Origin of the sequence: Egicoccus sp. AB-alg2 (assembly GCF_041821065.1) — a bacterium.
Classification (GTDB): Bacteria; Actinomycetota; Nitriliruptoria; order Nitriliruptorales; family Nitriliruptoraceae; genus Egicoccus.
In genome coordinates, this window is the sequence record NZ_JBGUAX010000004.1 from 456,569 (window position 1) to 507,926 (window position 51,358).

The 51,358-nt window shown below is 73.5% G+C and carries 50 protein-coding genes (1 of these 50 only partly in view); 33 read left to right on the top strand and 17 right to left on the bottom strand.

The window, feature by feature from the left end; translation table 11 throughout:
- Positions 1 to 364: the end of an ABC transporter permease gene (locus ACERM0_RS09690; protein ID WP_373678373.1), read on the top strand. The gene continues 491 nt to the left of window position 1, outside the view; only the last 364 of its 855 coding nucleotides appear in the window; its start codon lies beyond the left edge, outside the window; the stop codon is at positions 362 to 364.
- Positions 365 to 392: 28 nt separating this feature from the next.
- Positions 393 to 1,418 carry an HD domain-containing protein gene (locus ACERM0_RS09695; RefSeq protein ID WP_373678374.1) on the top strand — a complete coding sequence of 342 codons (1,026 nt, stop codon included), beginning with the start codon at positions 393 to 395 and terminating at the stop codon, positions 1,416 to 1,418.
- A gap of 148 nt (positions 1,419 to 1,566) precedes the next feature.
- On the opposite strand, the gene ACERM0_RS09700 is transcribed toward ACERM0_RS09695, so the two are convergent.
- Complete coding sequence (locus ACERM0_RS09700; RefSeq protein ID WP_373678375.1) at positions 1,567 to 2,196, bottom strand: hypothetical protein; 630 nt, start codon at positions 2,194 to 2,196, stop codon at positions 1,567 to 1,569.
- A gap of 148 nt (positions 2,197 to 2,344) precedes the next feature.
- On the opposite strand from ACERM0_RS09700, the gene ACERM0_RS09705 reads away from it, so the two are divergent.
- A complete protein-coding gene (locus tag ACERM0_RS09705; protein WP_373678376.1) occupies positions 2,345 to 2,845 on the top strand; it encodes an N-acetyltransferase family protein in 501 nt (166 codons plus the stop codon).
- Positions 2,842 to 3,285, top strand: coding sequence for a globin (locus ACERM0_RS09710; RefSeq protein ID WP_373678377.1), 444 nt, complete (start codon positions 2,842 to 2,844; stop codon positions 3,283 to 3,285). The genes ACERM0_RS09705 and ACERM0_RS09710 overlap by 4 nt, the downstream gene beginning before the upstream one ends.
- A 36-nt stretch (positions 3,286 to 3,321) precedes the next feature.
- Here the strand turns inward: ACERM0_RS09710 and ACERM0_RS09715 are convergent, their stop codons facing one another.
- Entirely contained in the window at positions 3,322 to 4,161 is an 840-nt protein-coding gene (locus tag ACERM0_RS09715) for a DUF4097 domain-containing protein (protein WP_373678378.1), read from the bottom strand.
- Between the two features lie 17 nt (positions 4,162 to 4,178).
- A complete protein-coding gene (locus ACERM0_RS09720; protein ID WP_373678379.1) occupies positions 4,179 to 4,628 on the bottom strand; it encodes a toxin-antitoxin system HicB family antitoxin in 450 nt (149 codons plus the stop codon).
- A 363-nt stretch (positions 4,629 to 4,991) separates the two neighbouring features.
- On the opposite strand from ACERM0_RS09720, the gene serA reads away from it, so the two are divergent.
- Complete coding sequence (gene serA / locus ACERM0_RS09725) at positions 4,992 to 6,572, top strand: phosphoglycerate dehydrogenase (protein ID WP_373678380.1); 1,581 nt, start codon at positions 4,992 to 4,994, stop codon at positions 6,570 to 6,572.
- Between the two features lie 33 nt (positions 6,573 to 6,605).
- Positions 6,606 to 8,279: a signal peptide peptidase SppA gene (gene sppA, locus ACERM0_RS09730; RefSeq protein ID WP_373678381.1), complete on the top strand. Its 1,674-nt coding sequence runs from the start codon at positions 6,606 to 6,608 to the stop codon at positions 8,277 to 8,279.
- Between the two features lie 27 nt (positions 8,280 to 8,306).
- On the opposite strand, the gene kynU is transcribed toward sppA, so the two are convergent.
- The gene (gene kynU / locus ACERM0_RS09735) at positions 8,307 to 9,533 is read right to left on the bottom strand and encodes a kynureninase (protein ID WP_373678382.1); all 1,227 of its coding nucleotides are present in this window, start codon (positions 9,531 to 9,533) and stop codon (positions 8,307 to 8,309) included.
- A 254-nt stretch (positions 9,534 to 9,787) separates the two neighbouring features.
- On the opposite strand from kynU, the gene ACERM0_RS09740 reads away from it, so the two are divergent.
- From ACERM0_RS09740 to ACERM0_RS09790, 11 genes are all read left to right on the top strand, one after another.
- Positions 9,788 to 10,705, top strand: a complete 918-nt coding sequence (locus ACERM0_RS09740) for an ACP S-malonyltransferase (protein WP_373678383.1) — start codon at positions 9,788 to 9,790, stop codon at positions 10,703 to 10,705.
- Positions 10,706 to 10,766: 61 nt separating this feature from the next.
- Positions 10,767 to 10,979, top strand: a complete 213-nt coding sequence (locus ACERM0_RS09745; RefSeq protein ID WP_373678384.1) for a hypothetical protein — start codon at positions 10,767 to 10,769, stop codon at positions 10,977 to 10,979.
- Positions 10,976 to 12,016, top strand: coding sequence for a beta-ketoacyl-ACP synthase III (locus ACERM0_RS09750; RefSeq protein ID WP_373678385.1), 1,041 nt, complete (start codon positions 10,976 to 10,978; stop codon positions 12,014 to 12,016). The genes ACERM0_RS09745 and ACERM0_RS09750 overlap by 4 nt, the downstream gene beginning before the upstream one ends.
- Entirely contained in the window at positions 12,013 to 12,735 is a 723-nt protein-coding gene (fabG, locus tag ACERM0_RS09755; protein ID WP_373678386.1) for a 3-oxoacyl-ACP reductase FabG, read from the top strand. The genes ACERM0_RS09750 and fabG overlap by 4 nt, the downstream gene beginning before the upstream one ends.
- A gap of 94 nt (positions 12,736 to 12,829) precedes the next feature.
- A complete protein-coding gene (locus ACERM0_RS09760; RefSeq protein ID WP_373678387.1) occupies positions 12,830 to 13,075 on the top strand; it encodes an acyl carrier protein in 246 nt (81 codons plus the stop codon).
- Between the two features lie 71 nt (positions 13,076 to 13,146).
- Positions 13,147 to 14,409, top strand: coding sequence for a beta-ketoacyl synthase (locus ACERM0_RS09765; RefSeq protein WP_373678388.1), 1,263 nt, complete (start codon positions 13,147 to 13,149; stop codon positions 14,407 to 14,409).
- A gap of 68 nt (positions 14,410 to 14,477) precedes the next feature.
- A complete protein-coding gene (locus ACERM0_RS09770) occupies positions 14,478 to 15,959 on the top strand; it encodes an acyl-CoA carboxylase subunit beta (RefSeq protein WP_373678389.1) in 1,482 nt (493 codons plus the stop codon).
- A gap of 38 nt (positions 15,960 to 15,997) precedes the next feature.
- Entirely contained in the window at positions 15,998 to 16,675 is a 678-nt protein-coding gene (locus ACERM0_RS09775) for a lysophospholipid acyltransferase family protein (protein ID WP_373678390.1), read from the top strand.
- Positions 16,672 to 17,055 carry a holo-ACP synthase gene (locus tag ACERM0_RS09780; protein ID WP_373678391.1) on the top strand — a complete coding sequence of 128 codons (384 nt, stop codon included), beginning with the start codon at positions 16,672 to 16,674 and terminating at the stop codon, positions 17,053 to 17,055. Before ACERM0_RS09775 ends, ACERM0_RS09780 begins: the two co-directional genes overlap by 4 nt.
- Before the next feature lie 73 nt (positions 17,056 to 17,128).
- Positions 17,129 to 17,914, top strand: a complete 786-nt coding sequence (gene fabI, locus ACERM0_RS09785) for an enoyl-ACP reductase FabI (protein WP_373678392.1) — start codon at positions 17,129 to 17,131, stop codon at positions 17,912 to 17,914.
- A 197-nt stretch (positions 17,915 to 18,111) separates the two neighbouring features.
- Positions 18,112 to 18,264, top strand: a complete 153-nt coding sequence (locus ACERM0_RS09790) for a hydrophobic protein (RefSeq protein ID WP_373678393.1) — start codon at positions 18,112 to 18,114, stop codon at positions 18,262 to 18,264.
- A 67-nt stretch (positions 18,265 to 18,331) separates the two neighbouring features.
- Here ACERM0_RS09790 and ACERM0_RS09795 read toward each other — a convergent pair whose 3' ends face one another.
- Positions 18,332 to 18,745, bottom strand: coding sequence for a universal stress protein (locus ACERM0_RS09795; RefSeq protein WP_373678394.1), 414 nt, complete (start codon positions 18,743 to 18,745; stop codon positions 18,332 to 18,334).
- A gap of 361 nt (positions 18,746 to 19,106) precedes the next feature.
- Between ACERM0_RS09795 and pdhA the strand changes: the two genes are divergently transcribed.
- The 5 genes from pdhA (at position 19,107) to ACERM0_RS09820 (ending at position 25,173) form a co-directional block, all read left to right on the top strand.
- On the top strand, positions 19,107 to 20,210 hold the full coding sequence (pdhA, locus tag ACERM0_RS09800; RefSeq protein WP_373678395.1) for a pyruvate dehydrogenase (acetyl-transferring) E1 component subunit alpha: 1,104 nt from the start codon (positions 19,107 to 19,109) through the stop codon (positions 20,208 to 20,210).
- Between the two features lie 2 nt (positions 20,211 to 20,212).
- Complete coding sequence (locus ACERM0_RS09805; RefSeq protein WP_373678396.1) at positions 20,213 to 21,184, top strand: alpha-ketoacid dehydrogenase subunit beta; 972 nt, start codon at positions 20,213 to 20,215, stop codon at positions 21,182 to 21,184.
- Between the two features lie 115 nt (positions 21,185 to 21,299).
- The gene (locus tag ACERM0_RS09810) at positions 21,300 to 22,862 is read left to right on the top strand and encodes a dihydrolipoamide acetyltransferase family protein (protein ID WP_373678397.1); all 1,563 of its coding nucleotides are present in this window, start codon (positions 21,300 to 21,302) and stop codon (positions 22,860 to 22,862) included.
- A gap of 12 nt (positions 22,863 to 22,874) precedes the next feature.
- Positions 22,875 to 24,302: a dihydrolipoyl dehydrogenase gene (gene lpdA, locus ACERM0_RS09815; protein ID WP_373678398.1), complete on the top strand. Its 1,428-nt coding sequence runs from the start codon at positions 22,875 to 22,877 to the stop codon at positions 24,300 to 24,302.
- Positions 24,295 to 25,173: a hypothetical protein gene (locus ACERM0_RS09820; RefSeq protein ID WP_373678399.1), complete on the top strand. Its 879-nt coding sequence runs from the start codon at positions 24,295 to 24,297 to the stop codon at positions 25,171 to 25,173. Before lpdA ends, ACERM0_RS09820 begins: the two co-directional genes overlap by 8 nt.
- 22 nt (positions 25,174 to 25,195) lie before the next feature.
- On the opposite strand, the gene ACERM0_RS09825 is transcribed toward ACERM0_RS09820, so the two are convergent.
- From ACERM0_RS09825 to ACERM0_RS09845, 5 genes are all read right to left on the bottom strand, one after another.
- Complete coding sequence (locus ACERM0_RS09825; RefSeq protein WP_373678400.1) at positions 25,196 to 25,825, bottom strand: TetR/AcrR family transcriptional regulator; 630 nt, start codon at positions 25,823 to 25,825, stop codon at positions 25,196 to 25,198.
- A gap of 32 nt (positions 25,826 to 25,857) precedes the next feature.
- Entirely contained in the window at positions 25,858 to 26,865 is a 1,008-nt protein-coding gene (gene lgt, locus ACERM0_RS09830; protein ID WP_373678401.1) for a prolipoprotein diacylglyceryl transferase, read from the bottom strand.
- A gap of 89 nt (positions 26,866 to 26,954) precedes the next feature.
- On the bottom strand, positions 26,955 to 28,013 hold the full coding sequence (locus ACERM0_RS09835; protein WP_373678402.1) for an ATP-dependent DNA ligase: 1,059 nt from the start codon (positions 28,011 to 28,013) through the stop codon (positions 26,955 to 26,957).
- Between the two features lie 14 nt (positions 28,014 to 28,027).
- Positions 28,028 to 29,152 carry an o-succinylbenzoate synthase gene (gene menC / locus ACERM0_RS09840; RefSeq protein ID WP_373678435.1) on the bottom strand — a complete coding sequence of 375 codons (1,125 nt, stop codon included), beginning with the start codon at positions 29,150 to 29,152 and terminating at the stop codon, positions 28,028 to 28,030.
- 17 nt (positions 29,153 to 29,169) lie between these two features.
- Positions 29,170 to 30,066, bottom strand: a complete 897-nt coding sequence (locus ACERM0_RS09845; RefSeq protein ID WP_373678403.1) for a GNAT family N-acetyltransferase — start codon at positions 30,064 to 30,066, stop codon at positions 29,170 to 29,172.
- A gap of 320 nt (positions 30,067 to 30,386) precedes the next feature.
- Here ACERM0_RS09845 and ACERM0_RS09850 point away from each other — a divergent pair, with 320 nt between their 5' ends.
- From ACERM0_RS09850 to ACERM0_RS09875, 6 genes are all read left to right on the top strand, one after another.
- Entirely contained in the window at positions 30,387 to 33,194 is a 2,808-nt protein-coding gene (locus ACERM0_RS09850; protein ID WP_373678404.1) for a M36 family metallopeptidase, read from the top strand.
- 407 nt (positions 33,195 to 33,601) lie between these two features.
- The gene (locus ACERM0_RS09855; protein WP_373678405.1) at positions 33,602 to 35,284 is read left to right on the top strand and encodes a 2-isopropylmalate synthase; all 1,683 of its coding nucleotides are present in this window, start codon (positions 33,602 to 33,604) and stop codon (positions 35,282 to 35,284) included.
- A gap of 78 nt (positions 35,285 to 35,362) precedes the next feature.
- Positions 35,363 to 35,554: a hypothetical protein gene (locus ACERM0_RS09860; RefSeq protein WP_373678406.1), complete on the top strand. Its 192-nt coding sequence runs from the start codon at positions 35,363 to 35,365 to the stop codon at positions 35,552 to 35,554.
- A gap of 90 nt (positions 35,555 to 35,644) precedes the next feature.
- A complete protein-coding gene (leuC, locus tag ACERM0_RS09865; protein ID WP_373678407.1) occupies positions 35,645 to 37,102 on the top strand; it encodes a 3-isopropylmalate dehydratase large subunit in 1,458 nt (485 codons plus the stop codon).
- The gene (gene leuD / locus ACERM0_RS09870) at positions 37,102 to 37,731 is read left to right on the top strand and encodes a 3-isopropylmalate dehydratase small subunit (protein WP_373678408.1); all 630 of its coding nucleotides are present in this window, start codon (positions 37,102 to 37,104) and stop codon (positions 37,729 to 37,731) included. The genes leuC and leuD overlap by 1 nt, the downstream gene beginning before the upstream one ends.
- A 350-nt stretch (positions 37,732 to 38,081) precedes the next feature.
- Complete coding sequence (locus tag ACERM0_RS09875; RefSeq protein ID WP_373678409.1) at positions 38,082 to 42,188, top strand: S-layer homology domain-containing protein; 4,107 nt, start codon at positions 38,082 to 38,084, stop codon at positions 42,186 to 42,188.
- A gap of 40 nt (positions 42,189 to 42,228) precedes the next feature.
- Here ACERM0_RS09875 and ACERM0_RS09880 read toward each other — a convergent pair whose 3' ends face one another.
- Positions 42,229 to 42,783 (bottom strand): helix-turn-helix domain-containing protein, encoded by a 555-nt coding sequence (locus ACERM0_RS09880; RefSeq protein ID WP_373678410.1) that lies wholly within the window; start codon positions 42,781 to 42,783, stop codon positions 42,229 to 42,231.
- 138 nt (positions 42,784 to 42,921) lie between these two features.
- Between ACERM0_RS09880 and ACERM0_RS09885 the strand changes: the two genes are divergently transcribed.
- Positions 42,922 to 43,851: an alpha/beta hydrolase family protein gene (locus ACERM0_RS09885; RefSeq protein WP_373678411.1), complete on the top strand. Its 930-nt coding sequence runs from the start codon at positions 42,922 to 42,924 to the stop codon at positions 43,849 to 43,851.
- 6 nt (positions 43,852 to 43,857) lie between these two features.
- Here ACERM0_RS09885 and ACERM0_RS09890 read toward each other — a convergent pair whose 3' ends face one another.
- The 5 genes from ACERM0_RS09890 to ACERM0_RS09910 form a co-directional block, all read right to left on the bottom strand.
- Positions 43,858 to 44,286: an SRPBCC family protein gene (locus ACERM0_RS09890; RefSeq protein WP_373678412.1), complete on the bottom strand. Its 429-nt coding sequence runs from the start codon at positions 44,284 to 44,286 to the stop codon at positions 43,858 to 43,860.
- 67 nt (positions 44,287 to 44,353) lie between these two features.
- The gene (locus ACERM0_RS09895) at positions 44,354 to 44,848 is read right to left on the bottom strand and encodes a YbaK/EbsC family protein (protein ID WP_373678413.1); all 495 of its coding nucleotides are present in this window, start codon (positions 44,846 to 44,848) and stop codon (positions 44,354 to 44,356) included.
- A gap of 1 nt (position 44,849) precedes the next feature.
- Positions 44,850 to 46,022 (bottom strand): alkaline phosphatase family protein, encoded by a 1,173-nt coding sequence (locus ACERM0_RS09900; protein WP_373678414.1) that lies wholly within the window; start codon positions 46,020 to 46,022, stop codon positions 44,850 to 44,852.
- On the bottom strand, positions 46,019 to 46,855 hold the full coding sequence (locus tag ACERM0_RS09905; RefSeq protein ID WP_373678415.1) for a TIGR03619 family F420-dependent LLM class oxidoreductase: 837 nt from the start codon (positions 46,853 to 46,855) through the stop codon (positions 46,019 to 46,021). The genes ACERM0_RS09900 and ACERM0_RS09905 overlap by 4 nt, the downstream gene beginning before the upstream one ends.
- Before the next feature lies 1 nt (position 46,856).
- Positions 46,857 to 47,771, bottom strand: a complete 915-nt coding sequence (locus ACERM0_RS09910) for a D-isomer specific 2-hydroxyacid dehydrogenase family protein (protein ID WP_373678416.1) — start codon at positions 47,769 to 47,771, stop codon at positions 46,857 to 46,859.
- Between the two features lie 146 nt (positions 47,772 to 47,917).
- Here ACERM0_RS09910 and murI point away from each other — a divergent pair, with 146 nt between their 5' ends.
- On the top strand, positions 47,918 to 48,754 hold the full coding sequence (gene murI, locus ACERM0_RS09915; RefSeq protein WP_373678417.1) for a glutamate racemase: 837 nt from the start codon (positions 47,918 to 47,920) through the stop codon (positions 48,752 to 48,754).
- A gap of 3 nt (positions 48,755 to 48,757) precedes the next feature.
- On the opposite strand, the gene ACERM0_RS09920 is transcribed toward murI, so the two are convergent.
- On the bottom strand, positions 48,758 to 49,933 hold the full coding sequence (locus tag ACERM0_RS09920; RefSeq protein WP_373678418.1) for a M20 family metallopeptidase: 1,176 nt from the start codon (positions 49,931 to 49,933) through the stop codon (positions 48,758 to 48,760).
- Between the two features lie 132 nt (positions 49,934 to 50,065).
- On the opposite strand from ACERM0_RS09920, the gene ACERM0_RS09925 reads away from it, so the two are divergent.
- From ACERM0_RS09925 to ACERM0_RS09935, 3 genes are read left to right on the top strand one after another with little or no spacing between them, the layout of a single operon-like run.
- Complete coding sequence (locus ACERM0_RS09925) at positions 50,066 to 50,425, top strand: hypothetical protein (protein WP_373678419.1); 360 nt, start codon at positions 50,066 to 50,068, stop codon at positions 50,423 to 50,425.
- Complete coding sequence (locus ACERM0_RS09930) at positions 50,426 to 50,752, top strand: redoxin domain-containing protein (RefSeq protein WP_373678436.1); 327 nt, start codon at positions 50,426 to 50,428, stop codon at positions 50,750 to 50,752.
- Entirely contained in the window at positions 50,749 to 51,357 is a 609-nt protein-coding gene (locus tag ACERM0_RS09935; RefSeq protein WP_373678420.1) for an HAD-IA family hydrolase, read from the top strand. Before ACERM0_RS09930 ends, ACERM0_RS09935 begins: the two co-directional genes overlap by 4 nt.
- Position 51,358: the final 1 nt, after the last annotated feature.

Sequence of the window (51,358 nt, forward strand, 5' to 3'; positions counted from 1 at the left end):
GGTCGTCTCGCCGTGGGCGGTCCTGGCGCTGCCCGCCGCCGTGCTGATCGGCTTCGGGTTCGGCGGCATCGGCCTGCTCGTGACCACGTATCTGAAGTCGTGGCAGGACTTCGACCTGATCACGATGGCGCTGCTGCCGCTGTTCCTGTTCTCCGCCACCTTCTACCCGATCGACGTCTACCCACCGGCGCTGCAGCCGATCGTGCTGCTCTCGCCGCTCACCCACGGCGTCGAACTGGTGCGCAGCCTTATGCTGGGTGACCTCCGGCTCGCGCTGCTGGGCCATGCCGCCGTCTTCGTCGTCCTCGGACTGGTCGGCCTGAGGATCGCGACCCGCCGCTTCGCCGCACTCCTGCTCAAATGACGCCCGGCCCCGATGCTGGAGCAGCACCATGAGCGACGTCGAGGTGACCGCCGCCGTCGGCGTGCGGCACCGCACCCGCGAGGTACGCGAGCGCGAGGAACGCGAGTGGCTCTCGGCGATCGCGACCCGCTCCGCCGACACGCGCGGCCGCGACCACCACGAGCCCGAGGACGCCCACCGCACCGCCTTCGAACGCGACCGTGACCGCATCCTGCACAGCAAGGCGTTCCGGCGGCTCAAGCACAAGACCCAGGTGTTCCTCAACCCCGACGGCGACCACTACGTCACCCGGCTCACGCACACGCTGGCCGTCGCCCAGGTCGGACGCTCCATCGCGTCCGCCCTCGCGCTCAACGAGGCCCTGACCGAAGCCATCTGCCTCGGACACGACATCGGGCACGCGCCCTTCGGCCACACGGGCGAGACGGCGCTGACCCCCTACGTGGATGGGGAGTGGCAGCACGCCATCCACGGCGTGCGGGTGGTGGAGAAGCTCGAACCGCTCAACCTCACCCTCGAGGTCCGCGACGGCATCAGCCAGTCGTCGTGGAAGAACGACCCGCCACCGTTCACCCCCGAAGGCTGGATCTGCCGCTACGCCGACCGCATCGCCTACCTCGCGCACGACGCCGAGGACGCCATCCGGGCCGGCGTCATGCACGCCGACGACGTGCCCTCCCGCTTCCGTGCGGTGTTCGGTGCGCCCGGCCGGGACTGGATCGACACCATGATCGGCATGGTCGTCGCCGCCTCCGTCGACGCCGGCCGCGTCACCATGGAGCCCGACCACCTGCGGACCATGAACGACCTGCGCAGCTGGATGTTCGACCACGTCTACCTGCGCCCGGAGGCGCGTCGACACTCCGAACGTGCCGTCCGGGTCATCCGCGACCTCGTCGAATGGTTCGCCGCACGACCCGGCGAGATCCCCGCCGCCTACCGCCTGCCCGGCTCCACGGACCTGCAGGCGGCCGTCGACTACGTCGCGGGCATGAGCGACAAGTACGCCATGCGCCTGCACGACCACCACTTCCGCCCCGCCGGGCTCTATTGAGATTGCCGCCGGTTCCTCTGATCTGCCGTCGCCGGTTCCTCGATGACCTTGGCGCGGGCCGACCGCCCGGTGCGGTCGAACCGTCACCGGCGACCTTCGCCTCGCCGGTCCCGGTCAGCGGCAGCTCGCGCCCCGCCTGGCCGAACCGTCACCGACGGCGGGCGGTGATCATCGCGGCGCCACCGCCGGCCAGCACGGCCATCGCCACCGCCAGCGTGACGATCACGCTCGTCGGCGGACCGGCGGCCGCTGCGGGCGTGGTCCCGGCCGACGCGTCCACGTTGACCAGGACCGCCGGCAGCACGCCGTCCACTTCGTGCGGGATCTCGCCGACCCAGGCCAACTGCTCGCCGGCCGCGCAGTCCTGGACGACGGGCAGGTAGCGCTGCTGACCGTCCAGGTCGGCGTCCGCCGTCACCTCGAGGTCGAGGAAGATGGTCTCCAGCGTTCCCTCGGGGTCGTCCGACACCCAGGTCGCGCTGCCGACGGTGCCGTCGGTGTCGAGGTCCGTGGTCAGCGTCCAGCCCGCCGCCGGAGAGGGCACGATCGTGAGGCCGTCGGGACGGGAGACCGTGACGGCCGTGGTGGGCAGCGTCTCCTCGTCGTTCGCCGGGATCGTTCCGTCCGGGCCGCAACCGTGCACCACCACGAGCTGGCTGTCGCTGGCCACGCCAGGCGCCAGGTCGCCGGGCATCAGGCCGGCGTGGGCGACGGCCGGACCGGCGGTGCTCAGCAGCAGGGCGGCGGCGAGCACGGGGAGCAGCAACAGGCGACGCACAGCAGCATCCTTCGGCGAACAGCGTGAGGTCGAAGACGATGCCGTGGCGAGCTCCCGCGGACGCGGGTCGCGCGTCCCCACTTCGCCGGGTCCTCCGGCCCGTATCTCAGATCCGGAAGCACGCGGCCGCGCGGGTACCGTGCGCGCCGTGAACGAGCCCCGCGTCCGTGATGCGACCGCCGCCGACCTGCCGGCGGTCGCGGCGATCTACACCCATTACGTGCTGAACACCACCATCACGTTCAACACGCAGGTGCGGACGCCGAGGCAGTGGATCGAGCGCTTCGAACACGACATCCAGGCCGGGCCCTACCACCTGCTGGTGGCCGAGGTCGCCGGCGTGGTGTCCGGCTATGTGGAGACGCAGCGGTTCCGGCCGAAACCCGCCTACGACCGCTCGCTGGAGCTCTCGATCTACGTCGCGCCCGACACCCAGAGCCGGGGGACCGGGGGCGCACTGCTGGCGGCGCTGTTCGACCGGCTCGCCGACAGCGAGTTCCACCGCCTGTACTCCATCATCGCGCTGCCCAACGAGGCGTCCGTCCGGTTCCACGAGAAGTGGGGCTTCGAGCACCGTGGCACCCTGACGGAAGCCGGACACAAGTTCGGGCGTTACCTCGACGTCGCCTTCTACGAAAGAGCCCTGTGAGCCCGGCCGACGACGCCACGCACGACCACCCGCCGCTCGACCCGACCGAGGTGTTCGAGCGGGCCGGCGGCATGGACGCGTTCGAGCAGCTCGTCGACGCGTTCTACGCCCGCGTGGAGCACGACGAGCTGTTGCGGCCCATGTACCCGGAGGACCTCGAACCCGGCAAGCGCCACCTCGCGCAGTTCCTTGCCCAGTACTGGGGCGCTGGCGACGTGTACTCCTCACATCGCGGCCACCCGCGCCTGCGCATGCGTCACGCGCCGTTCGACGTCACCCCCGAGGCGGCGCTGCGCTGGGCCGACCACATGAGCGCCGCCATCCGTGACCAGCAGTTCCACAGCGACGTCGAGGCACTCCTGCTGGCCTACGTGCAGCGCGCCACGCCGACGCTGATCAACCGGCTCCCCGACGACGTGGTACGCCTGCCGTCCGATTGACGGGCCCGCGCACCACGTGCCTCGGCCAGGCGCGACTCAGGCGCCGGTCGACGGGGCCGGCGCCGTCATGCGTCGCAGCGTCACGTCGCCGGTGGTCGACCGGACGCGCAGGACCAGGTCGGGGGCACCCGGAACACCCTCCGGGGCGGCGTCGAGTTCCGAACGGACCTTCCCGATCGTGCTGCTGAGGTCGAGGTGCAGCCCACGGCCCGGCGGCACGCCGATGTCGACGTTGCCGGTGGTGGCGGTGACCGCCAGCTGACCGTGGTCGGCACAGGCGATCCGCACGTCGCCGGCGGCGGCGGTGATCTTGACGTGCCCACCGACCCTGCCCAGGTCGATCGCGCCCGAGGCGGTGCGGATCTTCACGCCTCCCTCGACGGACACGACGTCCAGCGCGCCGGCCCCCGTGTCGACGTCCAGCGCGCCTCCCACCCGGCCCAGCCGGACGCGTCCGCTGGCGACCCGGACGGCGACGGAGCCGGTCACGTCGCCCAGCGTGACGTCCCCGGAGCCCGTCACCACGTCCACGTTGGCGAGGTCGAGTTGGGCCTGCACCCCAGCGGCGCCCGTGCGGGCCTGCAGTTCGCTGTCCGGCGGGCAGTGGATGGTGACGGCGACGCTGCCGCGGCCGGTCAGCGACCAGACGCCGCTCAGCAGGTTGCGTCCGGGCAGGTGGACGACCAGACGTCGTCGGCCCCGCCCGGACTCCTCCAGACGCACCTCGGCGCGTCGCAGCAGTTCGTCCCCGGCCTCCCCGTGCGGGGTGAGCTCAACGCGCGCGTGGCCGGGTTCGGCAGGCAGGATGCGGACCTGCCCGGCGGTCAGTCGGCAGTCCACCCGCAGCTGACCGGTGATCTCGAAGTTCTGTTCCATGGTGCTCGCTCCTGCTCCTAGCTGCGGGCCCACCCCGTGAGGCGGCTGCCGACGACCGGCGTCGTCGGTGGGCGGTGGACCATGGCGGACAGCCCGCGCACGATCCAGGTGTTGACGGACACGCCGTCACGGTCGGCCGCCTGGGTGACGGCGTCCTTCAGCGACTCCGGCAGACGCAGGGTCAGCCGTGCGTCGCCACCGCTCGGCGGCGGCGGTGGCGCGGCCACCGGTTCGTCGGGAACGGCGACCAGCGTCGCGTCGCGGCCGTCGACGCGGACCTCGATGCGCATGCCGTCGAGTTGCCCGGTGAGCTCCGCGGCCAGGCTGCCGAGCAGGTCGAGCAGAGCGACGCGCATCCCGTCGTCCAGGGCGTCGGCCATCGCGTCCGCGGCCCGTCCGGCCTCGGGAGACAGTCCGGCGAGGGCGCGCAGGCGCTCGCGGACGGTCTCGATCGTGGTGGTGAGCACCGGCTCCTCCTCCGTTCCGGTGGCGGTCGGTGGCGGCACGGCCGGCGCGCTGGCGCGCGGAACGAGGTTCGCCGTCAGCAGCACCTCGTCCCTCCCGGCGCGTGTCCGTCACCGTGCTGTCGAGTTCGACAGCGTTATGACATCACTATGACATCACGCGACTTCACGGTCAAGGGATCACGTCGAGGCTCGGTCAAGGCGTCGACGTCGATCGAGCCGCCGCCACGGGGGAGGTCGGTGTGCGCCGCGGACGGGCGGCACGGTTTCCCTCGTTGCGTGCATGGGCGGGTGCGGCGGGCCGTACGCTGGCGACCTTCCGCTGCACGTCCCGTCCCTCCCGCTCGAATTCCGGAGTTGTCCCTCGTGAGGATCCTCGTTGCCGACCCGCTGGCCGAGGCCGGCGTCGCCGCGCTCGCCGAGCAGCACGACGTCGACGTCAAGACCGGGCTGTCCAAGGACGAACTGCTCGAGATCGTCGGCGCCTACGACGCCGTCGTCGTTCGTTCCCAGACCACCATCGACGCCGACGTCTTCGCCGCGGCGACGAACCTGAAGGTCGTCGCGCGCGCCGGGGTCGGACTGGACAACGTCGACGTCGAGGCCGCCACCAGGCACGGCGTGATCGTCTGCAACGCGCCGCAGTCCAACATCGTGTCGGCCGCCGAGCACACCGTCGCGCTGCTGCTGTCGCTGGCCCGCAACATCCCCCAGGCCCACGCCGCGCTGGTGGAGGGCAAGTGGGAACGCTCGAAGTGGTCGGGCACGGAACTGCACGACAAGACCCTGGGGGTCCTCGGGCTGGGCCGGATCGGCACGCTCGTGGCCCAGCGTTGCCACGCCTTCGGCATGCGCCTGGTCGCCTACGACCCCTTCGTCGCGCCCGAGCGCGCCGCCCGCCTGGGCGTCGAGTTGGTCGAGACGGTCGACGAGGTGCTGCGACGGGCCGACTTCATCACCGTCCACCTGCCCAAGACCCCGGAGACGGTCGGTCTGCTGGACGCCGAACGGCTGAAGCTGATGAAGCCGACCGCCCGGCTGCTCAACGTCGCCCGGGGCGGGATCGTGGACGAGCAGGCGCTAGCCGACGCGCTGCGCGACGGCGTCATCGCCGGCGCCGCGATCGACGTTTTCGCGTCCGAGCCGACCACGGCTTCGCCGCTGTTCGGGCTGGCGAACGCGGTCGTGACCCCGCACCTCGGCGCGTCCACCGAGGAGGCGCAGGACAAGGCCGGCACCCAGGTGGCCGACTACGTCAACCTGGCGCTGGCCGGTGAGTTCGTGCCCTCGGCCGTCAACGTCCAGGGCGGTCCGGTCGACGAGGACGTCAAGCCGTTCCTGCCACTGGGCGAGAAGCTGGGTCGCCTGCTGACCGCGCTCACGGACAACGGCCTGGCCGGTGACGTCACGGTGGAGTATTGCGGCCAGCTCGCCGACCACGATGCCCGCGTCGTCGGACTCAGCGTGCTGAAGGGCATGCTCTCGGCCGTCGCCAGCGAGCCCGTCACCTACGTCAACGCGCCGCTGCTGGCGGACGAGCGGGGCCTGCGCGTGCGTGAGATCTCCGATCCGCACTCCGAGGACTACGTCTCGCTGCTGCGGGTGTCCGGGGCGACCCGCGACGGCTCCGCCATCCGGGTGGCGGGCACACTGCTGCATCCCGGCGCGCGCGAACGTCTCGTCGAGGTCTGGAACACGCCGGTCGACGTCGAGCCGGCCGCGCACATGGCGTTCTTCCGCTACGAGGACCGGCCCGGCGTCGTCGGCACCGTGGGGACCGGCTTCGGCGAGGCCGGCGTCAACATCGCCGCCGCCCAGGTGGGTCGCGCGGAGGCCGGTGGCGAGGCCATCATGGCCCTGTCGCTCGACGACGCCGTGCCGCGCGACGTGCTCGAACACATCACGACACAGATCGGCGCCAGCGAGGGTCGGGGGATCTCCCTCTAGCCCGAGGTGCCGGCGGGACGCCACGAGGTGACCATGCCGCCCGACCGCCGCCGATGGATCCACCGGCTCCTGCCCTGGCCACGGCGGCGGTTCGTGCTCGCGCTCGACCTCTCGCGGCCCGTCACCGACGGCGCGCCCGGCAGCCCCGTCGCCCGCATGGCCGGCGCCCGCGGGCCGTCGTTGCGGGAGGTCGTCGCCGCGCTCGAGGAGGCCGCCCGCGACCGGCGCGTCGGCGCGCTGGTCGCCCGGGTCGACGCCCCCGCCGACAGCTGGGCACACGCACAGGAACTGGCCGGCGCCGTCCGGGCGTTCCGCGCCAGCGGCAAGCCGACGTTCGCGCACGCCCAGACCTTCAGCGAGGCCGGGGACGCCGTGCTGGCGTACCTCGTCGCCTCCGCCTTCGAGGAGGTCCACCTCCAGCCGACCGGCGAGGTCGGCGTCGTGGGGGTCGGCGTCGTGCAGCCCTTCGTCGCCGATCTGCTCGACAAGCTCGGCGTCGTCCCCCAGCTCGACCATCGCCACGAGTTCAAGACCGCCAAGAACCTGCTCACCGAACGGGCCTTCACCGAGGCCCACCGGGAAGCCGCCGACCGCATCGTGGCGAACCTGCAGGAGCAACTGCTCGACGCGGTGGTGGGTGGACGGGGCCTCGCCCGCGACCGGGCGGCCGAGCTTGTCGACCGTGCACCATTGCTGGCCGAGGAGGCGCGCGACCACCACCTCGTCGACCGCCTCGCCTATCGCGACCAGACCATGGCGGCCGCCTTCGCGCGGGTCGGGCCGCAGGCACGGCTGCTGACGCTGCGCCAGTACGTCGCCCTGCTGCGGCGACGTCAGCGCCCCGACCAGCCGACGGTCGCGCTGATCCATGGTCGCGGCGCCATCCAGGTCGGTCGCGGCCGGCCGTCGCCGCTCGGACCGGTCATGGGCGCCGACACGGTCGTGACGGCCTTCCAGCAGGCCGTCCGCGACCAGCGGGTCCGTGCGATCGTCTTCCGCGTGGACAGCGGCGGCGGCTCCGCGGTCGCCAGCGACGCCATCCGGCGGGCCGTCGCCTACGCCCGCGAGGCCGGGACCCCGGTCGTGGTGTCGATGGGCAGCCTCGCCGGGTCCGGTGGCTACTGGATCGCGATGGACGCCGACCGCATCCTGGCCTCGCCCGCGACGCTGACCGGCTCCATCGGCGTGGTGTACGGCAAGCTCGTGGCCCGCGAGCTGCGGCACAAGGTCGGGATCACCACCGACGAGGTGCACCGGGGCGCGAACGCGCTGATGTTCTCCAGCGACCAGCCGTTCACCGACGCGCAGTGGGATCAGGTCGGGCAACTGCTCGACCGGGTCTACGACGACTTCGTCGAGCGGGTGGCGGCCGGGCGCGGGCTGCCACGCGAGCAGGTGCAGCAGATCGCGCGCGGCCGGGTGTGGACCGGTGCCGACGCCCGCCAGCGAGGCCTGGTCGACGAGCTCGGCGGCTACCGCGAGGCCTTCGCCGCCGCACGCCGGTTGGCGGGGCTGCCCGCGGACGCGCGGCTACGGGTCCGCGTGCTGCCGCGACTGCCCGCGTCCCACCGTCTGGGGCTGCGCCCGGGCGCCGCCGCCGGGCTACGGGCCGTGCTCGGCCGCCTCGAGGCGACCGTCGACGACCCCGCGGGGGCGCACGCCCGCATGCCCGATTGGGCCGGGCCCGCGGCACGACCGGGCCGGTGACCGCCGAGCGACGACGGGCGTCGGCGGTCAGACGACCGTGCGGCGACGATGGTGTTCCGGCCGGTCCCAGTCGCCGCTGCGCAGCAGTTGCGCGAGCACCTGCACGGCGTCGTGGACGTCGACGTGGCGCACGTACAGCGGCGCGAAGCCGAAGCGCACGAGGTCGGGCGGCCGGTGGTCCGGGATCACGCCCCGGCCGATCAGGGCCTGCGTCAGCGCGTACGCCTCGCGGTGGCGCAGCGAGACCTGCGCGCCGCGGGCGGCCGGGTCGCGCGGCGAGACCACCTCGACCTCGTCACCGCAGTGGGCATCGACCAGCGCGACGAACGTCTCCGTGAGGCTGCGCGCCTTGGCGTCGAGGTCGGCCGGCGAGACGCCCTCGAAGGCCGCCAGCGCCGTGTCCAACGCCGCGGTCGACAGCACGTGCGGGGTGCCGACCTGGAACCGGCGGGCGTCGGCGGCCGGCTCGTAGTCGAGGGCGAACGCGAACGGACGGGCGTGCCCGAACCAGCCACGCACCGGGGTGTCCGCCGCCTCGTGCCAGCGCCGCGCGACGAAGAGGTAGGCCGGCGCCCCGGGCCCGCCGTTGAGGTACTTGTAGGAGCAGCCGACCGCGAAGTCGGCGTCCCAGGCGTGCAGGTCGACCTCGATGGCGCCCGTCGAGTGCGCCAGGTCCCACACCGTGACCGCGCCGACCTCGTGTGCCGCGGCGGTGAGCGCGGCCGCGTCGCGCCGTGCGCCCGTGCGGTAGTCGACCTGCGTCAACGCCAGCACCGCCACGTCGTGGTCGAGCGCCGCCGGGACCTCGTCGGGGGCGACCACGCGCACCTCGAGGTCGCCGCGGACGTGCGCGAGCCCGCCGGCCACGTACACGTCGGTCGGGAAGTTGCCGTCGTCGGTCAGCAGCACCCGCCGCTCCGGCCGCAGGGCGCGGGCCGCGGCCAGGGCCTTGAACAGGTTCACCGAGGTCGAGTCGCCCACCGCCAGTTCGTCCGTGGCGGCGCCGAGCAGCGGTGCCAGCCGGCTGGCGACCCGGGCCGGCAGGTCGACCCAGGCGGCCTCGTTCCAGGACCGGATCAGCCCGACGCCCCATTCCTGCTCGACGACCGTGCGCAGCCGGTCCGCGACCCCGTGTGGCAGGGCTCCGAGCGAGTTGCCGTCGAGGTAGACGACCCCGTCGGGCAGCGCGAACCGGCCTCGCCGGTCCGCGAGCGGGTCCCGATCGTCGCGCATGGCGCAGGCCGCGCGGTCCATGCATCTCCCTTCTCGCGCATCGCAACCCCGGCAACGTAGTGCGAAGCCGCAGGTGAGCGCGGGTCCGGCGCCGGTCCGCGCGGTGGGCACGGGCCGGGTGCCGGCGGGGGGTCCTTGACAAGACACTGACGTCGGTGTCAACTCGTGCCGATCTGAAATTGACGTCGGTGTCAACTCGCATCCACGTCCAGGTCCCCCTCCCTCCCGTCCACCCGTCCCCTCCACCCTCCCGTTCGCCTCGTGAAGGAGCCTGCGTGCGTCTCGCGTTCGTGTTCCCCGGTCAGGGTTCCTACCGGACCGGCTGCCTCGACCCCTGGGACGGCCACCCCGCCCTCGCCATGGTCGACCAGGTGACCGACGCGATCGGCCGCAGTGTGCGTGACCTCGCGACCGACGAGGGGACCGGCGCCCGCACCGCCGATGCCCAGCCCACCATCATGACCGCGTCGCTCGTCGCCTGGAAGGCGCTCACCGACGCCGGTGTGACGCCCGACGTGGTCGCGGGCCACAGCCTGGGAGAGGCCACCGCCGCCATCGCCGCCGGGGCGTTGCCGGTCGCCGACGGGGCCCGTGTCGTCGCCGCTCGCGGCGAGGCGATGGGCCGCGCCTGCGCCGCCAACCCCGGCGGCATGGCCGCGCTGGTCAAGCTCCAGCCGGATGCCGTGCAGGTCCTGGTCGACGAGGACCCGGATCTGGTGATCGCCAACGACAACGCGCCCGGCCAGGTCGTGCTCGCCGGCACGCCGGAGGCCATCGGCCGCATCCGCGATCGCGCCCGTGAGGCCGGTGGCCGGGCCCTGCCCCTGGACGTCGAGGGGGCGTTCCACTCGCCGGCGATGGCGCCGGCCGTGGACGCCCTGGCCGCGGCGCTCGCCGACGCCGAGGTGCGCACGCCGGCCCTGCCGCTCGTGACCGGGACCACCACGGAGGTCCTGCGCGACGGCACCGCCATCCGCGACGCGCTGGTCGCGGGTGTGCTGGCCCCGGTCCGGTGGCGCGAACTGCAGGGTCGCCTGGCCGAGCTGGGCGTCACCGACCTCGTCGAGGTCGGGCCCGGCGGCGTGCTGGCCGGGCTCGCCAAGCGCACGGTCCCCGACGTGCGCGTGCACACCGTGGCCACCCCCGAGGACGTCGACGCCGTCGCCGCGCAGTTCGCCGGCGCCCGCGCCTGACCGCCCCCTCGAACCACCGCCTCGTACGACCGGAGCCAACGCGATGATCCCCATCCCTGCCATGTCCGTTCTCACCTCGCCGGTGGACGGCCGGGTGCGCACCCTCGTCGCCGCCGACACGGTCGTGCACCGCGGCGACGTCGTCGCCACGGTCGAGGGCGCCTACGGCCCCGCCGAGGTCCGCGCGTCCTGCAACGGTCGCATCGGTGGCGCCCTGGCCGGGACCCGTCAGGCCGTGTCGGCCGGCGAGGGCGTGCTGTGGGTGCGCCGGTGAGCTGGGTCCCCCGGTCCCAGGTGGCGGGCGCCTCGCCCGTCACGATCGCCGGCTTGGGCGCCTACCTGCCGGAGCGGGTCGTCACCAACGACGACCTGGCCGCCAGCGGGCTGGACACGTCCGACGAGTGGATCCGCTCGCGCACCGGCATCGCCCAGCGGCGCTACGCCGCGGCCGACCAGGCCACCTCCGACCTCGCACTGGAGGCCGGCAAGGCGGCCCTGGCCGACGCGGGTATGGGCACCGACGACGTCGCCGCCGTCATCGTCGCGACCACCACGCCCGACCACGCCGTGCCTGGCACGGCGCCGCTGGTGGCGGCGGCCCTGGGCACCGAGGTCGGTGCCTTCGACGTCAACGCCGCCTGCAGCGGGTTCCTGTACGGGCTGCGGGTCGGTTCGGCGATGGCGCTCGTCGAGGACGCCCCGGTGCTGGTGATCGGCGCGGAGACGCTCAGCCGGATCGTCGACCCCACCGACCGGGGCGTGGCGATCCTCTTCGGCGACGGTGCCGGCGCCGCGGTCCTCGTGCCGGACGCCGCCGGCAGCCTCGGCCCCTTCTCCCTCGGCGCCGACGGCCGCGACCCCTCGATGCTGTGGACCGCGACCGGCGGCACCCGTACCCCCGTCAGCGCCGCCGTCCTGGAGGCCCGCAGCCACTACCTGACCATGCGCGGCGGCGACGTCTACCGCAACGCCGTGGCGCGGATGACCGCCGCCGCCAACGACGTGCTGCAGCGCGCCGGCCGGACCATCGACGACGTCGACCTGTTCGTCGGCCACCAGGCCAACATCCGCATCCTCGACGCGGTCGCCCAGCGTGTGGGCGTCGACCGCGACCGCGTGCACCTCACCGTCGACCAGCACGGGAACACCTCCGCCGCGTCCGTGCCGCTCGCTCTGGCCGACGCCCGCCACCGCGGGCGGCTGCACCCCGGCGACACGGTGCTGCTGACCGCCTTCGGGGCCGGTCTGACCTGGGGTGCCTGCCTGCTGACCTGGAACCCGGACCCGACCAGCGACGAGGGCACCGCATGACCCGTATCGCACTCGTGACCGGCGGCAGCGGCGGCATCGGCGCCGCGATCTGCCGCGCGCTGTCGGCCGACGGCCACCACGTGCTCGTCGGCTACGGCGGCAACGCCGAGGCCGCCGAGAAGGTCGCCGCCGACTGCCAGGGGGACGCCGAGGCCGTCCGGATCGACGTGACCGACGAGGCTTCCGTCGCCGCGGCCGTCCAGCGGGCCACGGAACTCGGCACGCTGGCGGTCGTCGTGAACAACGCCGGCGTGGCCGACGACGACCTGCTGCTGCGCCTCGACCCGGCCCGCTTCGACCGGACCGTCGAGGTCAACCTCCGCGGTGCCTACCTCGTCTCGCGTGCCGCCATGCGCCCGATGCTGCGCGCCCGCTTCGGCCGGATCGTCAGCGTCGCGTCCGTGGTCGCCCTGCGCGGCAACGTCGGCCAGACCGCCTACGCGGCCTCCAAGGCCGGGCTGATCGGCTTCAGCAAGTCGCTCGCCCGCGAGGTCGGCCGCAAGGGCGTGACCGTCAACGTCGTCGCCCCGGGCTTCGTGGCCACCGCGATGACCGACGCGCTCGGCGACGAGGCGCGCGAGGCGCTGCTCGCCCAGGCGCCGACCGGGCGCCCCGTGGAAGCCGACGAGGTGGCCGCCACCGTCGCCTTCCTCGCCTCCGAGGCCGCCGGCTCCATCACCGGCGCCGTCGTCCCCGTCGACGGTGGCGCCGGCATCTGACCGCCGCCCCGTCCCAGACCTCCGGCCCGCCGATCGGGCCGGTGCCCTTCCCGACGTCCGGTCGGGAACCCCGACCCTCCAGGAGGGACCACCCATGAGCCAGGACCTGTTCGCCACCTTCCAGACCGTCCTCGTCGACACCTTCGGTGTCCCGGCCGAGGACGTGACCCCCGACGCGACCTTCGAGGCGCTCGGCCTCGACTCGCTCGACGTCGTCGAACTCACCCTCGTGCTCGAGGAGGAGACCGGCGTGAAGCTCGAGGACGAGGAGCTCGAGGACGTCCGCACCGTGCAGGACGCCATCGACAAGATCACGGAGAAGCAGCAGGCCGCGGCCTGACCTCCGCTCGGGGGCGCGCCGCGACCTGCGCCTCCTCGACGGGGGATCGACCACAGGAGAAGGAGTCCGCGATGAACGCACGACGCAACGTCGTGGTCACCGGCATGGGTCTGGTGACCCCGGCCGGCCGTGGGCTGGCGGACGCCTGGAACGGGGTCCTCGCCGGCAAGGCCGCCGCGGTGGTCGACGAGGAGCTGGCCGCGGCCGGCACCCCGGTGACGATCTGCTGCCGCGTCCCGGCCTACGACGCCGACGCCGAGCTCGGCCGGGGCGCCAAGCGTCGCCTCGACCGCTTCACCCACCTCGGCGTCCTGGCGGCGCGCGAGGCCGTCCAGCACGCCGGCCTGGTGGACGTCGACGACGACCCGGAACGGATCGTCGCGACCGATCCGGACCGGGTCGGCATCCTGCTCGGCTCCGGCATCGGTGGTGCCGAGACCTGGGCCGACGAGTACCCGCGCTTCCTCGAGAAGGGCCCCAACCGGGCCAGCCCGATGTTCATCCCGAAGATGCTGTCGAACACGGCGGCCGGGACGATCGCGATCCGCACGGGCGCACGCGGGCCGAACATGACCGTGAACACCGCCTGCGCGGCAGGCGCCTCGGCGATCCACGTCGCCCGCGACCTGATCCGCTCGGGTGTCGCCGACGTCGTGCTCGCCGGCGGCGTCGAGGCCGGCATCACCGCCCTGTCCATCAGCGCGTTCGCGCAGATGGGCGCGCTGTCGCGCAACGGCGACCCGGCGGCCGCGTCGCGTCCGTTCGACGTCGACCGTGACGGCTTCGTGATGGGGGAGGGCGCCGGCGTCCTCGTCCTGGAGTCGGAGGAGCACGCCCGGGGCCGCGGCGCCGCACCGCTGGCGGTCGTGGCCGGTGCCGGGGCGTCCGCGGACGCGTTCCACGCGACCGCGCCACCGGAGGACGGTGGCGGCGCCGTCCTGGCCATCCAGCGCGCCGTCGAGGACGCCGGGATCGACCCCACCTCGATCGCGCACCTCAACGCACACGGCACCTCGACCCCGCTCAACGACGTCGCCGAGGCCCGCGCGCTGCGCAAGGTGTTCGGCGACCACACCGATGACCTGGTGGTGACCTCGACCAAGGGCGTGACGGGCCACCTGCTCGGCGCGGCCGGCGCCGTGGAGGCCATCTTCGCGATCCAGGCCATGCGCGAGGGGCTCGTGCCCCCGACCGCCAACCTGACCACGCAGGACCCCGACATCGCACTCGACGTCGTCGCGGGCGAACCCCGCGCCGTGACGTTCGAGGCGGCGCTGTCCACCTCCATGGGCTTCGGCGGCCAGAACGCCGCCCTGGTCCTCACCCGCGCCTGACCGGCCGTGGCCGGCGGCCGACCTCGGCCCCGGCCCGGCCCCCGAACACCGCGACTGCGAGGTTCTCCGTGACCGACACCCTCCACATCGAGACCCCGGCGCTCGACCCGACCGCCCTGCAGCCGGGCGACGGCGCCCGGGTGCGGCTGTCCCGCCTGCTCGACCGCGACAGCTTCGTCGAGCTGGGATCGCAGCGGCAGCACCGCGCGAACCAGTTCGGGCTGGACAAGCGCCGTCCCGACACCGACGGGGTGGTGGCCGGCACGGGCGCGATCGGCGGCCGGCCCGTCAACGTCTACGCCCAGGACCGGCGGGTGCTCGGCGGCTCGCTCGGTGAGGCCCACGCCGACAAGATCGCGCGGACGATCCAGCAGGCCGGGCGCGGTGGCGTGCCGGTGGTCGGCATCAACGACTCCGGTGGCGCCCGCATCCAGGAGGGCGTGGCCGCCCTCGACGGCTACGGACAGGTCTTCCGCGCCAACGTCGCGGCCTCCGGCCGGGTGCCGCAGATCGCGCTCATCCTCGGCCCCTGCGCCGGCGGCGCGGTGTATTCGCCCGCGCTGATGGACTTCACGGTCATGACCGACGAGGCCTACATGTTCCTCACCGGTCCCCGGGTCGTGAAGGCCGTCACCGGCGAGGACGTCGACGCCCGCTCGCTGGGCGGCCCCGAGGTGCACGGCGAGCGCTCGGGCTGTGCCCACTTCGTCGTCGACGACGACCGGGCAGCGTTCGAACTGACGCGCGATCTGCTGGGCTACCTGCCCGCGTCGTCGTCCGCGCCACTGCCCGAGGTCGCGCCCGAGCCGCCCGCGTCGGTCGACCTGCGGGACATCGTCCCGGTCGACGGTCGCGAGCCCTATGACGTCCGCGACGTCATCAGCGGCGTCGTCGACGGTGGCCGCTTCCTCGAGGTGCAGGAGCACTGGGCCCGCAACCTCGTCGTGGGCTTCGCCCGGATCGACGGCCGCACCGTCGGGATCGTCGCCAACCAGGCCAAGTGGCTGGCCGGCGTCCTCGACCTGACGGCCAGCGAGAAGGGCGCCCGGTTCGTGCGCTTCTGCGACGCGTTCGGGATCCCGCTGGTCGTCATGGTCGACGTGCCGGGCTTCCTCCCCGGCACCGCCCAGGAGAACGGCGGGGTGATCCGCAAGGGCGCGAAGCTGCTGCACGCCTTCGCGTCGGCGACCGTGCCGCGCGTGTCGGTCGTCCTGCGCAAGGCCTTCGGCGGCGCCTACATCGTGATGAACTCGCGCAGCCTCGGTGCCGACGCGGTGCTCGCCTGGCCCGACGCCGAGCTGGCCGTCATGGGCGCCGAAGGCGCGGCGGACATCATCTTCCGCCGGCAGCTCGACGCCGAGCCCGACCGGCGTGACGATCTCGTCGAGCAATACCGCTCGGACGCCATGCACGTCGACCTGGCCGCCCGCCGCGGCAGCGTCGACGAGATCGTCGCCCCCCACGAGACCCGTGACGCGCTGGTCGGGATCCTGCGGTCGCTGAAGGGCGCCCGCCAACCGATGTTCGTCCACGACAACCTGCCGCAATGACCGCACCGCTGCCCGTACCGCAGCCGCCGGAGGCGGCCATGAGCGACGCGCCCCGCACCGTGGCTCCCATGGTTCCCGGGGCGCGCTCGTTGGTGCGGTTGAGCCTGAGACCGGTCCTCAAGCTGTGGCTGCGCCTGCAGGTCGAGGGCGTCGAGCACGTCCCCGACGACGGGCCGGTCCTGGTCGCCTCGACGCACCAGTCGCACGCCGACTCGGTGGCGCTCGGGGTGGCGATCGAGCGGCCCATCCACTTCCTCGGGGACGTGCGCCTGACCCACTGGCCGTTGCTCGGCCCGCTGCTGCCGAAGCTGGGCATGGTGCCGCTGCGCCGCGGCGAGGCCGACGCCGCCGCGATGGACGTCCTGCGGGACCTGCTCGCCGACGGCCGCGCCGTCGCCGTCTACCCGGAGGGCTCGCGCAGCCGCGACGGCAAGGTCCATCGGCTGCGTAGCGGGCTGGCGCGGCTGGCAGCCGAGGCCCAGGCGCCCGTGGTGCCGGCCGCGGTGGCGGGCATCTACGACGTGTGGCCGATCAACGCCCGCCCGCGGCCGCTCGGCGGCAAGGTGACCGTGCGGTTCGGTCCGGCGTTGGCGCCGCCCGAGGACACGCCTCGCTCGCGGCGCCAGTTCAACGACCGGCTCCAACGGATCCTGGCCGAGCTCGGCCGGACCGAGTGCGCCGACGACTTCTCCCCGTTCGGGGGCGGTGACGTGTGAGTGCCACGGACGCGCCGTTCACCCTCGCCGCCGGCTGCGACGTGGTCGACGTGAGCCGCCTCTCCGCCGTCATCGATCGCCGCGACGGCTTCGTCGCCCGCGTGTTCACCGCCCGCGAGGTCGCCGACGCGCGCCGCGGCGGCGCCGTGGCGGGCTCCGACGTCGAGCGCGCGCGGCTCGCGGCGCGCTTCGCGGCCAAGGAGGCCACCCGCAAGGCCCTCGGGAACCTGCGCCTGCCCTTCCACGCCGTCGAGGTCCGCACCGCGCCGTCGGGGGCCCCCGAGCTGTTCGTCCACGGCGAGCGCAGCGGGCTGACCTGCTCGCTGTCGCACGACGGCGGCGTGGCCATGGCCGTCGTCGTCGGCCCCCGCGCGGGCTGAGCCCCATCGGCGCCCGCGGCGGCGCCGCACCGACCACCACCCGTCACGACCCACGACCGCGAGGAAGACACCCATGCTGCTCGACGGCAAGAAGCTGCTCATCACCGGGGTCCTGGACCCACGCTCGATCGCGTTCGCCGTGGCCGACACCGCGCTGTCCCAGGGCGCCGAGGTCGTGCTCACCGGCTTCGGCCGCACCCGCCGGCTCACCGAGCGCTCCGCCGGCAGGCTGTCGGGCGACGTCGAGGTGCTCGAGCTCGACGCCACCAGCGACGAGGACGTCGCCGCCGTCGCGCAGGACCTCCAGAGCCGTTGGGGCCGGCTCGACGGCCTCCTGCACGCGATCGGGTTCGCGCCCGCCAGCTGTCTCGGTGGCGGCTTCCTCGACGCGCCGTGGGAGGACGTCGCGACCGCGCTACGGGTCTCCACCTACTCGTACGCGGCGCTGGGTCGCGGCTTCGCCGACCTGCTGGCGGCCGCGGACGGCGCGTCCGTCGTCGGCCTCGACTTCGACGCACAGGTCGCGTGGCCCGGCTACGACTGGATGGGGGTCGCCAAGGCCGGCCTGGAGTCCGCCAACCGCTACCTCGCCCGCGAGCTCGGCCCACGCGGCGTGCGGGTCAACCTCGTCGCCGCAGGTCCGCTGAACACCATGGCGGCCCGCTCGATCGACGGTTTCGGCGAGTTCGAGACCGTGTGGAAGGAGCGCGCGCCGCTGGGCTGGGACCTGGGCGACCCGAAGCCCGTGGCCCGCACCGTGTGCGCCTTGCTGTCGGACTGGACCCCCGGGATCACGGGCGAGATCGTCCACGTCGACGGCGGAGTCCACGCCATGGGCGCGGGCGTGCCCTCGGCCTGAACGCGTCATTCCTTGGCGGTAGCTGAAGGGCAAGCGCCTTTCGGGCCGAGCGGTCCCCGGTCGCCCGACCAGGGCGTACCGCCGGTCGGGCGGAAAAGGGGTGGATCGTCCCTGACGGCCAGGCCGTCGGGGCCGCTGTGCGTGCCGCGACGTCCGAAACTGCTGCCACCGACCGGACACCAGTGGAGGACGGACTCATGGGCGGACTCGCCATCCTGTTGCTCATCCTGGCGCTGATCGTCGGCGGCATCGGCCTCTTCGTCGAGGCGCTGTGGTGGCTGCTGATCATCGCCGTCGTGCTCGCCGTCGTCGGCTTCATCTCGGGCCGCGGCCGCGGTTCACGCGTCTAGCGCCCCCGACGACACGTCGACGACGCCGCGGCCTCCGGCCGCGGCGTCGTGTCGTGCTGGCTGCCGGTCAGGCCTCCGCGGGCTCGCTCGCCTTGACCGCGAGGACCGGGCAGTCGGCCTGCAGCAGGATGTCCTGGGCGTTGCTGCCGAGCACCAGCTTGCCGACGGGGGAGCGGCGGCGGAGGCCGATGACGATCAGGTCGGCGTCCTCGTCCTTGGCGACCTGCAGCAGGTCCTCGTCGGGGGCGTTGCCGCGGACGTACTCGCGCAGGCGGTAGCGCACCCCCTCGCTGGCCAGCTGCTGTTCGAGGCGCTCGAACTCCTCGCGGTAGGCGACGATCTCCGCCTCGTTCTCCCGGGGGCCGCCGCGGAACGAGTGCACCACCAGCAGTTCGGCGTCCCGCAGCCGGGCCTCCTCGACGGCCCGCTGCAACGCGGCGCGGCCCTCGGGCGACCGTAGGAATCCGACGACGATGCGCATTGCGTGTCTCCTCCCATGACCCGCCGATCGGGCCGGCGGCATGCTAGTGCCGCGCCAGCCCCTCGACCCCGCTTCGGCCCACCCACACGGTCGTGCGCCGCACGCCCCGTCGGCGAAGGTGCCGCCTCGCGCACCGCGGACTAGGGTTGCCGCCCACACGGCTCGGCCCGAGGCGTGTGACCGGGACGAGGGTGCGGCGACCCCGCGCGCGTCCCGGTGGAGCGGTCACTGCGAGCGCTGCCCCGTTGGGGCAGGATTTGCGGTGAGGCGGGCGTGCCAGGGAGGACGCGGCACCCCGTTGTAGGCCAGGGCGTCGCCGGGCACCCCGTGCGCCGCCCCGACGAGAGCGAGGAGTGGGCACGTGGCCGACGCTGCCATCGATCCCCGGGAGCTGCTACCTCCCGACGAACCGGTGCACCTGCTGGACCCGGACGGGACCTACCACGAGGATCCGGACCACCCGATCGACCTCGACGACGCCGGGCTGCGCGAGCTGTACCGGCTGATGGTCGTCACCCGGAAGGTCGACCGCGAGGCGATCAACCTGCAACGCCAGGGCCAGCTGGGCGTCTACGCGTCCTGCATGGGCCAGGAAGCGGCCCAGGTCGGCTCCGCGTACGCGCTGGCCGACGAGGACTGGATCTTCCCGTCGTACCGCGAGCTCGGTGCGGCGCTGGTGCGCCAGGTCGACGCGGCCGGGCTGCTGCACCTCTACCGCGGCACGTGGCTCAGCGACCACGACCCGTACAAGCACCACTTCGGCCTGATGTCGATCCCGATCGGCACGCAGGCCCTGCACGCCACCGGGTTCGCCATGGGCGCCCGGCTCGACAACAACCCGATCGTCACGATGACGTACTTCGGTGACGGCGGCACGTCCGAGGGCGACCCGCACGAGGCGATGACGTTCGCCGGGGTGACCAAGGCGCCGGTGATCTTCTTCGTGCAGAACAACCAGTACGCCATCTCGGTGCCGCTGGAGAAGCAGACCGCGGCCCCGACGCTGGCCCACAAGGGCGTCGGCTACGGCATCCCGGGCCGGCGCTGCGACGGCAACGACGTGCTGGCGACCTACGCGGTCACCAAGAAGGCGGTCGAGCGTGCCCGCCGCGGCGAGGGCCCGACCTTCATCGAGGCGCTCACCTACCGGATGGAGGCCCACACGACCTCCGACGACCCGTCGCGCTACCGCACGCAGGCGGAGCTCGACGAGGCCGCCAAGACCGACCCCATCGCGCGGATGCGCAACTACCTGCAGCAGCGCGACCTGTACGACGCGGAGCTCGAGCAGGCCATCGAGGACCAGGCCAAGGAGGTCGCCTCCTACGTGCGCGGCGGCATCTACGACGCGCCGCATGGCGACCCGATGGAGCTGTTCGAGCACGTGTACGTGGACCCCACCGGGCACTTCGACGGCCAGCGCGAGCAGCTGCGGGCCGAGCTCGACGCTCGCGGGGAGGGCTGACGATGGCGGTCACACTGGCACAGGCGATCAACCAGGCGCTGCACGACGCGATGGCCGAGGACGAGCGCGTGCTCGTCTTCGGCGAGGACGTCGGCAAGCTCGGCGGCGTCTTCCGCGTCACGGACAAGCTGCAGGAGACGTTCAGCGAGGACCGCTGCTTCGACACCCCGCTGGCCGAGTCCGGCATCATCGGCACCGCCATCGGGCTGGCCATGTACGGCTTCCGGCCGGTACCGGAGATGCAGTTCGACGGCTTCACCTATCCGGCCTTCGAGCAGATCGTCAGCCACCTGGCGAAGATGCCCAACCGCTCGCGCGGGAGGGTCAAGCTGCCCGTCACGATCCGGATCCCCTACGGCGGTGGTATCGGCGCGGTCGAGCACCACTCGGAGTCGCCCGAGGCGTACTGGGCCCACACGGCCGGCCTGAAGGTCTTCACGCCGGGCACGCCCGAGGACGCGTACTCGATGATGCGGGCCGCCATCGCGATGGACGACCCGGTCGTCTTCCTGGAACCCAAGCGGCGCTACTGGATGAAGTCCGACACGGCGCTGCCGGTGCAGACCGAGGCGCCGCACCAGGCGGTGGTCCGGCGCGAGGGCACCGACGTGACGGTGTTCTGTTACGGGCCCATGGTGCGCACCGCGCTGGAGGCGGCCGAGGCCGCCGCCGACGAGGGATGGTCGCTGGAGGTCGTCGACCTGCGCTCGCTCAACCCCCTCGACGCCCCCACGATCGTGGCGTCGGTGCAGCGCACCGGCCGGGCCATCGTGGTCCACGAGGCGGCGCAGACGCTGGGCATGGGCGCGGAGATCGCGGCCCGGGTGCAGGAGCACGCGTTCTACCACCTCGAGGCACCGGTGCTGCGGGCGACGGGCTACGACACGCCCTACCCGCCGGCCAAGCTCGAGGAGTACTGGCTGCCCGACGTCGACCGCATCCTCGACCTCGTCGAGCGGTCCCTCGCGTACTGAGAACGATCGTTGACGACGTGCCGGCTGCTCCTCCCGTCCCGGGGGGAGCGCCGCGGCCGCCTTCTCGGTGGTGGCGGGGCGGCACGCTCGGCTGTGGCGCCCGGGAGCGGCGCCGATGGAGGCTGACAGACACATGGCGGACGTGAAGGACTTCAAGCTGCCCGACCTCGGCGAGGGGCTCGAGGAGGGCGAGATCGTCGAGTGGCACGTCCAGGTCGGCGACGTGATCGAGCTCAACCAGACGGTCGCGTCGGTGGAGACCGCGAAGGCGGTCGTGGACGTGCCCTCGCCCTTCGCCGGCCGGGTCGTGGAGAAGGTGGGCGACGTCGGCGAGGCCCTGCAGGTGGGCACGGTGTTCCTGCGCATCGATGTGCAGGTCGAAGGTGGCGCCGTCGTCGAGGACGGCGCCGAGCCGTTGCCGGCCACCGAGGCCTCGCCCGCGCAGGGCGGGTTCGAGGCCGGGGCCGCCGCGGCCGCCAAGTCGGTCGAGGAGACCGCCGGACTCTACGGCGAGGTGCACGAGGGCGAGGCCGGGCGCAAGTCGACCGGCCTGGACGCCGACGAGGAGCCCCAGCCGCTGGTCGGCTACGGGCAGGGCAAGTCCGGCGCGCGCCGGCGGCGTCGCGGCGGGGCCGGGAACGGCGGCGGCAACGGTCAGGTCACGGCCGCGCCGGTCAAGCCGCTGGCCAAGCCGCCGGTGCGCAAGCTGGCCAAGGACCTCGGCATCGACCTCGCGGACCTCGCGCCCGGCTCGGGACCCGGCGGCGTGATCACCCGCGACGACGTCCTCAACTCCAGGTCGGACGATCTCGCTTCGCTCGGTCGTCCTCCCGCGGCTGCCGGCGCTGGGGCGCCGGACACCGCCGCAGTTCGAACTGCCGCCGTCGGCACGCAGCAGGTGCCGGCCACCGACCCGTTCGCCGGGTTCGCGGCAGGTGGCGAGAAGGTCGTCCCGGGGTTCCGTGGGCGCACGCCGGGCGAGGTCGAGCCGATCCGCGGCATCCGCAAGCGGATCGTGGAGAAGATGGAGGTCTCCCGCAGCGAGATCCCCGAGGCGACCTGCACGAAGTGGGCCGACCTCACCGAGCTGTGGGAGCTGCGCAAGGACCTCACCGAACAGGCCCGCGCCGACGGCTTCGACGTGAAGATCACGCCGTTCGCGCTGATCCTGCGGGCCGTCGTGCTCGGCCTGCGGCGCTTCCCGACGCTGAACGGGATGATCGACCGCGACGCCGGCGAGATCCGGCTCCACGAGCACGTCAACCTCGGCTTCGCGGCCGACACGGACCGCGGCCTGATCGTGCCCAACATCAAGGACGCGCACACGAAGTCGACGCTGCAGATCGCGGCCGAGCTCAACCGCCTGGCCACCGCGGCCCGGGACGGCAGCATCGGCGCCGGCGAGCTGACGGGCGGCACCTTCACCGTGTCCAACTACGGCGCCTTCGGCAACGACGACGGCAACCCGATCATCAACCACCCCGAGGGCGCGATCCTGGGCATCGGTGCCATCGAGGAACGCCCGTGGGCAGTCGACGGCGCGCTGGCCGTCCGACGCACCGGCAAGTTCTCGCTGGTGTTCGACCACCGGATCAGCGACGGCGGCGAGGCGGGCCGGTTCGTGACCTACGTCGCGAGCCTGTGCGAGAACCCCGCCCGCATCCTGCTGCACAGCTGAGGAGGCCGGATCGTGCATGACATCGTCGTCGTCGGTGGCGGCCCCGGGGGCTATGCCACCGCCTTCCGCGCCGCCGCCCGCGGGCTGGACGTCGCCCTCGTCGAGGCCGACAAGGTCGGCGGGACCTGCCTGCACCGCGGCTGCATTCCTTCCAAGGCCGTCCTGCACGTCGCCGAGGTCCTCGAGGAGGTCCACCGCGCCGACGTGCTGGGGCTGAGGGTCACGTTCGACGGCCTGGACGGCGACGCCCTCGCCGCGTTCCGCGAGAACGTGATCACCCGCATGTTCAAGGGCCTGGACTTCCTGGTGTCCAAGCGGACCACCCGGCACGAGGGCCGCGGCCGGCTCGTCCGCGGCGACGACGGCCGCGTCGAGGTCGAGGTCACCGCGCACGACGGGAGCACCACGCGCGTGCAGGGCCGCCACGTCGTGATCGCCACCGGCTCGTACGCCCGCGCCCTGCCCGGCGTGGAGGTCGACGGCGAGGTGGTGCAGACCTCCGATCAGGCGCTGTGGTTCACCGAGCCCCCACGGCGCGCCGTCGTGATCGGCGCCGGGGCCATCGGCATGGAGTTCGCCTCCATGTGGCAGCCGATGGGCACCGAGGTCACCGTGGTCGAGGCGCTCGACCGGGTCCTGCCGCTCGAGGACGCCGACTGCTCGGCGGCCGTCGCCAAGGCCTACCGGCAGCGCGGCATCGAGGTGCTGACCGCCGCGCGGGTGCAGTCGGTGGCGCGTGACGGCGACGCCGGCCACGTCGTCGTCGAGGTGGACGGCGAGCGTCGCACGCTGGCCGCCGACCGGATCCTGATCGCCACGGGTCGCGGACCCAACACGGCCGACATCGGCGCCGAGGAACTCGACCTCCTCGACGAGCGCGGCTACGTGGTCACCGACGAGTGGGGCGCCACGGCCGTCGACGGGCTCTGGGCCGTCGGTGACGTGCGGCCGACCCTGGCCCTGGCCCATGCCGCCTTTGCCGAGGGCTTCGCGGTCGCGGACCGCATCGCCGGCGTCGACCGCGCCCAGCCGGTCGACCACACCCAGACGCCGCGCGTGACCTACTGCCACCCCGAGGTGGCCTCGGTCGGGCTGACCGAGGCGCAGGCACGCGAACGTCACGGCGATGCCGTCGCCACGGAGACCTCGTCGCTGCGCCACAACGCCAAGGGCATCCTCGCGGGCTCCGAGGGCTTCGTGAAGATCGTCTACCGCACGGACGGGCCGCCGTCGGGCGCACCCGGGCCGGAGGGCGCCGTCGTCGGCGTCCACGTCGTCGGCCCCCACGCGACCGACCTCATCGCGGAGGCGACCCTGGTGACCGCCTGGGAGGCGCTGCCGTCCGAGCTCGCGGCGATCACGCACGCACACCCGTCGCTGTACGAGGCGATGGGCGAGGCCTTCCAGTCCGCCGCGGGGTTGCCGTTCCACGGTGCCTGACACGGACCCACGGGCCGCGAGACCAGGCGAGTGGGCGTCGCTGGCCGAAGTCCCGTCGCGGCTCGCGTCGGTCCGGGCGGTCGAGTCGCAGCAGGTACCGCCGTTCCTGGCGGCGCTGACCGCCCGGCACCGGGACCACCTCGACCGGGTCGCGACCGCCACGCAGCTCGTCCGGCTCGACCAGCGCAGCGAGGTCCTGGCGGTGGTGCGGGCGGTCCCGGTCACCTGGGACGGCACGGCCGCCGGCGCCCCGGCCGGCGGCGCGGGGGATGGGGTGGATCGGGCGACGACCGCCGCCGAGCAGGGCGACGCGGACACCCTCGCGGTGCTCGACGTGACGGTGGCGGCCGCCGCGCGCGGACGTGGGATCGGTCGCGGGGTGCTGGCGGAGTTGCCGCGACTCGCTGCGCGGCTGGAGCTGTCGCGCCTGCTGGTGCTGGTCCGCCCACACGGCAAGCGGCACCATCCGTTGGTGCCGTTCGCACGTTACGTCGCTGCGACCGACGCGTCGGGACGCCCGCGCGACGGGTGGCTGGCGGCCTGCTGGGAGCAGGGCCTGCACCCCGTCCGCCCGGTGGACCGCTCGCTGCGGGCCCGGGCGCCGGTGCGCGACTGGGAAGGCTGGTATGGCCGCTCGTTCCCGACCTCGGGCCCCTACCTGGTGCCCGGCGCGATCAAACCGGCCGTGATCGAGTTGGAGCGCGACGAGGGCCGCTACCGCGAACCGCACCTGTGGATGGCGCCGGTGGCCGCGCTGGCGCAGCGTCACGTCGAGCCGGCGACGCTGCGCCGCCCGCAGGACGCCTGGCGACGCTCACTCGCCGCCGCCGGGCTGGTGGTCCACGGCCGCCGTCACCGCGAACGCGACTGAGCTCGCACGGCGCCGGCCCGCGTCAGCCCTCGTCGCCCGCCGTGGCCCGTCGCACCAGCGCGTCGGTGACGTCGGCGAGCACCTGGCCGGCGCCGTGGCGTGCCTCGGGGTCCGCCAGCGACGCGCGGGTCAGCCCATCGGAGAGCGCGAGCAGGATCCGGGTGTAGTCGGCCGCTGGCAGTCGCGACTCCGGGACACCGAGCTCGTCGAAGTGGCGGCGCATCATCTCGGTCACCCGCTCGTGGATGATCCGGCGGCGCGCGGCGACGCGGTCGCGGACCTGCTCGTTGCGGGCCGCGTAGAGCAGGAACTCGGTCTCGAGCAGGAACCAGTCCACGTCCACGACGTCCACTTCGGGATCGTCGCCGGTGAACATGGCCGCCCGTTCCTCGGCGGGCCGCTGGAACAGCAGCTCCTCCATGGCGTCGATGGAGGCGTCGATGCGACGGTCGAGCAACTCGAGGAACAGCTCCTCCTTCGAGTCGAAGTTGGAGTACACCGCCCCCTTGGTGTAGCCGGCCGCCTCGGCCACCAGGTCGACCGACGCGGCGTGGTAGCCGCGCTCGGCGAACACACGCGCCGCCGCGTCGAGCAGCTCCTGCCGGGTCCGCGCCCGCTGTTCGTCGCGTCGGCCGGGACGGGTGGTGGTCACCGCGACACCTCCGTTGGTCGCCTGGTGGTCGGTCAGCGGGCGTCGTCCGCGTCGCCCGGCCGGGGTGCGTCCTCGTCCGTCAGCACCTGCTGGTCGGCCGGGTGCTCGTCGGGGTTCGCCGCGTGACTGCCCGAACCCTGCTCGTGGTCCTCGTCGGACGGTTGCTCGTCGACTTCACCGGACGTCTGCTCGTGGTCGTCCCCGGAGGTCAGCTCGTGCTCGGCGTCCGCGGTCTCGGTCGGTTCGGCCACCGGGCGGCGCTGCCACCAGGCGAGCCCCACGACGCCGATGACGATCACCAGCAGCGCGACCCAGTTGTTGCGCGACCAGCCGAGGTAGCGCTCGGCGGTGTCGATCCGCAGCGCCTCGATCCAGGCGCGGCCGATCCCGTAGCCGATGAGGTAGACGAAGATCAGCCCGCCACGCCGGATCCGGCCGGTGCGGTCGATCGCGAGCAGCACGAGGACCAGCGTGACGTTCCACAGCGACTCGTACAGGAAGGTCGGGTGGAAGGTGGCGAACTGCTCGAAACCCGGCCGGCGGAACGGCGCCTCGACCTGCAGGGCCCACGGCAGGTCGGTCGGGCGGCCGTAGAGCTCCTGGTTGAAGTAGTTGCCCCACCGCCCGATCGCCTGGGCCAGCGGGAGGGCCGGCGCGATGGCGTGCGCGAAGGCCGGCACGTCCATCGCCTTGCGCCGTAGGTACCACACACCCGCGAGGCTGCCCCCGGCCAGGCCGCCGAACAGCGTCAGCCCGCCCTGCCAGATGGCGAGGACGTCCTGCGGATTCGCGACGAAGTAGTCCAGCCGCGGGATCACGTAGCCGATGCGCGCCCCGATGAAGCCGCCGGCCAGCGCGACCAGCGCCGCCTTCTCCGCGGCCTCGGCGTCGCCGCCGAGCCGTTCGTAGCGCCGGACGGTCAGGCGCAGCGCGAGGTAGGCGCCCAGCGCGATGAGGATCCCGTAGAGACGCACGTCGAGCGGGCCGAGCTGCAGCCCGTTGAACGGCGGCGGCGGGATGGTGGCGAGCGGCGGCAGCACGGCAGGGGGCCTCGGGGCGGGCGACGGACGATGGCGGGGACGGTAGCGGCCCGCTCGTGGCCGGCGAGCCACCGTCGCCCGCGCCGTGCTCAGACGGCGAAGAGGTGAGCCAGCTCGGCCGGCGGTGGCGTCTCCAGCTGGTCGTAGCGGCAGGAGTCGGGGTCCCGATCCGGCCGCCAGCGCAGGAACCGGGCGCCGTGGCGGAGCCGGTCGCCCTGGAGCTGCTCGTAGGCGACCTCGGCGACCAGCTCGGGGCGCAGCGGCTCCCAGCTCGTGTCCTTGGCCTGGTTCCATCGCGACGGGCCGCGCGGGGTACCGGTCATCCCGTCGCCGTCGGCCCAGGGGTGGTCGGACAGCGTCTCGCCCTCGGCGGGCCGGTACGGCGCGAGCTCGTCGATCAGCTCGCGGCGTCGCTTGGCCGCGAACGCGGCGGCCACGCCGATGTGGCGCAGCGTGCCCGTCTCGTCGTAGAGCCCGAGCAGCAGCGAGCCGACCCCCTGTCCGTCCTTGTGCCAGCGGAACCCGCCGACGACCACGTCGGCGGTGCGCTGGTGCTTGACCTTGACGAGGGTGCGCTTGCCCGGCGCGTACGGCCCGGCGGCGGGCTTGGCGACCACGCCGTCGAGGCCGGCGCCCTCGAAGCGGGCGAACCAGTCGTCGGCCGTCGCCGGGTCGTCGGTGACCGGCGTGAGGTGGACCGGCGGGCTGGTCGCCCGCATCGCCCGTTCGAGGGCTTCGCGCCGTTCGGCGAAGGACGCCGCCATGAGGTCGTCGTCGCCGAGGGCGAGCAGGTCGAACGCCACGAAGCGCGCCGGCGTGCGCTCCGCCAGCATCCGTACGCGCGAGTCCGCGGGATGGATCCGTTCCGACAGCGCGTCGAAGTCGAGGATGCCGTCCCGTGGCACGACGAGCTCACCGTCGACGACGCAGCGGTCGGGCAGCAGCCGCAGCAGCGGCTCGCGCAGCTCGGGGAAGTAGCGGTCGAGCGGCTTGAGGTTGCGGCTCTGCAGCAGCAGCTCGTCGCCGCTACGGAACACGATGCACCGGAAGCCGTCCCACTTGGGTTCGTAGCGCAGTGGCCCGGTCGGCAGCTCGCGGGCGAGGGTCGCGAGCATGGGCTCGATGGGCGGGGTGACGGGCAGATCCACGGTCGCCTCGTTCCTCAGGACCCGAGCGGGTCGACGCGGTGACGCTCGGCGGCCTTCAGCGGCTCGTCGCGGGGCGTGCGGCCGATGCCGGGACCCTGCGGGACGGCCACGTGGCCGTCTTGCAGGACGAAGGGTTCGGTGACGTCCTCGGCGAAGTAGCGATCCGAGGCCGACGTGTCGCCCGGCAGCTCGAACCCGGGCATGGCGGCGATCGCGACGTTCAGTGCCCGCCCGACCCCGGTCTCCAGCATGCCGCCGCACCAGACCGGTACCCCGCGGTCACGACACGCGTCGTGGACGCGCACCGACTCCAGCGGGCCGCCCACGCGGCCGGGCTTGACGTTGACGATCCGGCAGGCGCGCAGTTCGAGCGCCTCGACGGCCCGTGCGGCGTCGGTGACGGACTCGTCGAGGCACACGGGCGTGCGCCAGCGGGCCGCGTGCCGGGCGTGCGCCAGCAGCCGGTCCGGGCCGAACGGCTGCTCGATCTGGACCAGTCCGAGCTCGTCGAGGCCGTCGAGTGCGGCCACGTCGGCGCGCGCATCCGGGTCGTAGCCCGCGTTGGCGTCGACCTGGAGCCGCAACGACGCGCCGAAGCGGCTGCGTAGCGCCTGCATCGGCTGGACGTCGGCACCCCGCGCCACCTTGGCCTTGATGCGCACGTAGCCGGCCTGCAGGTAGCCGGCGACCAGCTCGAGGAGCTCGGGCACCCCGCCGTCGGGGATCCCGACCGACACGCCGGCGGGCACGCGGTCGCGGGTGGCGCCGAGGTACGCCGCGAGGGGCCGGTCGGCGGCCCGCAACTGGGCGTCCAGTACGGCCGACTCCAACGCCGCCTTGGCCATCCGATGGCCCTTGATGCCGGCCAGGCGCAACCCGACGTCCTCGGCCCGCACCGACCGGCCAGGCGCGAGCAGGCGAGGCACCAGTTCGTCGGCCAGCACGTGCATCGCCCCGTCGGTGTACTCCTCGGAGTACACGGGCGACGCGGGGGTGACGCATTCGCCCCAGCCCTCGGCCTCGCGGCCGCGCACATGGACGAGCAGCGCGTCGCGGACGGTCTGCACGCCGAAGGAGGTGCGGAACGGCGTGACCAGCGGCAGACCGACCCGGACCAGGTCGATCCGCTCGACCGTCAACGGAGCCAGACGAGCGCTCATCGGCGTTCCGCCAGTTCGCTGACGGCCCGGTCCATGGCCAGGACGTACCAGCCGTCGCGGGTGCAGCCGCCGACCCGCATGCCGTGCTGCAGCGCGTGGCCCAGGGTCGTACGCACGGCGGCGGCCCATGCGGTGGCGAGATCCGGGTCCTGCCGCCGGATGGCCTCGATGTCGGCCGGCACCTGCACGAGTCGGCGCGGCGCGTCGGTGGGGGTGAGGTGCGGGGTGCCGTCGTCGTCGACGCGCAGCACGGCGGCCGCGCCGGCGCGTCGCATGGCGGTCACGTCCGGCTCCGCCGCGCGACCCGCGGCGGCGGCCAGGACCCGCGGCGCGAACAGGTCCCAGTCGACGACCAGTCGGTCGGTGGGCGTGCCGGCGTTGCGCGCGTCCTGCATGCGCCCGTACAGGTCCTCGCGGTACCCGACCACGCGGGCGCCGAGATGGACGAGGTTGAACACGGCGTTGCGGCGGACCAACGGATCGAACGTCCAACGCACCCGTACGAGGTCGCGTTGCAGGCACCAGGCCCGCTGGTGCCACTTGAGCGCCCGTCCCACCCCGCGTCCGGCCGCGCCGCCGAGGACGCCCGTGACGTGCGAGTGCAGGTAGGTGTCGCCGTCGTCGTCCCGGCCGAGGAAGGCCGCCGTCGCACCGACGAGCGTGTCGTCCCGCAGGGCGCCGGAGACCTGGGCGCCGGCGTGGGCGAGGGCGGTCAGCGCCTCGGGGGCGAGGATGGCGTCGGCCGGGCCCGTACGGCCCCAGACGTCGTCGAACAGGCGCGAGACGGCCGCCATGTCCCGGTGATCGTGCAGCGCGACGACCTGCACGCCGGCGAGATCGGCGGCGCCGGCGGCCGTCGCCAGGGCCTGCTCGATGCTGGACGGGTCGACCAACGTCGCCTCCTCGGGTGTGCGTCACCGTACTCCGCGTCGCCGCCGAGCTGCCGCGGCGGCCGAGGGCGCGGCCCCGCGCCGATCGCGGCCCGACCGCGCTCCGACGACGCACGGACCTGAAGATCCACGGAGCCAGTGCGTATTTTGACTAGTACTTCTTGACGGTGGCCGAATGGGCTACTTGGGTCATGGTCCGCGGCAGGTCCGGGTGTGGTTCGGGGCGCCGGCCGACATGGCCGGCCGGGGCACGGCCCGACCCCGGGCGTCTTCGGGAGGGAGGCCCGGTCCCGGACCAGACGGTCGCGCACACAGGAGAGAACATGCGCACCAGATGGTTCAGCGGGGCCACGGCCCTCGCACTGGTGGCGACGGGCGTCTGGGTGGCGCCCGTCAGCGCCAGTCCCGATACCGGCGGCTCACCCGCCCACCAGTTCCTGACCGGACCGAACGAGGGCGCGCCCGAGGACGTCGCGCTCGATTACCTGCGCCAGGAGGCCGGCACGCTCGGCCTGCAGGCCGCGGACGTGGCAGAACTGGACATCCGCTCCAGCTACGTCAGCCGGCACACCGGCGTCACGCACGTCAACGTCAACCAGCGCTATGCCGGGCTGGAGGTCTTCGGCGCGGACACGACCGTGAACGTGGCGGCCGACGGCAGCGTCGTCCACGTCGGCGGCGCGTCCGTCAGCGGACTGCCGGCGGTGGGCGTCCGCGGCGTGTCCGCTCCGGACCTCGACCCCGTGGAGGCGGTCGAGGCCGCCGCCGACGCCCTCGACCTGGCCGAGCCGGTCGGCCTCGAGCAACTGCCGGTCGCCCGGTCCGCGGACGCGGACGCGCTGGTGTCCGACGGCGGCATCTCCGAGCAGCCGATCCCGGCCACGCTCGGTTGGCAGCCCGTGGACGACGGGCTGCGCCTGGCCTGGCAGCTGGTGATCGACGACGCGTCGGACGTCCACCTGTGGAACGCCACCGTCGACGCGGAGACCGGTGAGCTCCTCGAGGTCGAGGACTGGACCTCGGACGGCAACGTCGACGACATCGCCGCCCGCATCGGCCGATCCGGGACCGCGACCACCGCGACCGCCGCCTCCCCGGCCTCGGGGCCGATCCTCACGCCGAACCCGGTGATGGACGGGTCGAGCTACCGGGTGTACCCGCTGCCGCTGGAGAGCCCCAACGACGGGCCACGCGCACTCGTGGAGAACCCCGCCGACGCGGACGCCTCCCCGTTCGGCTGGCACGACGTCTCCGGGACCCCGGAGCCCGACTTCACCATCACGCGGGGGAACAACACCAACACCTACGCCGACTGGAACAACAGCAACAGCCCGGACAACGCCGTGCTGACCGTGACCGTCGACGAACCATCGTCCGCGGCCGGCTCGTACGGTGCCGTTGCGGCTTCGTTCGGGCCCGCGGTCCCCGGAGCCGGCATCACGGGCGACTTCGCGCTGGCCGACGACGGGTCCGGCATCCCGACGGAGGGGTGCGCGCCGCTGATCGACTTCCCCGCGGGCGCAATCGCCGTGATGGATCGCGGCAACTGCCCGTTCGTGGAGAAGGTCGCATTCGCCCAGGCCGCCGGCGCGGTCGGGGTCGTCGTGGCCAACAACGTGGCGGGCAATCCGATCGCCATGGGCGGCAGCGACCCGAGCATCAGCATCCCCTCGGTGATGGTCTCGCTCGCGGACGGCGACGCCATCAAGGCGGGGCTGCCCGCCACCGGCGGCATGGCCCTGCAGTCGATGCCCTCACAGCCGGACGGCGGACCGGACCTGAGCTTCGACTTCGAGCTCGACCTCACGGAGCACCCGCACGAGTACTGGGAGGCCGCGGTCACGAACCTGTTCTACTGGTGCAACGTCGCCCACGACGTGTTCTGGCACTACGGGTTCGACGAGCCGTCGGGCAACTTCCAGCACAACAACTACGGGCGCGGAGGCGTCGGGGGCGACGCCGTCAACTGCGAGGCGCAGGACGGCGGCGGCATGAACAACGCCAACTTCTCCACGCCGGCTGCCGACGGCGGCACACCGCGCATGCAGATGTATCTCTGGAACGCCCAGGAGCCGTTCCGTGATGGCGACCTCGAGGCGGGCATCGTCCTGCACGAGTACAGCCACGGCATCTCCAACCGGCTCACCGGCGGCCCGGGGATCAACTGCCTCGGCGGCGACCAGCGGATGGGCGAGGGCTGGAGCGACTACCACGGGATCGTGACGCTGATCGACCCCGCGCTCGACGACCCGGACGGACCGCGTGGCATGGGCACCTATGCCCGTTGGCACGACGAGCCACCGCGCCAGGGGCCGGGCATCCGCCCCGCGCCCTACTCGCGTGACATGTTCATCCAGCCGTTCACGTACGCCAGCGTCGGTGCCGGCGCCTGGCTCAACGGTGGCACGCTGGCGGCACCGCACGGCGTCGGTCACGGCTGGAACGCCATCCTGTGGGACATGACCTGGGACCTGATCGACGTCCACGGGTTCAACCCGGACGTCTACGGGGACTGGTCGACCGGTGGGAACAACCTGTCGCAGCAGTTGGTCATGGACGGGCTGAAGTTCCAGGGCTGCAACCCGAACTTCGTGACCGGCCGTGACGCCATCCTCGCGGCGGAGACCGTGCTGACCGGGGGTGAGAACTACTGCACGCTGTGGGCATCGTTCGCGCGTCGTGGCCTCGGCTACAGCGCGTCGTCGGTGGACAACAGCCGCGCCGCGGCCGTCGAGGGCTTCGACACCCACCCCGACTGCATGCGGCCGTTCCTCGCGCCGGGCGGCGCGGTTGGCGAGCTGACCACGCGGACCGCGGGTGACGTCGTGCCGCTGCGCTTCGACCTCGGCAGCAACCAGGGGCTCGACGTGTTCGCCAGCAACTCGCCGTTCTCGCGTCAGGTCGACTGCGACACGCTCGCGGTCGTCAGCGAGGGCGAACACGTGACGCCGCGCGCGCGCCCGATCGCGACGGAAGCACCGGGCGGCAGCGGCCTGACGGTCAACAACCGGGGTGTCTACACCTACCGGTGGCTGACCGACGCCGACTGGGCCGGCACCTGCCGGGAGCTGGTGCTGACGCTGGACGACGGCGTCCAGCACCGCGCGTTCTTCTCGTTCGTGTCGGACTGACCCGGGGGTGGTTCGGAGGGGGCGTCCCGTGATCGGGGCGCCCCCTGCCCGTGCCGGCGGCACGGGCCACGGCGAGCTCGCCGCGGCCCGCGACGCGAGCACGGACGTGGGCGACCGGCGAGCGCACCGCACGCGCAGCGCGCGGGAGTATTTGCGTTCCCGGTCGAGGGGCCGACACACTCCTCGACCATGCGTGACGTGAGCAGCCCCGTTCTGGACCGGCTCGATGCCGGCCGTGGGCTGCAGCACGCGCTCGAGCTCCTGCTCGGGCTCATTGTCGTTCTGCTCATCCTTTGATGCCGCGGCGCCGTTCCACCCCCTGACACACGGCGACGCGGAGGCACATCGAAGGGGATCCCGCACGAGGATCAGCCGCGAGACGCGGCGAGCAGAACAGGACAACTCCGATGGGTCGCCCCACCGACATCCGTGAAGCAGGCGCCGTCGTCCCCGACGGCGTGACCATCTTCGACACGACCCTGCGCGACGGCGAGCAGTCGCCCGGCATCTCCCTCGACGCCCGCGAGAAGGTCGAGATCGCCGAGCAACTCGCCCGGCTGCAGGTCGACGTCATCGAGGCCGGCTTCTCCGCCGCCTCACCCGGTGACTTCGACGCGGTCAAGGCCGTCGCCGAGATCGTCGGCAACGCCCCGCGCGCCGCGCAGGGGCCCGGCGGCTCCGAGGGCGAGACCGACCGGCGTGAACCGCCGGTGATCGCCGCGCTGGCCCGCGCCATACCCGGTGACATCGAAGCCGCCGCCAAGTCGCTGGCGCCCGCCAAGCGCCACCGGATCCACACCTTCCTGTCGACCTCCGACATCCACCGCAAGTACATGCTGCAGGCGTCCGAGGACGAGATCCTGCAGCAGACCATCAAGGCGGTGGAGCTCGCGCGCACGTTCACCGACGACGTGGAGTTCAGCCCCCAGGACGCGACGCGCACCGACTTCGCGTTCCTGGTCGACATCGTCGCCGCGGCCGTCGAGGCCGGCGCGACGACGGTCAACATCCCGGACACGGTCGGCTACGCGCTGCCGCACGACTTCGGTGGCTGGATCGCCGAGCTGCACCGCCGCATCCCCGACATCGGGGCCAAGGGCGTCGTCATCTCCGTGCACTGCCACAACGACCTCGGCCTGGCCGTGGCCAACTCCCTGGAGGCCGTGCGCAACGGTGCCCGCCAGATCGAGGTGGCCGTCAACGGGATCGGGGAGCGCGCGGGCAACTGCTCGCTCGAAGAGGTCGTGATGGCCATCCGCACGCGGGCGGACCTGCTGGGCGTCGACCACGGCCTCTACACGCCGGAGTTGACGCGCACCTCGAAGCTGGTGTCCAGCCTGACCGGCTACGGCGTGCAGAAGAACAAGGCGGTCGTCGGGGCGAACGCCTTCGCCCACGAGTCGGGCATCCACCAGCACGGTGTGCTGGCCGACCGGCTGACCTACGAGATCATGAAGAGCGAAGACGTCGGCGCGGACGGCTCGCAGATCGTGCTCGGCAAGCACTCCGGCCGGCACGCCTTCTTCAAGGCCGTCGAGGACCTCGGTTTCGAGCTCGACGACGCCGACGCACAGAACGCCTTCCGGCGCTTCAAGGACCTGGCGGATCGCAAGGGAATCGTCAGCTCCGAGGACGTCGCCGCGATCATCATCGACGAGACACACGTCCGGGCCGATGATGACTACGAACTCGTCTCCCTCGCCGTCACCGGCGGGACCGACGTCCAGCCCACGGCCGAGGTCTCGGTCCGGCTGGTCGGCGCCGACGTCGCGGCCGAGACCGGCCACGACGCCGGCGCGACGGTCACCGCGAAGGCGGGCGGGGACGGCATGGTCGACGCAGCCTGCGGCGCGATCCGCCGCGCGGTCGGCCGGGACGGGGTCGCCCTGGTCTCGTTCCAGGTGGCGGCCGTCACCGGGGGCATCGACGCCCTCGGTGAGGTCACCGTCACGGTGGAAGTGGAGGACGGGCAGCGCTTCACCGGGCGCGGCGTCTCCACCGACATCGTCGAGGCGAGCGCGCGTGCCTACGTGGACGCGCTCAACCGCTCGCGTCGACTCGTCCACCGCAGCTCGGAGTTCCGGCCGTGATCCGGCCGCAGGAGCAGCCCGCGAACAACCAGGCAAGCCATCGGCCGTGAACGGCCCCGAATCTCGAAGGACCGCACCATGAAGAACGTGATCCGCCTGAACGTCCCGCCGGACCACACGCCCGAGGACGAGGCGGCGCTGGTCGCCTCGGTGGCCGCGTCGTACACCGAGTCGACCGGCTCCGACGACGTCACCGTCGAGGTGAACCGCTCGGAAGAGGTCGACTACCGCGCCGTCGCCGCGGCGCAGTCGTCGCGCTGGGCCGGCTGACACGGCCGCCACGGCCGGGGCACGCATTCTGGCCCCGGCCGGCGCCGGCCGTCACCCGGCGCGAATGCCGGCGTGGAGAAGAGGACACGGATGAGCCAGCCGAGGACCATCATCGAGAAGATCTGGGACCAGCACGTGGTGCGGTCCCGGGAGGGGCAGCCCGACCTGCTGTACGTGGACCTGCACCTCGTGCACGAGGTCACCTCGCCGCAGGCGTTCGACGGTCTGCGGGTCGCCGGCCGCACCGTCCGCCGGCCGGACCTCACGCTGGCGACCGCCGACCACAACGTGCCGACCGACCCCCGCCAGGTCCGCGGTGAGTTGCCGCTGGAGGACGAACTGTCGGCCGCACAACTCGATGCGTTGCGGCGCAACTGCGAGGAGTTCGGCATCCGGCTGTTCCCGATGGGCAGCCGCAACCAGGGCATCGTGCACATCATCGGCCCGGAGCTCGGACTCACCCAGCCGGGTGCGGTCATCGTCTGCGGTGACTCGCACACGGCCACCCATGGCGCCTTCGGGGCACTGGCGTTCGGCATCGGCACCAGCGAGGTCGAGCACGTCCTGGCCACCCAGACCCTGCCGCAGCGCATGCCGAAGACCCTGGCGATCGAGGTCGCCGGTTCGCTGCCGCCCGGCACCACGGCCAAGGACCTGATCCTGCACATCCTCGGCGTCATCGGCGTGGACGGCGGGACCGGCCACGTCATCGAGTACCGCGGCCAGGCCTTCGAGGACCTGTCGATGGAAGGCCGCATGACGGTTTGCAACATGTCCATCGAAGGCGGTGCACGGGCCGGTCTGGTCGCACCCGACGAGACCACCTTCGCGTACCTGAAGGACAAGCCGTACGCACCGACGGGCGCCGCCTGGGACGCCGCCGTGGAGGCGTGGCGCGAGCTGCGCACCGACGACGGCGCGAGCTTCGACCGCGTGGTGCACATCGACGCCGCCGACGTCGTCCCGACCGTCACCTGGGGCACGACGCCGGCACAGTCGGTCCCCGTCACCGGCAACGTGCCGCGTGTCCAGGACGCCCCCGACGAGGCCACCGCGCGCCAGTGGCAGCGCGCCCTGGACTACATGGGCCTGCAGGGCGGCGAGGCGGTCCGCGACATCGAACTGGACACCGTCTTCATCGGCTCGTGCACCAACGGTCGGCTCGAGGACCTGCGTGCCGTGGCGGAGATCGTGCAGGGCCGCAAGGTCAAGGCGGGGCTGCGGGCGATGGTCGTGCCCGGCTCCGGCCTGGTGAAGGCGGCCGCCGAGGCCGAGGGCGTCGCCGACGTGCTGATCGAGGCCGGCTTCGACTGGCGGGCCCCCGGCTGCTCGATGTGCCTCGGCATGAACCCCGACCAGCTCGCGCCCGGCGAACGCGCCGCCTCCACGTCCAACCGCAACTTCGAGGGGCGCCAGGGCTTCAAGGGGCGCACCCACCTCGTCTCACCCGCGATGGCGGCCGCCGCGGCACTCACCGGCCGACTCGTCGACGTGCGCGAGTTCGCCGACCGCGACCGGCAGCCCGCCGCGCAGGAGGTCGACGCCTGATGGAACCCGTCACCGTGGTCCGGGGCACCGCCTGCCCCATCGACGCCAACGACGTCGACACCGACCAGATCATCCCGAAGCAGTTCCTGAAGCGGATCGAGCGCACCGGCTTCGGGCCGTTCGCCTTCTCCGAGTGGCGCTACCGGGACGACGGGTCACCGCACCCGGACTTCGCGATGAACAAGCCCGAGCACCAGGGCGCCAGCGTCCTGGTGGCCGGCCGCAACTTCGGGTGCGGGTCGTCGCGCGAACACGCGCCCTGGGCACTGGAGGACGCCGGCTTCCGCGCCATCATCGCGCCCAGCTTCGCGGACATCTTCCGCACGAACTGCGGCAAGATCGGCGTCCTCGCCGTCCAGTTGGGCGAGCCCGTCGTCCGCCAGATCTTCGACCTCGTGGCCGCCGACCCGTCGGTCGAACTGACCGTCGACCTCCGACGGCAGCAGGTCAGCGTGCCCGCCGTCGGCCAGCTCGCCGGCGTCGACGCGCACTTCGACATCGATCCCCACACCCGGCACTGCCTGCTGGAGGGCCTCGACGACATCGGCCTGACCCTGCAGGACGACGACGCCATCACCGCGTACGAGCGCACCCGCCCCGGCTGGAAGCCGCTGGTGCCGACGCCCTGACCAAGCCGCGGGCGTGGCTCGACCGCGCCCCGCCGTAGCCCACGGCCCGCCGCACGCGCCCCTGGAGGTCGCGGCGGCGGGCCGATGCGTGTGTCACGGGCCGGCTCGGGTGAGCCCCCGTCGCGCGGCCCGATGGCCAACGCGGGACGTCCGTCCCTACGCCGATGGCCGAGGTCAGGTGAGGGTCTTCGGATACGAGGGGCGCGTCGCCGGGGACAACCGCCGACGGACCCTCGCCGACCGGACGCGGGGGGCGTGCCATGGGGCGGGATCGGAGCGGTAGCACGGCGGCGGTGTGGCACCTGCGGCGAGCTGGTGCCGGGGCACTCGCACTGGCAGTCGTGGCCTCGATGTTGGTGGTGCACGCGGGCGTCGCCGTCGCCCAGGAACCGCTCGTGGCACGGGAGGTCCGCACCGTGCACACCGGGCCGTTCGGGGTCGCGCGACCCGGCGGTGTGGCCTGGGCGCCCGACGCCGGTCTCGTGGTGGCGGAGGCGGACGCCGGCGTCACCTCGTTGGTGCGGCTCGGCACGGGCGAGCGGCTGCTGGGCACGCTCGACGTGGCCGGCACGGCCGGGATCGAGGTCGCCACCCTCACCACCGGGGCCGAGGGTGACCTCGTCGCCCTCGCCGGCGGTGGCCTGGTCGAGGTGGCGGCCGACGACCTCGACCGGCGGCGGTCGACGGCCGCGCGCAGCCGCCTGGCGACCGACGTGGCGACGCCGGCCGGGGCGACCCTCGACGACGACGGCAGGCTCGTGGTGCTCGACGCGGCCACGGCCGAGCTCGTGCCGGTGGACGCCGACCGCGGGCGCGTGCCGCTCGACGTCGACGGCGACCTACGCGGCCTGGCCCACCACCCCGGCCACGACCTGCTGTACGTCCTCGACGCGGCGTCACAGACCCTGCACGGTGTCGACGGCGCCGGGCGCACGCAGCGCTCCTACGACCTCGGCGACGTCGGCCTCCGCGACCCGCAGGCGATGGTGTTCGCCCCGAGCTCCGACACCACCGACGCCCCCGACACGCTGAACCTGTTCGTCGCCGACGCGGGAGACGCGGACCTGTTCGGCGGCGTCGTCGAGGTGACACTCGAACAGGTGGCCGCCGCCGACGTCCCGCTGGTGACGGCCCGCCTGGTGCAGACCATCGACACCTCGCAGTGGGTACCGGCGAGCCCCGACCCCTCGGGCGTCACCTACCTGCCCGCGCGCGACCTCCTCACGGTCGTGGACTCCGAGGTCAACGAGGTCACCGGCGCCGGTTACCACGGTGTGAACGTGTGGGAGGTCACCCGCCGCGGCCAGGTCGTGCGCGGCTGGAACACGCTGGCGTTCACCAACGAGCCCACCGGCGTCAGCCACGACCCGGCGACCAACACGCTGTTCATCTCGACCGATGCCGGCACCAACGGGGTCCACGTCGTCCGGGCCGGCCCGGACGGGCAGTTCGGGACCGCCGACGACACACGCGGCTTCCTCAACACGGCCGTGCTCGGGCTGACCGACACCGAGGACCCGGAGTTCGACCCCGCCACCGGCCACCTGTTCTTCCTCGACGGCATCAGCACGCAGGTCTACCGCGTCGATCCGGTCAACGGCGTCTTCGGCGACGCCGACGACGTGGTCACGTCCTTCGACGTCGGGCGCTACGGCGCGACCGACGTCGAGGGGCTGGCGGCCGACCAGGAGCGAGGGACGCTGCTCGTCGGTGACCGACGTACGCGGCGCATCTACGAGGTCGAGAAGACCGGCGAACTGGTCCGCATCATCGACGCGCGGGTCGACGGGATGACCTTCCTGTCGGGCATGTCGATGGCGCCGGCGAGCAACGACGCGGGTCACGACAACATCTGGATCGTCGACCGGGCCGTCGACAACGGGGCCGACCCGAACGAGAACGACGGCAAGCTGTTCGAACTGACGCTGCAGGCGTCCGGGAACAGCCCGCCGGTGATCACGGCGATCACCATCGCCCCCGCGAATCCCCGCACCGACGACACGCTCACCGTCACGGCACAGGCCAGCGACCCCGACGGCGATCAGGTCCAACTGCGCTACCAGTGGCGCAAGAACGGCGTCGACCTGCCGGGCCGCACCGGTAGGACCCTGGACCTGTCGGGTCCCGGCAACGGCGACCGCGGAGACGAGATCACCGTTCGGGTCACGGCTTCCGACGGCCAACTCGAGGACGTGCGGACCTCGACCCCGGTGCGGGTTCGCAACTCCGCGCCCGCCTTCGACCGGGCGCTCCCGGACCGGACCGATCCCGAGGGCGCCACGGTCGAGTTCGTCGCCGCGGCCAGCGACGCCGACGACGACGTCCTCCGCTTCGAGGCCACGGGCCTGCCGCCAGGCATCTCGATCGACGCCGAGACCGGCCGGATCGCCGGCACCATCACCGCCGGTGCCGCCGCCGGGGGTCCCTACGCGGTCACGGTGACCGTCTCCGACGACGCGCCGACGCCGACCGATCCGCCGCCGCCCATCACCCGGGTCCAGCAGACGGCGACCGATGCCAGCGGCGTCGACGAGGTGACGTTGACCCTCGACCAGCCGCCGACGCCGGGCAACCTGCTGGTCGCGGTCGGCCATTATGCGGCGAATCGGGTTCCCACGCTCCCGGCCGGCTGGAGCCTGGCGCTCGAGACCAACACCAGCGGTGGCGAGGCGGTGGTCTTCTACCGCGTCGCGGACGAGGGCGATCCGTCCACGGTGACGCTGCAGAAGAGCGGCGAGCCCGTCTTCATGAGCCTGGCCGTGCTCGAGTACGCGGGCATGCACGACGTGCAGACCGACGTGCTCGACCGCACGGTCTTCGCGACCGGATCGGGCGTGGAACAGCTCTCGACCGGCACGACGCCGCCGACGGGCCACCCCGACGACCTGCTGGTGGCCGCCGTCGGACTCAACGGCACCCGCGACTTCGCCGGTGCCTGGACCAACGGGTTCGCGCAGCGGGTCGACGGGCGACGTCTCACCGTGGCCGACCGCATCGTCAGTGCACGCGGCGAGTACGAGACCACCGAGTCGTGGACGAACGCCGTCAACAGCGCGGTCGCCTCGCTGGTCGCCTTCAAGGGTGCCGCCGGCATCGACGCGCCCGGGCCCGCGCCGGACCCGGGTACCGCGACGACGAGCTTCACGTGGACCGTGACGCCCTCGACGCCGGCCGCACCGGTGGTTGACGCGGTCACGGTGTCGCCCTCGCAGCCCCGGACCGACGAGGTGCTGGAGGCGTCGGCGACCGTGACCGGTGACGGTCCGGTCACGGTCACCTACCAGTGGCTCCGCAACGACACGCCCATCCCCGGAGCGACGTCGCGCACGCTCGACCTCGCCGAACCCGGCCACGGCGACAAGGGCGACCGGGTGGCCGTGCAGGTGGTGGCCCACGGCACCGGCGGCGCCAGCCAGCCCGTCGTCTCCGCGGCGGTGACGGTGGTGAACTCACCGCCGGCCTTCGCGGCGGAGGTGCCCGACCGCACCGACGCCGAGGGTGCGAGCGTCACGTTCGCGGCCACGGCGACCGACGCCGACGGTGACACCCTGACGTACACGGCGACGGGGCTGCCACCCGGCACGTCGATCGAGCCGGCGACCGGCACGATCAGCGGGACGATCGCAGCCGCGACTGCCGGCCCCTACGCCGTCACCATCGCGGTGACCGACGGCGAGGCAGCGCCGGTCGAGACGTCCTTCACCTGGACGGTGACCGCGCCGGGCGACCCGACCGACCCGACCGACCCGACCGACCCCACCGACCCCACCGACCCCATTGACCCGACCGACCCGACCGACCCCACCGATCCGACCGATCCCGGTGGGCCTGGCGGACCACGACCGGTGGACGCCGCCTGCCCGCCGGGGCGGGTGCCGCCTGCCGGCTTCCCCGACGTGTCGGCGGGTGAGCACCGCGCCGCCATCGACTGCGTCGCCTGGCACAAGTTGTTCCTCGGCTATCCGGACGGCACGTTCCGGCCCGGCCGCGACATCACCCGGGCCCAGTTCGCCTCGGCCATCGAACGCCTCGTGCGCGCCAGCGGCACCGACCTGCCGGCGCCCCGTGACACCTTCCGCGACGTCCCGCGGGGCGACGTCCATGCCGAGGCGATCGGGCGGCTGACCGCCGCCGGGATCATCCGGGGCTACGACGAGCGCACGTTCCGCCCGACCGCCGCCATCGACCGCGCGCAGGCCGCGACCCTGATGGTGCGCATGCACGAGTACGTGGCGGGGGCGCCGTTGCCGGCGGGTCCCGACGCCTTCACCGACGACGACGGCAACGCCCACGAGGCCAACATCAACAAGGCGGCGCACGCGGGATGGATCCTCGGTCGTGGCCCCGGTCGCTTCGCCCCCAAGGCCGACATCACGCGGGCGCAGATGGCCTCGGTGATCGCCCGTCTCGCCGGGACCTGGGTGGTGGAGGGTCGCCTGGACCTGCCGTCGGACTGACCATGGTGGCCGGCCGCCCGACACCACAGGCGGCCGGCCGTCAGCCCTCGTCCCACGCGCCAGGCGGCAGCGGGTCGGGCACCACGACGGTGGTGAGGGTGCGGCGCCGCCGCCCGGGACCAGGGCCCCGCTCGGCGGCGCGGCGCAGCACCGCCCGCAGGTCGGCGACGAAGGCGGCGAACTCCTCGTCGTCGGCCCACATCGGGACCTGCCGGTAGCCGAAGCCGTCACCGGCCGGATCCGCCACCGGGTCGTCGAGGTACCGCGTTGCCGACTGCAGGAGTCCCGTCGTGAAGGCCGCCAGCGCCTCCACGTGCTGGTGCGGCGACAGCCCGGCCACGTCGTCGGGATCCAGCGAGGCCGCGTCCAGCGCCACGCGGTAGGTGCGCTCGACCGTGCCGCGTACCGGCCGCTCGGCGACGACCTCCAACACGCCGCCGTCGACCAGGCGGCGCACGTGGCGGTACAGGCTGGCGGTCGGCACGTCGGGCAGCGCCGCGGCGAGTTCACCGGTGGTGAGTTCGCATCCCACCGCGGCCTGCACGACCCGGATGCGGACCGGGTGCAGCAGCAGGTCCGTGCGCGCGCCGCCCATGTCGAGCCTCTCGCCTCGTCGTGACGGGAGCCTAGCGTAATGTTCTCATTGTTGAGAACGTTGCACTGGCACGGTGCATCGCGCTCGACCCCGACCGCGGGGGAGTGGCCCCCGCGCCGATCCGAGAAGACACCAGCCATGGGATCGCGTGAGCTGACCTTGACCACCGCCGACGGCCTCGCCCTCGCCGGCACCCTCACGGTGCCCGACGGTCCCGGCCCCCACCCCGCCGCCGTGCTGCTCGTCGGCTCCGGTCCGGTGGACCGTGACAGCGACCACCGCCGCATCCCGCTGGGCGTCACCCGGGACCTGGCCGAGGCGCTGGCCGCCGCGGGCATCGCGTCGCTGCGCTACGACAAGCGCGGCGTCGGTGCCAGCCAGGGCGAGTTCCTGGCCGCATCCTTCGAGGAGTGCCGCGACGACGGCCGGGCCGCGCTCGCGGCGCTGCGTGCGCGGCCGGAGGTCGACGCGGCGCGGGTGCTCGTGATCGGCCACAGTGAGGGCGCGGTCCACGCCGCGGCCATCGCCGCCGACGAGTCCGACCTGGCGGGTGTCGTGCTGCTCGCGGGCATGGCGGGCTCCGGCGAGGCGACCCTGCGGTGGCAGGCACGCGCGATCATGCCGACGCTGCCGGCCGCCGTACGCGGCCTGCTGCGCCTGTTGCGGCAGGATCCCACGAAGGCGCAGGACAAGCTCTTCGCACGGCTGCGCGCCTCGGACGCACGCGTCATCCGGGTGCAGGGCCGGCGCCTCAATGCCGCCTGGATGCGGGGGTTCCTCGACCACGACGCGGCGGCCGACCTGCCGCGGATCACGGCGCCGGTCCTGGCCATCACCGGTGACAAGGACCTGCAGGCCGACCCGGCCGACCTCCAGCGCATGGAGACGCTCGTCCGGGCGCCGCTGGACACGCGGCTCGTCCCCGATCTGAACCACGTGCTGCGCCACACCCCGGGCACGGGCGCGATCGGTGCCTACAAGAAGCAGATCCGTACGCAGCCGCTGGACCCGCGCGTCACGGAGGCGCTGATCGGTTGGGCCACCGCACGGGTGGGTGCCCGCGTCTGACCGACGTCAGGAGGCGGCCGCCACCAGGGCGACGAGGTTGTCCGCCGACTTCGCGAACTGTCGGCGCACCGTCACCTTCGCGACCCGACGACCGACGGGAAAGCGCTCCAGTGCCGCCTCGATGCTGGCGACGACGTGCGTCGTCGCCGGCGTCAGGGCGGCCAGCTCGACCCGCAGCCGGGTCGGGAACGGCTGCTCCGCGCGCCAGCCGTAGGCGTGCGGCGGCTCCCACAGATCGACCGTCTGCTCCACGTCCATGGTGAAGCCGAGCACGGACCCGGTCACGACCAGCAGACGGCCGACCCCGGGCTCGCCGTGGGCGCTGGCCGCCGACACGAACGGGACCCAGGCGGGGGCGTGCTCCGCCGCCGTCAGGACGTCCCAGCAGGTCTCGATGGGGGCTTCCGCCCGCCGCCGTTCCTCGAACCGGTCCACGCCACCCTCCTCCTCGATCGTGCCGCCTCCGCGCCGTCGCGAGGTTGCCGGCGCCGGCGGGCTCAGCTCAGGCCTCGACGGCGAGATCCTCGACGAACTCGCCGCCGACCGACACCAGCGCGTCCGGGGCCACCAGCAGCTTCAGCGACCGACTGCCACCGCCGACGATCACCCGGTCCAGTTCGCGGATGCGGGCGTCGAGGTACAGCGGCACGTCGCCCGGCAGGGCGAACGGGGTGACGCCGCCGATCTCCATGCCGGTGACCGCGCGGGTGAGGTCGGCCGGTGCGAAGGACAGCTTGCGCACCCCGAGCAGCTTGCGGACCCGCTTGTTGACGTCGAGTCGCGTCGTCGCGAGCACCAGGCACGCGGCCAGCACCGGCGGGTCGTCACGGGACGCGACGAGGATGCAGTTGCCGGACGCCGCGGGGTCGTAGCCGTAGTGGGCGCAGAAGTCGGCGGTGTCGGCGAGTGCCGGGTCGATCTCGATCGCGTCGTAGGCAGCGCCCGTCGCCTCCACGGCGCGCAGCACCTGCGCCTCGACCACACGGGACGCATCCATGTCAGCCACTCCTCGTCACCACCAGTGCGGGTATCTCGAGTTCATCGGGGGTGAGGGCGCCGTGGTGTCCGGCCAGGTGCCCGCCCCGTGGGTCGTGCATCGCGTGGACGAAGCCCACCGTGCCGTCCGCCACGACGACGACGTCACCGATCGACCGGCGCACCCGGGGCGTCACCGTCGGGCCGTACCAGCCGGCGTCGATCGCCACGTCGCGCTCCACCACGTGGCCGCGGGCACCGACCCGTTCGCGCCAGGCGGCCGCGACGTCCTCCGCGGCCCCCTCGACGGTGTGCAGGTACCGGGCGCGCGGTTCGCCCGTCAGCAGCCGGACGCCGTCGCACAGCGCCGGGTCGTCGGCGATCTCGAGGAGTTCGGCCTCCGATGTCGCGACCATGCCGTGGTCGGCCGTGACCACGAGCGCGACGTCGCCGGGCAGGTCGGCGGCCACACGCTGCAGCGTGCCGTCCAGCGCCGCGAGCGCCGCACACCAGGCGTCGGAGCCGGGCCCGGCGACGTGTCCGGCCCGGTCGATCTCCGCGTGGTGGGCGTAGACCAGCACGGGAGCAGCCGTCGTTCCGACCACCGCCTGCAGGGCCGTCGCCAGGGTGGCGTCGAGTCCGACGGCCGTCTCCGTCCGCCCGCCCCGCAACGCTGCCCGGGTGAGGCCCGAGCCGACGAAGTCGGGTTGCAGCACCGTGACGGTCTGCAGGCCGCCCGCCCGCGCCGTGGCGAAGACGGTCGGCAGCGGCTGGAGCGCCTCGGGTACCACCTCGGCACGGGCGTCGTCGACGGGGCGGTCCCGGTCCCAGCTCCAGGTCAGCGTCACCAACCGCCGGTCGTGGTCGGGCGGGCGCATGGCGAAACCGACGATCCCGTGTTCGCCGGGCGGACGGCCGGTGCCGAGCGAGGACAGGCTCGTCGCGGTCGTCGACGGGAACGGGGCGTCGAGCGTCGCGCCCGGGACCGCGGCGAGGAAGGGTGCGAGATTCGCGTAGGCGTCCAGTTGCCGCCGGCCGAGGCCGTCGGCCACCAGCACGACCACGCCGCGGATCCCGGCCGGCCAGGGCAGGAGCGCGTCGGCCCCACCGCCGAGCACCGTGGCGGCGGCGGGGAGCAGTTCGGCCAGGCTCGCCGTGCCGTAGCGCGGCGCACGAGGCAGCGCGGGCGCCGTCACGCCAGGCGGTCGCGCAGGGCCGCGACCCGGTCGAGCTCGGGCAGGACCTCGTCGCGACCGGCCGACGGCAGCCACAGGCTGACCGCGTCGACGCCCAGTTCGGCCAGACGCGACAGCGTGTCCGGGTCGGGACGCGTGCCGTAGACGTGCACGTGCGGTCGTCCGGTCCGGCCCGCCCCTTGCCAGGCCTCGAGGAGCCGCGGCAGGCCGTCGCGGGTCGCCCGCAGTCCCTGCGGCATCCAGCCGTCGCCGACGCTCACCAGGTCCGTCAGCGTCCGGGGTCCCAGCGCGGCGCCCAGCAGCACCGGCGGATGCGGCCGCTGGACGGGCTTCGGCCAGGCCCGCGACGGCGCCAGGCGCGCCGTCGGGGTGCTCACCTCGGCGGTCTCGTCGCGCCACAGCGTCCGCATGAGCTGCAGCCGGTCGCGCACCACGTCACGTCGCTCCGCCCACGCCACGCCGTGGGCCTCGACCTCCGGGCGGTTCCAGCCGTAGCCGACGCCGAACACCACCCGCCCGTTCGACAGCGCGTCCAGGCTGGCGACGGCCTTCGCGGTCACGATCGGGTCGCGCTGCGCGACCAGGCAGATGCCCGTGCCCAGCCTGATGCGGTCGGTGACGGCGGCGGCGGCCGCCAGCGTCACGAAGGGATCCAGCGTGCGCTCGTACGGTTCCGGCAGCGGTCGGCCCGACGGGTGGGGGCTGTGGTCGGTGGGCATGTGGGTGTGCTCGGGCACGAACAGCGAATCGAGGCCCCGCTCCTCGACGGCCGTCGCGAGCTCGGCCGGCCCGATGGACCGGTCGGTCACGAAGATCGCGACGCCGAGGTGCACGTCAGTAGCCGAGGTCGACGAACACCGGGCCGAGCAGTTCCTGCCCGTCCCCGTAGCGCTGGACGTTCTCTCGGATCCGGTTGGCCAGCAGCTTGCGGCCCATCTCGGGGGTGTTGCCGACGTGCGGGGTGATGATCACGTTGTCGAGCGTCCACAGCGGGTGGTCGTCGGGCAGGGGCTCGGGATCGGTCACGTCCAGCGCGGCGCCCCCGATGCGCCCCTCGCGCAGGGCGGCGACGAGGTCGTCGGTCACGACGTGGCCGCCGCGGGCGACGTTGACGAGCCAGGCGTGCCCGGCCATCGCGTCCAGCGCCGCCGCGTCGATGACCCCACGGGTCTCCGGCGTCAGCGCGAGAGCCAGCACGACGAGGTCCCGTCCCGCCAGCGCCTCGTGGAGACGGTCCATGCCGACCACCTCGGCGACGCCGGGGATCGGGTCGGGACGGCGGCGCACCACGGTCAGGTGCGCACCGAACGGCCGGAGCAGCCGGACCAGCGAGGTGGTGATGGCGCCACCGCCGAGGATGGTGACGCGCCCGCCCAGCAGGTTGACGCCGTAGGGCTCGGACCAGGTCGTGGCGCGCGCGTAGCGGCCGACACCACGCATGCCGCCGAGTGCCAGGGCGAGGACGTGCTCGGCGACCGGCTCGGCGTAGACGCCCTTGCCGCAGGTCCAGGTGCGCCGGTCGTCCAGGACGTCGACGAACGGCTCGATGCCCGCCCACGGCAACTGCACCCAGCCGATGTCGGGATGCTCGTCGAGGACCTCGCGCAGCCGGTCGGCGCCGGCGGCGTCGACCCACATCAGCGCCTCGGCGTCGGCAACGTCGACGAGTTCGCCGCCGCCCTCCTCGACGGCGTCGGACAACGCCGGTGCGCGGTCCTCGGGCAACACGGCGATACGTGGACGTCCCACCGGCGAGCTCCTCTCCACCGTCCCGGCGGAGCACGACGCTAGCCGCGCTGCCGGCGCGCCGGCACGTGCGGCGCCCCGGCCGACGTCGATGACCGGCGCGGTACCGTCCCGGGACCTTCGTCCCCCCCACGTCGACAGGCGAGCGCGTGCAGGACGGTCCGATCGGGGTGTTCGACAGCGGCCTTGGCGGGCTGACGGTCCTCCAGGCCCTCGCGGACCTGCTGCCGCACGAGGACCTGGTGTACTTCGGCGACACGGCGCGCTACCCGTACGGGGACCGCTCGGCGGCCGAACTGCGCGCGTTCAGTGGGCAGATCGCCGACCTGCTGGTGGATGCGGGCGCGAAGATGCTGGTCGTCGCGTGCAACTCGGCCACGGCCGCCGCGCTGGACCTGCTGCGCGAGCGCCTGGACGTGCCCGTCGTCGGGGTGGTGGAGCCGGGCCTGCGCGCCGCAGCCAGCGCGTCCCGCAGCCGCCGGACGGTCGTCATCGGGACCCGCATGACGGCAGCGAGCCGGGTCTACGAGCGCACGGCCGCCCGGCTCGACCTCCACCTCGACGTCGAAGTGCTCGCGTGCCCGGGCTTCGTCGAGCTCGTCGAGGAGGGCCGCACCGACACCCCCGAGGCGGTCCAGGTCGTGCGCGACCGCCTCGCGCCGCTGCTGACCGCCCGGACCGACACGCTGGTGCTCGGCTGCACGCACTACCCGTTGCTGTCACGGGCGATCGGGGAGGTCGTCGGCCGGCACGTGACGTTGGTGTCCAGCGCCGACGAGACCGCCTTCGAGGTCCGTGACCTGCTCGAGCGGATGGGCTGGCTCACGCGTCGGATTCGGCCGGGGGAGCGCGTCTTCCTGACCTCCGGGATGCCGGACCGGTTCGCGGAGCTCGGGGAGCGCTTCCTCGGCTTCGCGCTCGGGGACGTCCGCGGCCACGCCTGGGACGGGGCGACCGTCGACGACCGGGACGCGCTGACCGCGTGAGGCTCACCGCACGGCCGGTGCCTCGTAGGCGCGTGCCAGCAGCCGATCGCGCAGGGCGTCGCGCGACGCGGCGGCGGCCGCGGTGCGGGCCATCGCCAGCGCCCCGTCGCGTACGGCCTGGTCGGCGGACGGCGTGACGCAGGCGGCGGTGAACTCCGGCTGGTGGTTGACGGCCCCGCGGGCGTCGATGGCCAGCATCGGATGGATCGCCGGCATCGCCAGCGACACGTTGGCCATGTCGGTCGAGCCGGCCAGCGCCGTGTCCTCGCCGGCCGCGGGGAAGCGGCGCCCGATCGCCGCCGCCTCCTCGACGTAGAGCTGGCACAGCGCCTCGTCGGGGAGGAACTCCGAGTACGCCGGGCCCGGCTCGTCGAAGCTGACGGTGGCGCCGGTGGCCAGCGCGCCGGCCTCGAAGCACCGCTGCACCCGCGGGTACAGGTCGGCCAGTTCCGTGAGCGTGCGGGACCGGACGTACCAGGTGCCGGCCGTGCGCTCCGGGACGATGTTGGGGGCATCACCGCCGTCGGTCACGATGCCGTGGATCCGGTCGGTCGGGCGGATGTGCTGCCGCAGCAGCCCGACGGCGACCTGGGCGACCGTCAGCGCGTCGGCCGCGTTCACGCCCAGCTGTGGGTAGGCGGAGGCGTGCGCCGAGCGGCCGCGGTAGCGGACCTCGAAGTGCTGCACCGCCAGGCACGTCATCTGCGCGGCCTCGTACGGGGCCGGGTGCACCATCATCGCGGCGTGCAGGCCGTCGAACGCGCCGCCCTCCATCATCAGGATCTTGCCGCCGCCGCCCTCCTCGGCCGGCGTCCCCAGCACGACCACCTCGATACCGAGGTCGTCGGCCACCTCGGCCAGGGCGAGGGCGGCCCCGACCGCCGAGGCCGCGATGATGTTGTGGCCGCAGGCGTGCCCGATCCCGGGCAGGGCGTCGTACTCCGCGCAGACGCCGATCCGCAGCGGTCCGCTGCCGGCGCGGGCGACGACGGCCGTGTCCAGCCCCGCGACCCCGTGCTGGACGTCGAAACCGCCGGTGGCCAGCGCCTCGGCAACCCGACGCGACGAGCGGTGCTCCTCGAAGCCGACCTCGGCGTCACCGTGGACGGCGTGCGAGAGCGCGACGAGTGTGTCGCGGCGGTCGTCGATCGTCGTGCCGAGATGGTCGCGGAGGTCCACGGCGTGCTCCAGGTCTGCGGGCTCACGGATCGGGGACGCCGGAGCGACGTCCGGCGCGGACGCCACGGACGCGCCGGTCCGTGGCGGTACGGTCGCCGAACCTAGGGCACCGATCCGGAGGTCGCCCCGACCATGCGCCCACCTCGCCGCGCGTTCGTGGCGTCCGCGGTCTGCGTCGTGGTGCTGGCCGGCTGCGGTGACGGCGGGGCGGCGGACGGCGACGACGGTGCGGTCACCGGTGCGCCCGACGCGGAGGACCGGGACGCCGGCACCGCGGAACCGGATGACGCGCCGGAACCGGGTGGCGACGCGGATCCGGAGGGCGCGCCGGAACCGGATGGCGCCGCCGAACCCGACGACCCGGCACGCTCCGACGGCGACGAGGCGACGACGCTGTTGTCGGTGTCCGGTCGGTCGCTGGACGGTGGCGAGGTGGACCTGGCGACGCTGCGCGGCGAGGACGCCGTGCTGTGGATGTGGACGCCGTGGTGACTGCAGTGCAACCGGGAGGCCCCCGCGGTCGCGGAGGCGCTGGACACCTTCGGCGAGGCCATCCGCTTCGTCGGCGTCGCCGCGCAGGACGGCGACGACGCCATGCGTGACTTCCGCGACCGTCACGGCCTGGGTGACATGACCACGGTCGTGGACGACGACGGCTCGCTGTGGGCGCACCTCGGTGTCCGGGTGCAGCCGGCCTGGGTGTTCGTCGACGCCGACGGCGAGGTGGAACGCGTCCTCGGCGAGCTGTCGCGCGACCAGCTGTTCGCCCGGCTGGCGGCGCTGGCCGACGGCGGCGACCCGACCGGAGGCGCCGGATGATCCGCGCGGTGGCCTTCGACCTCATGGACACCGTTGTTCGCGACCCCTACCGCGAGGCGCTGCGGGCCGCGACGGGGCTGCCGCTCGACGAGCTGTTCCGTCGCCGCCCGCCGCAGGCGTACCCGGCCCTGGAACGCGACGAGCTGGCCGAGGCCGACTACTGGGCGGCGTTCACCGAGCACGGCATCGACGTCGACCCGGACGCGTTCCACCGCACACGGCTGTCCGGAACCACGTGGCTGGAGGGCATGGCCGAGCTGCTGGACGAACTGGGCGGCACGGTGCTGCGGGCGACCGCCAGCAACTACCCGCGCTGGATCGACGACCTGGCCGACACGCTGCTCGCCGGCCGCTTCGACCGCGTGCTCGCCTCCTGCCACCTCGGCGCCCGGAAGCCGGACGCCCGCTTCTTCCATGGCCTGCTGGACGAGCTCGGGTACGCGGCCGCCGAGGTGCTGTTCGTGGACGACCGCGAGGAGAACGTCACCGGCGCCCGCGAGGTCGGCATCGCCGCCCACCGCTACCGCGACGTGACGGGGGTGCGCCGGTTCCTCGCTGACCACGGGGTGCTGCCGGCCCGGACGGCCGACCGCGGCGCCGGCTAGT

Bases quoted from the DNA above. Each gene is read 5' to 3' on its own strand.
- ACERM0_RS09695 (WP_373678374.1), top strand. From the start codon at position 393: ATGAGCGACGTCGAGGTGACCGCCGCCGTCGGCGTGCGGCACCGCACC.
- ACERM0_RS09715 (WP_373678378.1), bottom strand. From the start codon at position 4,161: ATGGAACAGAACTTCGAGATCACCGGTCAGCTGCGGGTGGACTGCCGA.
- sppA (WP_373678381.1), top strand. From the start codon at position 6,606: ATGCCGCCCGACCGCCGCCGATGGATCCACCGGCTCCTGCCCTGGCCA.
- kynU (WP_373678382.1), bottom strand. From the start codon at position 9,533: ATGGACCGCGCGGCCTGCGCCATGCGCGACGATCGGGACCCGCTCGCG.
- ACERM0_RS09745 (WP_373678384.1), top strand. From the start codon at position 10,767: ATGTCCGTTCTCACCTCGCCGGTGGACGGCCGGGTGCGCACCCTCGTC.
- fabG (WP_373678386.1), top strand. From the start codon at position 12,013: ATGACCCGTATCGCACTCGTGACCGGCGGCAGCGGCGGCATCGGCGCC.
- ACERM0_RS09760 (WP_373678387.1), top strand. From the start codon at position 12,830: ATGAGCCAGGACCTGTTCGCCACCTTCCAGACCGTCCTCGTCGACACC.
- ACERM0_RS09765 (WP_373678388.1), top strand. From the start codon at position 13,147: ATGAACGCACGACGCAACGTCGTGGTCACCGGCATGGGTCTGGTGACC.
- ACERM0_RS09775 (WP_373678390.1), top strand. From the start codon at position 15,998: ATGAGCGACGCGCCCCGCACCGTGGCTCCCATGGTTCCCGGGGCGCGC.
- fabI (WP_373678392.1), top strand. From the start codon at position 17,129: ATGCTGCTCGACGGCAAGAAGCTGCTCATCACCGGGGTCCTGGACCCA.
- ACERM0_RS09790 (WP_373678393.1), top strand. From the start codon at position 18,112: ATGGGCGGACTCGCCATCCTGTTGCTCATCCTGGCGCTGATCGTCGGC.
- ACERM0_RS09795 (WP_373678394.1), bottom strand. From the start codon at position 18,745: ATGCGCATCGTCGTCGGATTCCTACGGTCGCCCGAGGGCCGCGCCGCG.
- ACERM0_RS09805 (WP_373678396.1), top strand. From the start codon at position 20,213: ATGGCGGTCACACTGGCACAGGCGATCAACCAGGCGCTGCACGACGCG.
- ACERM0_RS09810 (WP_373678397.1), top strand. From the start codon at position 21,300: ATGGAGGCTGACAGACACATGGCGGACGTGAAGGACTTCAAGCTGCCC.
- ACERM0_RS09850 (WP_373678404.1), top strand. From the start codon at position 30,387: ATGCGCACCAGATGGTTCAGCGGGGCCACGGCCCTCGCACTGGTGGCG.
- ACERM0_RS09855 (WP_373678405.1), top strand. From the start codon at position 33,602: ATGGGTCGCCCCACCGACATCCGTGAAGCAGGCGCCGTCGTCCCCGAC.
- ACERM0_RS09860 (WP_373678406.1), top strand. From the start codon at position 35,363: ATGAAGAACGTGATCCGCCTGAACGTCCCGCCGGACCACACGCCCGAG.
- leuC (WP_373678407.1), top strand. From the start codon at position 35,645: ATGAGCCAGCCGAGGACCATCATCGAGAAGATCTGGGACCAGCACGTG.
- leuD (WP_373678408.1), top strand. From the start codon at position 37,102: ATGGAACCCGTCACCGTGGTCCGGGGCACCGCCTGCCCCATCGACGCC.
- ACERM0_RS09875 (WP_373678409.1), top strand. From the start codon at position 38,082: ATGTTGGTGGTGCACGCGGGCGTCGCCGTCGCCCAGGAACCGCTCGTG.
- ACERM0_RS09880 (WP_373678410.1), bottom strand. From the start codon at position 42,783: ATGGGCGGCGCGCGCACGGACCTGCTGCTGCACCCGGTCCGCATCCGG.
- ACERM0_RS09885 (WP_373678411.1), top strand. From the start codon at position 42,922: ATGGGATCGCGTGAGCTGACCTTGACCACCGCCGACGGCCTCGCCCTC.
- ACERM0_RS09895 (WP_373678413.1), bottom strand. From the start codon at position 44,848: ATGGATGCGTCCCGTGTGGTCGAGGCGCAGGTGCTGCGCGCCGTGGAG.
- ACERM0_RS09925 (WP_373678419.1), top strand. From the start codon at position 50,066: ATGCGCCCACCTCGCCGCGCGTTCGTGGCGTCCGCGGTCTGCGTCGTG.
- ACERM0_RS09935 (WP_373678420.1), top strand. From the start codon at position 50,749: ATGATCCGCGCGGTGGCCTTCGACCTCATGGACACCGTTGTTCGCGAC.